The organism is Streptomyces sp. NPDC026673, assembly GCF_040638135.1.
GTDB lineage: Bacteria > Actinomycetota > Actinomycetes > Streptomycetales > Streptomycetaceae > Actinacidiphila.
In genome coordinates this window covers 1-56,731 of record NZ_JBEZXR010000026.1, presented here as the reverse complement: position 1 = coordinate 56,731, position 56,731 = coordinate 1, and the positions used below count along the sequence as shown (strand labels likewise).

General features: G+C 73.6%; 51 protein-coding genes (1 of these 51 cut by a window edge). 23 read left to right on the top strand and 28 right to left on the bottom strand.

The window, feature by feature from the left end; genetic code table 11:
• On the bottom strand, window positions 1-802 hold the 5' portion of the coding sequence (locus AB0F62_RS19540) for a PQQ-binding-like beta-propeller repeat protein (protein WP_361800116.1). Its footprint begins 776 nt before the window's first position; the window shows 802 of its 1,578 coding nt (coding positions 1-802); it begins with the start codon at window positions 800-802; its stop codon lies beyond the left edge, outside the window.
• Window positions 803-909: 107 nt separating this feature from the next.
• Complete coding sequence (locus AB0F62_RS19535; protein ID WP_361800113.1) at window positions 910-2,700, bottom strand: ABC-F family ATP-binding cassette domain-containing protein; 1,791 nt, start codon at window positions 2,698-2,700, stop codon at window positions 910-912.
• Window positions 2,701-2,856: 156 nt separating this feature from the next.
• Here AB0F62_RS19535 and AB0F62_RS19530 point away from each other — a divergent pair, with 156 nt between their 5' ends.
• Together AB0F62_RS19530 and AB0F62_RS19525 are read left to right on the top strand one after the other, a co-directional pair.
• On the top strand, window positions 2,857-3,132 hold the full coding sequence (locus tag AB0F62_RS19530; protein ID WP_361800110.1) for a type II toxin-antitoxin system Phd/YefM family antitoxin: 276 nt from the start codon (window positions 2,857-2,859) through the stop codon (window positions 3,130-3,132).
• A complete protein-coding gene (locus AB0F62_RS19525; protein ID WP_361800107.1) occupies window positions 3,129-3,380 on the top strand; it encodes a type II toxin-antitoxin system RelE/ParE family toxin in 252 nt (83 codons plus the stop codon). Before AB0F62_RS19530 ends, AB0F62_RS19525 begins: the two co-directional genes overlap by 4 nt.
• An 8-nt stretch (window positions 3,381-3,388) precedes the next feature.
• Here the strand turns inward: AB0F62_RS19525 and AB0F62_RS19520 are convergent, their stop codons facing one another.
• From AB0F62_RS19520 to rsmI, 13 genes are all read right to left on the bottom strand, one after another.
• Window positions 3,389-4,690 (bottom strand): acyltransferase, encoded by a 1,302-nt coding sequence (locus tag AB0F62_RS19520; protein WP_361800104.1) that lies wholly within the window; start codon window positions 4,688-4,690, stop codon window positions 3,389-3,391.
• An 82-nt stretch (window positions 4,691-4,772) separates the two neighbouring features.
• The gene (locus AB0F62_RS19515; RefSeq protein WP_361800101.1) at window positions 4,773-5,681 is read right to left on the bottom strand and encodes a 4-(cytidine 5'-diphospho)-2-C-methyl-D-erythritol kinase; all 909 of its coding nucleotides are present in this window, start codon (window positions 5,679-5,681) and stop codon (window positions 4,773-4,775) included.
• A 99-nt stretch (window positions 5,682-5,780) separates the two neighbouring features.
• Complete coding sequence (gene rsmA, locus AB0F62_RS19510; protein WP_361800098.1) at window positions 5,781-6,674, bottom strand: 16S rRNA (adenine(1518)-N(6)/adenine(1519)-N(6))-dimethyltransferase RsmA; 894 nt, start codon at window positions 6,672-6,674, stop codon at window positions 5,781-5,783.
• Window positions 6,675-6,746: 72 nt separating this feature from the next.
• Window positions 6,747-7,985, bottom strand: coding sequence for a ubiquitin-like domain-containing protein (locus AB0F62_RS19505; RefSeq protein ID WP_361800221.1), 1,239 nt, complete (start codon window positions 7,983-7,985; stop codon window positions 6,747-6,749).
• A 240-nt stretch (window positions 7,986-8,225) separates the two neighbouring features.
• Window positions 8,226-8,627: a hypothetical protein gene (locus tag AB0F62_RS19500; protein WP_361800095.1), complete on the bottom strand. Its 402-nt coding sequence runs from the start codon at window positions 8,625-8,627 to the stop codon at window positions 8,226-8,228.
• A 17-nt stretch (window positions 8,628-8,644) separates the two neighbouring features.
• Window positions 8,645-9,835, bottom strand: coding sequence for an ABC transporter permease (locus tag AB0F62_RS19495; RefSeq protein WP_361800092.1), 1,191 nt, complete (start codon window positions 9,833-9,835; stop codon window positions 8,645-8,647).
• A complete protein-coding gene (locus AB0F62_RS19490) occupies window positions 9,832-10,533 on the bottom strand; it encodes an ABC transporter ATP-binding protein (protein WP_361800089.1) in 702 nt (233 codons plus the stop codon). Before AB0F62_RS19490 ends, AB0F62_RS19495 begins: the two co-directional genes overlap by 4 nt.
• Complete coding sequence (locus AB0F62_RS19485; RefSeq protein WP_361800086.1) at window positions 10,530-11,234, bottom strand: HlyD family secretion protein; 705 nt, start codon at window positions 11,232-11,234, stop codon at window positions 10,530-10,532. Before AB0F62_RS19485 ends, AB0F62_RS19490 begins: the two co-directional genes overlap by 4 nt.
• Window positions 11,231-11,722, bottom strand: a complete 492-nt coding sequence (locus tag AB0F62_RS19480; protein ID WP_361800083.1) for a hypothetical protein — start codon at window positions 11,720-11,722, stop codon at window positions 11,231-11,233. Before AB0F62_RS19480 ends, AB0F62_RS19485 begins: the two co-directional genes overlap by 4 nt.
• Window positions 11,723-11,754: 32 nt before the next feature.
• Window positions 11,755-12,147 carry a hypothetical protein gene (locus AB0F62_RS19475; RefSeq protein ID WP_361800080.1) on the bottom strand — a complete coding sequence of 131 codons (393 nt, stop codon included), beginning with the start codon at window positions 12,145-12,147 and terminating at the stop codon, window positions 11,755-11,757.
• 354 nt (window positions 12,148-12,501) lie between these two features.
• Window positions 12,502-13,404, bottom strand: coding sequence for a TatD family hydrolase (locus AB0F62_RS19470; protein WP_361800077.1), 903 nt, complete (start codon window positions 13,402-13,404; stop codon window positions 12,502-12,504).
• A gap of 30 nt (window positions 13,405-13,434) precedes the next feature.
• A complete protein-coding gene (locus AB0F62_RS19465; protein ID WP_361800075.1) occupies window positions 13,435-13,833 on the bottom strand; it encodes a hypothetical protein in 399 nt (132 codons plus the stop codon).
• Between the two features lie 191 nt (window positions 13,834-14,024).
• The gene (rsmI, locus tag AB0F62_RS19460) at window positions 14,025-14,909 is read right to left on the bottom strand and encodes a 16S rRNA (cytidine(1402)-2'-O)-methyltransferase (RefSeq protein ID WP_361800072.1); all 885 of its coding nucleotides are present in this window, start codon (window positions 14,907-14,909) and stop codon (window positions 14,025-14,027) included.
• Between the two features lie 116 nt (window positions 14,910-15,025).
• Here rsmI and AB0F62_RS19455 point away from each other — a divergent pair, with 116 nt between their 5' ends.
• From AB0F62_RS19455 to AB0F62_RS19435, 5 genes are all read left to right on the top strand, one after another.
• Complete coding sequence (locus tag AB0F62_RS19455; protein WP_361800069.1) at window positions 15,026-16,729, top strand: phospholipid carrier-dependent glycosyltransferase; 1,704 nt, start codon at window positions 15,026-15,028, stop codon at window positions 16,727-16,729.
• Between the two features lie 153 nt (window positions 16,730-16,882).
• Window positions 16,883-19,303, top strand: coding sequence for a SpoIIE family protein phosphatase (locus AB0F62_RS19450; protein WP_361800066.1), 2,421 nt, complete (start codon window positions 16,883-16,885; stop codon window positions 19,301-19,303).
• 204 nt (window positions 19,304-19,507) lie between these two features.
• Entirely contained in the window at window positions 19,508-21,127 is a 1,620-nt protein-coding gene (locus AB0F62_RS19445; protein WP_361800063.1) for a penicillin-binding transpeptidase domain-containing protein, read from the top strand.
• A 54-nt stretch (window positions 21,128-21,181) separates the two neighbouring features.
• Complete coding sequence (locus AB0F62_RS19440; protein WP_361800060.1) at window positions 21,182-21,667, top strand: YbaK/EbsC family protein; 486 nt, start codon at window positions 21,182-21,184, stop codon at window positions 21,665-21,667.
• Window positions 21,664-22,506 (top strand): EamA family transporter, encoded by an 843-nt coding sequence (locus AB0F62_RS19435; RefSeq protein ID WP_361800057.1) that lies wholly within the window; start codon window positions 21,664-21,666, stop codon window positions 22,504-22,506. The genes AB0F62_RS19440 and AB0F62_RS19435 overlap by 4 nt, the downstream gene beginning before the upstream one ends.
• A gap of 697 nt (window positions 22,507-23,203) precedes the next feature.
• Here AB0F62_RS19435 and AB0F62_RS19430 read toward each other — a convergent pair.
• The gene (locus AB0F62_RS19430; RefSeq protein WP_361800054.1) at window positions 23,204-23,983 is read right to left on the bottom strand and encodes an SDR family oxidoreductase; all 780 of its coding nucleotides are present in this window, start codon (window positions 23,981-23,983) and stop codon (window positions 23,204-23,206) included.
• 116 nt (window positions 23,984-24,099) lie between these two features.
• Here AB0F62_RS19430 and AB0F62_RS19425 point away from each other — a divergent pair, with 116 nt between their 5' ends.
• The 3 genes from AB0F62_RS19425 to AB0F62_RS19415 all read left to right on the top strand — a co-directional run bounded on the left by AB0F62_RS19425 (window position 24,100) and on the right by AB0F62_RS19415 (window position 30,462).
• Window positions 24,100-25,755 carry an FAD-binding dehydrogenase gene (locus AB0F62_RS19425; RefSeq protein WP_361800051.1) on the top strand — a complete coding sequence of 552 codons (1,656 nt, stop codon included), beginning with the start codon at window positions 24,100-24,102 and terminating at the stop codon, window positions 25,753-25,755.
• Between the two features lie 82 nt (window positions 25,756-25,837).
• Window positions 25,838-27,037, top strand: coding sequence for a serine hydrolase domain-containing protein (locus tag AB0F62_RS19420; RefSeq protein ID WP_361800048.1), 1,200 nt, complete (start codon window positions 25,838-25,840; stop codon window positions 27,035-27,037).
• A 50-nt stretch (window positions 27,038-27,087) separates the two neighbouring features.
• Window positions 27,088-30,462 carry a S41 family peptidase gene (locus tag AB0F62_RS19415; protein WP_361800045.1) on the top strand — a complete coding sequence of 1,125 codons (3,375 nt, stop codon included), beginning with the start codon at window positions 27,088-27,090 and terminating at the stop codon, window positions 30,460-30,462.
• A 101-nt stretch (window positions 30,463-30,563) separates the two neighbouring features.
• Here AB0F62_RS19415 and AB0F62_RS19410 read toward each other — a convergent pair whose 3' ends face one another.
• The 4 genes from AB0F62_RS19410 to AB0F62_RS19395 all read right to left on the bottom strand — a co-directional run bounded on the left by AB0F62_RS19410 (window position 30,564) and on the right by AB0F62_RS19395 (window position 34,253).
• Complete coding sequence (locus AB0F62_RS19410) at window positions 30,564-30,824, bottom strand: hypothetical protein (RefSeq protein WP_361800042.1); 261 nt, start codon at window positions 30,822-30,824, stop codon at window positions 30,564-30,566.
• 98 nt (window positions 30,825-30,922) lie between these two features.
• Window positions 30,923-31,816 carry an SDR family oxidoreductase gene (locus tag AB0F62_RS19405; protein WP_361800039.1) on the bottom strand — a complete coding sequence of 298 codons (894 nt, stop codon included), beginning with the start codon at window positions 31,814-31,816 and terminating at the stop codon, window positions 30,923-30,925.
• Window positions 31,813-32,745 (bottom strand): alpha/beta hydrolase, encoded by a 933-nt coding sequence (locus tag AB0F62_RS19400; RefSeq protein ID WP_361800036.1) that lies wholly within the window; start codon window positions 32,743-32,745, stop codon window positions 31,813-31,815. Before AB0F62_RS19400 ends, AB0F62_RS19405 begins: the two co-directional genes overlap by 4 nt.
• Window positions 32,742-34,253, bottom strand: a complete 1,512-nt coding sequence (locus AB0F62_RS19395) for an NAD(P)/FAD-dependent oxidoreductase (protein WP_361800033.1) — start codon at window positions 34,251-34,253, stop codon at window positions 32,742-32,744. The genes AB0F62_RS19400 and AB0F62_RS19395 overlap by 4 nt, the downstream gene beginning before the upstream one ends.
• Window positions 34,254-34,420: 167 nt before the next feature.
• Here AB0F62_RS19395 and AB0F62_RS19390 point away from each other — a divergent pair, with 167 nt between their 5' ends.
• The 5 genes from AB0F62_RS19390 (at window position 34,421) to AB0F62_RS19370 (ending at window position 38,199) form a co-directional block, all read left to right on the top strand.
• On the top strand, window positions 34,421-35,110 hold the full coding sequence (locus AB0F62_RS19390) for a MerR family transcriptional regulator (RefSeq protein WP_361800218.1): 690 nt from the start codon (window positions 34,421-34,423) through the stop codon (window positions 35,108-35,110).
• A 151-nt stretch (window positions 35,111-35,261) separates the two neighbouring features.
• The gene (locus AB0F62_RS19385; protein ID WP_361800030.1) at window positions 35,262-36,074 is read left to right on the top strand and encodes a helix-turn-helix transcriptional regulator; all 813 of its coding nucleotides are present in this window, start codon (window positions 35,262-35,264) and stop codon (window positions 36,072-36,074) included.
• A complete protein-coding gene (locus tag AB0F62_RS19380; RefSeq protein ID WP_361800027.1) occupies window positions 36,071-36,265 on the top strand; it encodes a DUF397 domain-containing protein in 195 nt (64 codons plus the stop codon). The genes AB0F62_RS19385 and AB0F62_RS19380 overlap by 4 nt, the downstream gene beginning before the upstream one ends.
• Before the next feature lie 60 nt (window positions 36,266-36,325).
• Complete coding sequence (locus AB0F62_RS19375) at window positions 36,326-36,976, top strand: HAD family acid phosphatase (RefSeq protein ID WP_361800024.1); 651 nt, start codon at window positions 36,326-36,328, stop codon at window positions 36,974-36,976.
• Between the two features lie 143 nt (window positions 36,977-37,119).
• Window positions 37,120-38,199, top strand: a complete 1,080-nt coding sequence (locus AB0F62_RS19370) for a glycerophosphodiester phosphodiesterase family protein (RefSeq protein WP_361800021.1) — start codon at window positions 37,120-37,122, stop codon at window positions 38,197-38,199.
• A 112-nt stretch (window positions 38,200-38,311) separates the two neighbouring features.
• Here AB0F62_RS19370 and AB0F62_RS19365 read toward each other — a convergent pair whose 3' ends face one another.
• The gene (locus AB0F62_RS19365; RefSeq protein WP_361800018.1) at window positions 38,312-39,217 is read right to left on the bottom strand and encodes a DMT family transporter; all 906 of its coding nucleotides are present in this window, start codon (window positions 39,215-39,217) and stop codon (window positions 38,312-38,314) included.
• 192 nt (window positions 39,218-39,409) lie between these two features.
• Entirely contained in the window at window positions 39,410-40,606 is a 1,197-nt protein-coding gene (locus AB0F62_RS19360; protein WP_361800015.1) for a MarP family serine protease, read from the bottom strand.
• 525 nt (window positions 40,607-41,131) lie between these two features.
• Between AB0F62_RS19360 and AB0F62_RS19355 the strand changes: the two genes are divergently transcribed.
• Window positions 41,132-41,401: a DUF2630 family protein gene (locus AB0F62_RS19355; RefSeq protein ID WP_361800012.1), complete on the top strand. Its 270-nt coding sequence runs from the start codon at window positions 41,132-41,134 to the stop codon at window positions 41,399-41,401.
• A complete protein-coding gene (locus tag AB0F62_RS19350) occupies window positions 41,398-41,706 on the top strand; it encodes a GNAT family N-acetyltransferase (protein ID WP_361800009.1) in 309 nt (102 codons plus the stop codon). Before AB0F62_RS19355 ends, AB0F62_RS19350 begins: the two co-directional genes overlap by 4 nt.
• Here the strand turns inward: AB0F62_RS19350 and AB0F62_RS19345 are convergent.
• Both AB0F62_RS19345 and AB0F62_RS19340 read right to left on the bottom strand, forming a co-directional pair.
• Window positions 41,696-42,295, bottom strand: a complete 600-nt coding sequence (locus tag AB0F62_RS19345) for a TetR/AcrR family transcriptional regulator (RefSeq protein ID WP_361800006.1) — start codon at window positions 42,293-42,295, stop codon at window positions 41,696-41,698. The genes AB0F62_RS19350 and AB0F62_RS19345 overlap by 11 nt on opposite strands.
• Before the next feature lie 156 nt (window positions 42,296-42,451).
• Entirely contained in the window at window positions 42,452-42,892 is a 441-nt protein-coding gene (locus AB0F62_RS19340; protein ID WP_361800003.1) for an OsmC family protein, read from the bottom strand.
• Window positions 42,893-43,123: 231 nt separating this feature from the next.
• Between AB0F62_RS19340 and AB0F62_RS19335 the strand changes: the two genes are divergently transcribed.
• The 4 genes from AB0F62_RS19335 to AB0F62_RS19320 all read left to right on the top strand — a co-directional run bounded on the left by AB0F62_RS19335 (window position 43,124) and on the right by AB0F62_RS19320 (window position 49,059).
• On the top strand, window positions 43,124-45,712 hold the full coding sequence (locus AB0F62_RS19335; protein WP_361800000.1) for a SpoIIE family protein phosphatase: 2,589 nt from the start codon (window positions 43,124-43,126) through the stop codon (window positions 45,710-45,712).
• An 80-nt stretch (window positions 45,713-45,792) separates the two neighbouring features.
• Window positions 45,793-47,271, top strand: a complete 1,479-nt coding sequence (locus AB0F62_RS19330; protein WP_361799997.1) for an NAD(P)/FAD-dependent oxidoreductase — start codon at window positions 45,793-45,795, stop codon at window positions 47,269-47,271.
• Window positions 47,272-47,347: 76 nt separating this feature from the next.
• Window positions 47,348-48,301, top strand: a complete 954-nt coding sequence (locus AB0F62_RS19325; protein ID WP_361799994.1) for a hypothetical protein — start codon at window positions 47,348-47,350, stop codon at window positions 48,299-48,301.
• Entirely contained in the window at window positions 48,298-49,059 is a 762-nt protein-coding gene (locus AB0F62_RS19320) for a peptidoglycan-binding domain-containing protein (protein WP_361799991.1), read from the top strand. Before AB0F62_RS19325 ends, AB0F62_RS19320 begins: the two co-directional genes overlap by 4 nt.
• Here the strand turns inward: AB0F62_RS19320 and AB0F62_RS19315 are convergent.
• The gene (locus tag AB0F62_RS19315; RefSeq protein WP_361799988.1) at window positions 49,008-50,609 is read right to left on the bottom strand and encodes an IucA/IucC family protein; all 1,602 of its coding nucleotides are present in this window, start codon (window positions 50,607-50,609) and stop codon (window positions 49,008-49,010) included. The two genes, AB0F62_RS19320 and AB0F62_RS19315, sit on opposite strands and share 52 nt — an antisense overlap.
• A 75-nt stretch (window positions 50,610-50,684) precedes the next feature.
• On the opposite strand from AB0F62_RS19315, the gene AB0F62_RS19310 reads away from it, so the two are divergent.
• Window positions 50,685-52,346 (top strand): IucA/IucC family protein, encoded by a 1,662-nt coding sequence (locus AB0F62_RS19310; RefSeq protein WP_361799985.1) that lies wholly within the window; start codon window positions 50,685-50,687, stop codon window positions 52,344-52,346.
• 180 nt (window positions 52,347-52,526) lie between these two features.
• Here the strand turns inward: AB0F62_RS19310 and AB0F62_RS19305 are convergent, their stop codons facing one another.
• Window positions 52,527-53,870 (bottom strand): hypothetical protein, encoded by a 1,344-nt coding sequence (locus AB0F62_RS19305; RefSeq protein WP_361799982.1) that lies wholly within the window; start codon window positions 53,868-53,870, stop codon window positions 52,527-52,529.
• Between the two features lie 350 nt (window positions 53,871-54,220).
• Here AB0F62_RS19305 and AB0F62_RS19300 point away from each other — a divergent pair, with 350 nt between their 5' ends.
• Window positions 54,221-54,829 carry a hypothetical protein gene (locus tag AB0F62_RS19300; RefSeq protein ID WP_361799979.1) on the top strand — a complete coding sequence of 203 codons (609 nt, stop codon included), beginning with the start codon at window positions 54,221-54,223 and terminating at the stop codon, window positions 54,827-54,829.
• On the opposite strand, the gene AB0F62_RS19295 is transcribed toward AB0F62_RS19300, so the two are convergent.
• On the bottom strand, window positions 54,816-55,535 hold the full coding sequence (locus AB0F62_RS19295) for a VWA domain-containing protein (protein ID WP_361799976.1): 720 nt from the start codon (window positions 55,533-55,535) through the stop codon (window positions 54,816-54,818). The two genes, AB0F62_RS19300 and AB0F62_RS19295, sit on opposite strands and share 14 nt — an antisense overlap.
• A gap of 88 nt (window positions 55,536-55,623) precedes the next feature.
• A complete protein-coding gene (locus AB0F62_RS19290) occupies window positions 55,624-56,367 on the bottom strand; it encodes an aminoglycoside 3'-phosphotransferase (protein ID WP_361799973.1) in 744 nt (247 codons plus the stop codon).
• Between the last annotated feature and the right edge of the window lie 364 nt (window positions 56,368-56,731).

The following is a 56,731-nucleotide window of genomic DNA, read 5'->3' as shown; positions in this document are numbered from 1 at the left end:
GGTACGCGACCGAACCGCCGATCCAGGAGACCGCCGCCGTGTCGCCGGTGAGCGCGATCTGCGAGTAGCTGTGCGAGGTGCGGCCGTTGGGACTGGGCAGCTTCTTCGCCCACAGCTTCTTGCCGCGGGCGATGTCGACGGCCATCACGCTGTCGCAGTCCCTGCCGTACTGCAGCACCAGGCGGTCGTCGACCGCCGACTCCGGGCCCGGGCAGGACTCCCCGTCCAGCGGGATCGACCAATTCTCCTTGCCACTGTCGATGTCGAAGGAACGCAGCGCGTCCGGCATCGTCTTCACGACGGCGTTGCCGGTGAACCAGGCCTCCGCCACCGGGGCGGTGATCTCGGACGCCGACGGCCGCACCGCCCGCTTGTCCCACAACGCCCGGGCCTTCAGCGGGCCGTCGCCGGCGGGCCGGCTGCCGCCGCCCTTCGCCGGGGTGCCGGCGGGCTCCTTGTCACCGCCCGTGGTGACCAGGAACACCCCCGCGCCGACGACCAGGACCGCCGCGATCGCGGCCGCCACGATCCCGATCACCTTGCCGTTGCCGCGCTTCGGCGGCTGCGGGTACGGCGCGTACTGCGGGTACGGCTGCCGGCCGTACCCGGGGAGGGGCTGTCCCGGCGGCTGGGCGTACGGATTGGGACCGTACGGGCCGGGCGGCGGGGGCGGCGGCTGCAGCCCCTGGGAGGGGGCCGGCGGCTGGGTATAGGGGTTGGGCTGCTGCGGCGGGTAACCGTACTGAGGCGGCTGCGGCCCGAATCCGGGCTGGTCGCCGGGGGGAGGCGGCGGCTGCGACATCTGCGGTCACCTTTCGGGCACAGGTGTGCGGGGGCGGACGGTGACCCTCTTTGTATCACCGGTGACACACGGTTCCGCCCCCGCGCCGAAGGACCGTTACGGCACTGCTACACCTCGTCTGCCAGCTCCAGCCAGCGCATCTCCAGCTCCTCGCGTTCGGCCGCCAGCGAGCGCAGCTCCAGGTCGAGTTCGGCCACCTTCTCGAAGTCGGTGGCGTTCTCGGCGATGGCGGTGTGCAGCTTCGACTCCCTCTCGCTGATCTTGTCCAACTGCCGTTCGACGCGCTGCAGTTCCTTCTTGGCCGCGCGACTGTCACCGCCGCCCTTGGGCTTGGCGGGGGCGGGTGCCGGGGCGGCGGCCTCCACGACCGCGCGGCGCCGCTCCAGGTACTCGTCGATACCGCGCGGCAGCATCCGCAGCGTCGCGTCGCCGAGCAGGGCGAAGGTGCGGTCGGTGGTCCGCTCCAGGAAGTAGCGGTCGTGGGAGATGACCACCATCGAACCCGGCCAGCCGTCGAGCAGGTCCTCCAGCTGGGTCAGGGTCTCGATGTCCAGGTCGTTGGTGGGCTCGTCGAGGAAGAGCACATTGGGCTCGTCCATCAGCAGCCGCAGCAGCTGGAGCCGGCGCCGCTCGCCGCCGGACAGGTCGCCGACCGGGGTCCACTGCTTCTCGTTGGTGAAGCCGAACTTCTCGCAGAGCTGACCCGCCGTCATCTCCCGGCCCTTGCCGAGGTCGACGCGGCCGCGCACCGACTCCACCGCCTGCAGCACCCGGATCGACGGGTCCAGTTCGGCGACCTCCTGCGACAGGTAGGCCAGCCGCACGGTCTTGCCGACCGCCACCTTGCCGGCCACGGGCTGCTTCTCGCCGTCGCTCACGGCGGCCTCCGCGAGCGCCCGCAGCAGCGAGGTCTTGCCCGCGCCGTTGACGCCGACCAGGCCCACCCGGTCGCCGGGGCCCAGCTGCCAGGTCAGGTGCTTCAGCAGCACCTTCGGCCCGGCCTGCACGGTCACGTTCTCCAGGTCGAAGACCGTCTTGCCCAGCCGGGTCGTCGCGAACTTCATCAGCTCGGCGTTGTCGCGCGGCGGCGGCACGTCGGCGATCAGCTCGTTGGCCGCCTCGATGCGGAAGCGCGGCTTGCTGGTGCGGGCGGGGGCGCCGCGGCGCAGCCAGGCCAGCTCCTTGCGCATCAGGTTCTGCCGCTTGACCTCCTCGGTCGCCGCGATCCGCTCGCGCTCGGCCCGGGCGAAGACGTAGTCGCTGTAGCCGCCCTCGTACTCGTGGACGTCGCCTCGCTGCACGTCCCACATGCGGGTGCAGACCTGGTCCAGGAACCAGCGGTCGTGGGTCACGCACACCAGTGCCGAGCGGCGCGCCCGCAGATGGCCGGCGAGCCAGGAGATGCCCTCGACGTCGAGGTGGTTGGTGGGCTCGTCGAGCACGATCAGGTCCTGCTCGGCGATGAGCAGCTTGGCCAGCGCGATCCGGCGGCGCTCACCGCCGGACAGCGGGCCGATCACCGTGTCGAGCCCCTGCGGGAAGCCGGGCAGGTCCAGCCCGCCGAAGAGCCCGGTGAGCACGTCCCGGATCTTCGCGTCCCCGGCCCAGTCGTGGTCCGGACGGTCGCCGACCACCTCGTGCCGGACGGTGGCCTCCGGGTCGAGGCTGTCGTGCTGGGTCAGCACGCCCAGCCGCAGGCCGGAGGTGTGCGTCACCCGCCCGGTGTCCGGCCCCTCCAGCTTGGCGAGCATCCGGATCAGGGTCGTCTTCCCGTCGCCGTTGCGGCCGACGACGCCGATGCGGTCGCCCTCCGATACGCCGAGCGAGATCCCGTCCAGCAGGGTGCGTGTGCCGTACACCTTGCTGACGGACTCGACGTTGACCAGGTTGACGGCCATGGGACTCCTGTCACTACGAAAGAACGACCTCCCAGGGTAGTGCGGCCCCCTCACCCCCCGGGTACGGCGGCCGCTCCCGGGCACCCGTGCGGGTGGGCCCGCCCGTCTCCGGTGAATCGCCGACCGTACACACCCGCAGGTCTGTACATTTCCCTCATGGATACGTATCCGCTCGTGGAAGCGCGCAACCAGCTCGGGCAGCTCGTCGGCCGAGTCCGGCACGGGCACGAACACATCCTGATCAGCGAGTACGGCAAACCCGCCGCCGCGCTCATCCCGATAAGCGAACTCGAGGAACTGCAGCGTCTGCGCGATGCGGCGGACGCGGCCGAGGCGGCGGCCCGCGAATCGGCGCCCGCCGGCCGCGCGATGACGCATGACGAGTTCATGGCCCGGTTGGAGGACGAAGATCGTCAGGCCGAGGCCTCGTGACACACACCGTCGTCTGGCAGCCCCAGGCCATGGACGAATTCCGCCGCCTGCGCCTCCTCGATCCGGTGGGTGCGAAGGCGTGTGCGGCTGCCGTCCGGGACCTGGCCGGGGAACCGCGTCCCTCGACAGCGCGCGCCCTGGGGGGTTCGGGGTACTGGCGGCTGTCCGTGGGCGACTGGCGTGTTCTGTACCGGCCTGACACCGAGACGGTCACCGTCCTCGTCCTCAAGGTCGGCAGGGTGGGCTGACCCCCGCCTCAGGCCCTGACGCGGCCCGCCCGTTCGACCAGGGCCCAGCCGGCGGCGGCCATGAGGACGGCGGCCGGGGCCGTGACGCGGAAGGCGATCAGGGTGGCCGAGTGGCCGTCGAGCAGGCCGCCGAAGCCGACGGCGGACAGGCCGAGGACGCCGAGGAGGGCCAGGGCGACGCCGAGCGCGGCACCGGGGCCGGAGAGTCGGCCCGGCGCCTGGGCGGGGCGCGGGGCAGGGGGGCGTTCCGCACGGCGGAAGACGGCCACGAGGGCGGCGGTGAGGGCCGCCGCGGCGGCCACGCGCAGCGGCACCTGGGCCCACCAGGCGGCGGTGGCCGGGGCGGGCAGCGTGCCGCCCAGGGAGATCAGCGCGCCGTACACGGCGAGCATGGCCGTGAGGTGCCAGAGAAAGGCCGTCATCGCGATGCCGTTCGCGGCGACCACCCCGCGCCACACGCGCGGGCGCTCCAGCAGGCGTGCGGCGGGACGGCGCAGCAGTTCGACCGCGCCGACCAGCCACACCCCGTGGCAGAGCAGGGCGAGCGTGGGCGGGGCCATGTTCGAGATCCGCTCGCCGGGCATGCCCACCATGGACAGCGGGTACGGCCCGAGCGCCACCAGTGCGACCGCCCCGGCCAGCCCGCCGCCGGCCATCGCCGCGGGGAGGCGGAGCCGGCCGTCCGCGCGCAGGAAGCCCAGCTGGTGCACCGCGAGCCAGACGAAGGCGAAGTTCAGGAACGGCACGTAGGGCACGTCGAGGGCGAAGCGCAGCACGTCCACCACGACCGCGCCGGCCGACAGCGCGGCGAAGGCGCCCCAGCCGTACCTCTCGTGCAGCCGCAGCAGCGGCGGGGTGAAGGCCACCATGCCGAGGTAGATCCCGATGAACCACAGCGGCTGCGCCACCAGGCGCGCCGCCACGTCCGGCACCGGAAGCAGCAGGGCGCCCGCGCCCCACACCGCGACGAACAGCATCGTGGGCCGCAGCAACCGGCGCAGCCGGGCCCGCAGGAAGGCCGCGTAGCCGCCTCCGGAGCGCGCGACGGAGCGGTAGGAGAGGGCGTGCGAGAAGCCGCCGACGAAGAAGAACACCGGCATGATCTGCAGCACCCAGGTCAGCGGTTGCAGCGCCGGGCGCACCGCCAGCAGGTTGCCGATCTCGACGCCCCCGCCGGCCCCGGTGGTCACCGCCGCCATCAGCCAGTGCCCCAGCACGACCGTGGCCAGTGACGCCACCCGCAGGAAGTCGACGTATCGGTCCCGCCCCGCGGGCGTGGCCGCGGCCATCTCTCCGGCTGTCATCCCCATGCCGGAACGATGCCGCGCCAGGGTCCCCCCGCGTCAGGCCCGCCCTACTCAACTCGCCCCGGAAGAGGGTGAGTACGGGTACTCAGACCAGGGTCGCGCCCTGCGCGGGGCCGGTGGTGACCCGGACCGCGCGGCAGGTGTCGGAGGCGGCGAGGGCGCCGGCGACGGCGTGCGCGGACTCGGCGTCCTTGGCGAGGAAGGCGGTGGTGGGCCCGGAGCCGGAGACCAGGGCGGCCAGGGCGCCGGCCTCGGTACCCGCGGCGAGGGTCGCGGCCAGCGAGGGACGCAGGGAGAGCGCGGCGGGCTGCAGATCGTTCGCCAGGGCGCCGGCGAGGGCGACGGCGTCACCGGCCCGCAGCGCTTCGAGCAGGTCGGCGGAAGCCTCCGGCTCCGGCACCTCCGCGTCGCCGCGCAGCCGGTCGCACTCGCGGTAGACCTCGGGCGTGGACAGACCGCCGTCGGCGACGGCGAAGACCCAGTGGAAGGTGCCGCCGGTCTCCAGCGGCTCCAGCAGTTCACCGCGGCCCCGGCCGAGGGCGGCGCCGCCCACCAGGCTGAAGGGGACGTCGCTGCCGAGCTCGGCGCAGATCGCGAGCAGTTCCTCGCGGCTCGCGCCGGTGCCCCACAGCGCGTCGCAGGCGACCAGGGCGCCCGCCGCGTCGGCGCTGCCGCCGGCCATGCCGCCCGCGACCGGGATGTCCTTGGCGATGTGGATGTGGACGTGCGGTTCCAGGCCGTGCCGCGTGGCGAGCGCGATCGCGGCGCGGGCGGCGAGGTTGCTCGCGTCCGCCGGGACCTGGTCGGCGTCCGGTCCGGCGACCGTGATCCGCAGCTCTTCGGCGGGCGCGACGGTGACCTCGTCGTACAGGCCGACGGCGAGGAAGACGTTCGCCAGGTCGTGGAAGCCGTCGGGGCGCGGCCCGCCCACCGCGAGCTGGACGTTGACCTTGGCGGGGACGCGGACGGTCACGGACGCGGGACGGCGGGTCACTTGCGCGGGTCTCCTCGATGCGTGGGGCACTCGATGCGGGGCCTTCGGTGCGGGGCCTTCGGTACGCGGGGCACGGCGGCGCCCCCATTGTGCCCTGCGCTACCGCCGGGGGGCGCCGGCCCCGCCGTGCTCGGCGATCGCCGCGAACTCCTCCACGGTCAACGACTCCCCGCGTGCCTGCGGCGACACCCCCGCGGCGACCAGTGCCTCCTCGGCCGCGGCGGCCGAACCCGCCCACCCGGCCAGCGCGGCCCGCAGCGTCTTGCGGCGCTGCGCGAAGGCGGCGTCCACGACCGCGAAGACCTGCTCGCGGGTGGCGGTGGTGACCAGCGGCTCCTTGCGGCGGACCAGCGAGACGAGCCCGGAGTCCACGTTCGGCGCGGGCCAGAAGACGTTGCGGCCGATCGCCCCGGCCCGCTTCACCTCGGCGTACCAGGCGGCCTTCACCGACGGCACCCCGTACACCTTGGAGCCGGGCCCGGCGGCCAGCCGGTCGGCCACCTCGGACTGCACCATGACCAGGGTGCGCTCGATGCTCGGGAAGGTCGCGAGCATGTGCAGCAGCACCGGGACGGCCACGTTGTACGGCAGGTTGGCCACCAGCGCCGTGGGCGGCGGCCCGGGCAGCTCCTCGACGCGCAGCGCGTCGGAGTGCACGAGCGCGAAGCGGTCCGCCCGGCCGGGCAGGCGGGCGGCGACGGTCGAGGGCAGCGCCGCGGCGAGGACGTCGTCGATCTCGACGGCGGTGACGTGCTTCGCCACCTCCAGCAGCGCCAGGGTGAGGGAGCCGAGCCCCGGCCCGACCTCGACGACCACGTCGTCGGGGCGGACGTCGGCGGTGCGCACGATGCGCCGCACGGTGTTGGCGTCGATGACGAAGTTCTGGCCGCGCTGCTTGGTGGGGCGGACGCCCAGCGTGGCGGCCAGCTCACGGATGTCGGCGGGGCCGAGCAGGGCGTCGTCGGCGGGACCGGAGTGGTCGGTGGTGCTCACCGCTCCAGGGTATCGGGGCCCGGGCCGGGCCCCGGCCGGAACCAGTCCTGGCCCGGCCCGGCCTGGCCTGGCCTAGGAGTAGAGCTTGCGGCCGCAGACCGGCCAGGGGCTGGCGCCGCGCTGGATGTACAGGCGCTTGGCGCGGAACGTCTGCTCCTTGGCGGAGGCGTCCTGGGGGCGGCCGTGACCGCCCAGGTTGCGCCAGGTGCGCCGGTCGAACTGGTAGAGGCCGCCATAGGTGCCGGAGGCGTCCACGGCGTTCGGCCGGCCGCCGGCCTCGCACTGGGCGAGGGCCTTCCAGTTGAGGTGGTCGGCCCCCTTGACGCTGTTGGGGAGCGGCTTGGTGCCGACGCGCTCGACCTGCCGCACGGGTTCGCGCAGCAGCTTCTCGGCGACGCGGCGCGGCTTCTTCCGGATGCCGTCGACCGTGCGGTACGCGTACGTGACGCGGCGCAGGCCGTTCCTGCCCTTGCTGTCGACCGCGGTCGTGCCCTCGAAGAGCGAGGGGTCGTCCGTCCGCTCGACCGGGAAGGGCACCGGCTCCTCGTGGACCTCGTCGTGGCCCCGGATCCGCATCACGGAGATCGTCTGGCCGTCGCGCGGGAAGCTGTCGGGGTCGACGGAGGTGGCGTCCAGGCCGTGCAGCGCGATGCCGGCGTCGCGCAGGGCCTCTCCGACGGTGGCGGCGTTGGTGCGGACCGGCCGTTCGCGGCCGTCGACCAGGAAGGTGACCTGGCGTTCGGTGCGGACGTCCAGCTCCAGCCCGCGGCGGCCGATCGCCTCACCGCGGGAGGCGGACAGGTAGGCGCCGTCGGCGCGGACGCCGAGCTGGCGCAGGGCGCCGTCGACGGTGCCCGCCGTGGTCCAGATGCGCCGGGGCCGCCCGTCGAGGGTGAGGGCGATCGGGCGGCCGAAGCGGACGGCGACGGTGTCCCCGTCCTGCAGCGCGGCGTCGGGGCCGGGGGCGACGATGTCGTGGTCGCCGACCTGGATGCCCTGGCGCTGGAGCAGTTCGTCGACGTCCCCCGCGAAGGTGTGCAGAGTGCGCGACTCGCCGTCGACGCTGAGCTGCACGGCCTTGCCGCCCGCCAGGTAGGCGGTGCTGCCGCCCGCCAGGCAGGCGACGACCAGGGCCCGGGGCAGCAGTTTGCCCAGGGCGTCGGGGCGCCGCGCGGCGCGCCTGCGTCGGGCGGCCGCCCGCCCGGGACGCGGTTCGACGTCCTCGGTGGCCGGGCCGCGGCCCGGCGTCCCGCGGTACGGGCCGTCCGCGTACGACCGTGTTCCGGCCTGCGTCGTGCCCGCGTTGCTCATGTTGCTCACGGCGTACCTCCGGCCCGGTCCGATCGGACCGAACCGGGACCATAGCGGAGGATTCGTCACTCTCCCAAGCCACTCGGTCACGTCGTGTCGTCACGCGGAGGGTCGCGGTGGCCCTCGCGGCCGTGGTCAGCCCGCTCTCCGCCGTCCGCGGCGCCGCCGCCGCGGCCCGCCGGGCGTCCGGAATCGGACACCCGGCGTTAGGCCGACCGCGCGACGCGTGCGGCCCGGTGGTCAGTACTCGATCTGGCCCATGAAGTTGTCGTCGTCGTCCACCTCGAACACGCCCTCGTACTGGCGGGTGTTCCAGTAGAAGCAGCCCGACGAGAAGCCCATGGACTTCTTGGCCCGGTCGTTGCCCTGGACGTACTTCTCCCCGCGCTTCGTTCCGCCGCCGCCCTGGTTGGCTGAGGCGATGTGCCGCGTGCCGTCGCCGTCCGGCCACTTGTCGAGGAAGAACTTGACCGGGTCCGTCGCGCAGCGCTTGTTGCTGTAGTGCGACCACTCGTTGTCGTAGAGCTGGCCGGAGAAGCGCTCGACGGTCAGGGCCGCCGACGCCGGTGAGGCGGTGAGGACCACCGCGCTGAGGGCGCAGACGGCGCCCGCGGTCAACCTGCCGATGATGTTCTGCTTCATTTCCGTCTCTTCTGATGTCAGGCGCGAATGGCGCGGATGATGTCCAGCCGCGCCGCGCGCAGGGCCGGAACGAGGGATGACGCGATCCCGATGGCGATGGCGGCGCCGCTGCCGATGAGTGCGGCCGCCAGGGGGAAGCGAAGGCCCCCGGAGAAGGTCGGCACCATGAGGAGCGCCGCGTTGAACCCGGCGGCGGAGATCGCCGTGCCGAGCAGGGAGGAGACCGCCGTCAGGATGACGGACTCCCACAGGATGACGGCGAAGATGTGCGACTGCGAGGCGCCGAAGGCACGCCGCACCCCGAACTCGTGCACCCGCGCCTGGATCTGCGAGAGCGTCAGGTTCATCAGCCCGATGCCGCCGGTCAGCAGCGAGATGCCGGCGATGGCCCCGAGCACGGCTTGCAGGATCCGCAGGATGCGTTCGTACGCGGCGAAGTCGTCCACCCGCCGGACGCGTTCGTGCCCGGTGAGTCCGACGGCGCCCAGCCGGTGGAGCACCAGGGTCGTCGTCCCCTCCGCCTCCGAGGGCTCCACCGTCATGAGGATCTCGGCGGACTCCGGGGACGTGGTCTGCGAGTACCACTTCCGCAGCGACCGGATGTCGGTGTAGGCGACGGGTTCGCTCCGGGAGTCGTCGACCACGCCCAGGACGACCCCCTGGGTGGGGAGGTCCGCGGCGAGCGACAGGCGGGCGCCCAGCGCGCGGCCGCTTCCGCCGAAGTGGGCCGCGGCCTCGGCGTTGAGGTAGAGCGGGGGCGCCCAGGACGCGTCCCGCCCGCCGGGCAGCCACTGCCCGGCGAGCAGGTCCATCCGCTTGACCAGGCCGTAGCCCGGATCGACACCCATGACCGTCGTGTTCAGCGGGTCGGCGGAGGATCCCACGGCGTCGAGCCGGACCTGCCGGGACTCCACGCGCGACATCGCGTGCACGCCGAGCCCGCGGATCCACGCGGCGTTCGCGTCCAGCGCCGACCGGGAGGCGGTCTGCTCCCCGTCCCCCGTCAGGTCGACCGAGAGGGTGGCCGGGCGCCCGACGGTGCGCTCCACCTGCTCCTGGACGGCGGCCCGCCCCAGATCGCCCATGGCCACGACCGCGACCAGCGCGGCAACGCCGATCACGACGCTGAGGCCGGCCAGCAGCGAACGGGCACGGTGGACGCGCAGCTCCCGCCAGGCGGCGGAGAGCAGCGGTATCGCACTGTTCACCGGGCGCTCCCCGTCCCCGTGAGCGGCACCAGCGCCCCCTCGTGGAGCCTGAACCCGCGGTCGGTGGCCGTCGAGTGCTGCGTGTCGTGGGTCACCAGGACCAGGCCGGCGCGTTGGGACCGCGCCGCGTCCAGGAGCAAGTCCATGACACTCTGCGCGGTCTCGCCATCGAGGGCGCCCGTGGGCTCGTCGGCGAGCACGTACCGCGGACGGTGGACGAGGGCGCGCGCGATGGCCACGCGCTGCTGCTCCCCGCCGGACAGCGTCTCGGGCACGGCGTCCTCCTTCCCCGACGGTCCGACCCGCCCCAGGGCCTCGGCGGCCAGCTCCCGCCGCCTGCGCCACATCGCGCGGTCGCGGATGTGGGCCAGCGGCGTCCACACGTTCTCCAGGGCCGGCCGCCGGGGCAGGAGGTGGAACTGCTGGAAGATGAACGAGATGTGCCGGCCCCGGATGGTGGAGAGCCTCCGGTCCGGGAGGCCCAGCAGGCTCTCGCCGTCCAGTTCCACCCGCCCGCCCGTGGGGCGGTCGAGCAGGCCGAGGATGTTCAGGAGGCTGCTCTTGCCGCTTCCCGAACGGCCGACGACGGAGACGGACTCGCCGGGCGCCAGGTCGAAGTCCAGGTTTCTGATCAAATCGGCGTGCCGCCCGCCGCCGAGGGGGATGGTCTTGGTGACATCCCGCAGCGACAGCGTCATGGCGCGGCCTCCGTGACGGGGTCGAGGCCCGCCGACCCGTCCGCGAACGCGTCCGCGGAGGGGTCCTGGACCTTCTCGCCCGCCTCGAGCCCGTGGGTGATCTGTGCGAGCACCCCGTTGACCACGCCCACCTCGACCGCCCTGCGCGTGGTCCCGCCCCGGCCGTCGACCACGGTGACATGCACCGTGCCCTCGGTCCCGGACAGCGCGCTCACCGGTACGGCGACGGCGTTCCGGGCGTGCCCGGTCCGCACCGCGACCTTGACCGGAAGTCCCGCGAACACCTTCACGGAACCGGGGATCGAGCAGGTCAGCAGGACGTCCCCCGACGGGTCCGCCGGATCGGCGCCGACGCGGACGCCGCGGCATGTGAACGGTTCCGGGCCGTCCACGATCTTGACCTGCGCGGTGCGCGGGGCGTCGATGAACCGGTAGAGGTGTGCCGGCGCCACGGTCGCCGTGGCGACGAAGCCGCCGGGCCCCCTGGCCACGCGCCCCTCCATGCTGATGACACTGCTGATGTCGACGGCGCGGGCCGTGACCACCCCCGGCTCGACCGTGTCCGCCCGCTGCTCCTGGACCGGGACCCGGGCGCCGCCGTGCCCCGCGGTGTCGAGCACGGCCCATGAGCCGGCACCGCCGATCACTCCGAACAGCGCGGCCAGGGCGGCGGAGCCGACACCGGAACGTCGGAACCTCACCGGTAGTCGCTGCCCTTCTGCATGTCGCCGCAGTTGTCGCGGACGAACTGCTGGATGCCGCTCGGATCGCCCAGCTCCGCGGCGTCCTCGACGGCCTGGACGACCTGGCGGTAGGAGTCGTCGTTCGCCTTGAACGCCGGCATCCGGTGCAGGTCGGCGAAGTGCCTCCGCGCCGACGCGGCGCCCCGGGTGTCCGAGGCCTCCTCCCGGTCGAGCCAGTACGCGTACCACTCGCACTGGGCCTCGTCGAGGACGATCGCGTCCGCGGACCCGACCTGGTAGCGGTCCTTGTCCGAACCCGAGACCTCGGCGCTCCAGACCCCGCCGGGCGGCAGGTCCGTCTGCTCGCGCAGCTTCGCCACCCGAGAGGTCACGTCCCGCTTGCTCTGCCAGCCCTCGCCTCCGGAGCCCTCGGTCGCGCAGGCGGCGAGGGACACGGACACGGCCGGCAGGAGCATCGCGGCGACGATGAATCGACGCGCTTTCAATGCCTTCCCCTTTCGATGTCGGCGGAAAGCGCTCAGTAGTCGATCTCGCCGTACCAGACGTCTTCCCAGTCCGTCTCGAAAGTGCCTTCCTGCTGCCGGGAATTCCAGTAGAAGCAGCCGGACTTGAGGCCCATGTACACCGGGCCGGTGAATTCGTCGACGCGCTTTTCCCCGTACGACCCGCTGCCGCCCTGCTTCTTGGAGGCGTAGTGGTACATGTTGTCGTCATCGGGGGCGGAATTCACGTCGAGCGTGACGGAGGCGTGCGCACACCGCTTCTTCGAATAGTGCGACCAGCCGTTGTCGTAGACGGTCCCGGAGATCTTCTCGCCGACGACGGCGGAGGCCGTGGGCGCACCCACCAGCAGTCCCCCGAGAAGAGTCGCGGTCGTGGCGGCCGCAGCCAGCATCGCGCGCTTGCGCATTGATTCCCCCATTGCGTGTCACAGGACGTCAGGAATGACGACGTCGCGGAATCGAGGGCACGGCAATGCGCCGCGGCCCCCCCTCGCGCCGAGCACGCACATCGACCGCGCGAGGGGAATGTGGTCGGCATTCCGGTGCGGTCGGACGAGTCGGCGCGTTCCATTCGACGTCAACCTGTGGGGTGATCGTGGCATGCCAAGGAGAACGCGCGCAACCGTCCCATATTCAACAACTCGCCGTTCCCGCACGGCTGTTACCCGGGGAAATGCACGGTCAGGGACGCCATGGGCGGCTGCGCCGTATACCGGTGATCGTCCGGGTGACACATCTCACCCGGACGATCACCGTGTCGCTCAGTAGCCGAAGACCCGTGCCGTGTTGGCCCCGATGGCCGCCGCCAGCTCGTCCTCCCCCGTCCCCCGGACCGCGGCCATGGCCCGCACCGTGACCGGGATCAGATACGGGGCGTTGGGACGGCCGCGGTGGGGGACGGGGGTGAGGAAGGGCGCGTCGGTCTCGACCAGGAGGAGTTCGGCGGGGGCCACGGCGACCGCGTCGCGCAGGTCCTGGGCGGACTTGTAGGTGACGTTCCCGGCGAAGGACATGTAGTAGCCCTTGTCGGCGCAGAGCTTGGCCATCTCCGCGTCGCCCGAGTAGCAGTGGAAGACGACGGTGTCCGGCGCGCCCTCCTCGTCGAGGATGCGCAGTACGTCGGCGTGGGCCTCGCGGTCGTGGATGACCAGCGCCTTGCCGTGCCGCTTGGCGATGTCGATGTGGCGGCGGAAGGAGTGGTGCTGGGCCTCGACGCCTTCGGGCCCGGTGCGGAAGTAGTCCAGCCCGGTCTCGCCGACGCCGCGCACCTGGGGCAGCGCGGCAAGGGCGTCGATCTCGGCGAGGGCCGCGTCCAGCGCGGACAGGCCGCCCGCCTCGCGGGCACCCTGCCGCGGCCCCCCTCCCCCGGGCTCCCCATGGACGATCCTGGGCGCCTCGTTGGGGTGCAGCGCGACCGCCGCCCAGACGGCGTCGTACGCCGCGGCGGTGCGCGCCGCCCAGTGGGAACCGTCGATGTCGCAGCCCACCTGGATCACGGTCGTCACGCCGACCGATGCCGCCTTGGCCAGCGCCTCCTCGACGGTGCCCTCCTGCATGTCGAGGTGGGTGTGCGAGTCCGCCACCGGAACCGCGAGCGGCTCGGGGAGGGGAGGGGCGGCGGACGCGTCCTTCTTCTGGCGCTGGTTCTGGCTCTGCTCGGGCATGCCCCAGATCCTAGGCGGGCGGCGGAGGGGCTACGCGGTGTCCCTCCTGCGGTGCAGGAGGTTGCGGGGCGACCAGTGCCGCGCCCGGCGCTCGGCGCCCTCGACCGCGGACGAGGCGGCCACCCGGCGCACGTCGGAGGCGGGGGGCAGCGGGCCCGCGGTCGCGGTGGTCGACCAGGACCCGGCGACATCGGAGACCTGTCCGGCCCGCATGATGCGGACCTTGTGGCTCTCGCACTCCACACACGTCGGCTGGGTCAGCGGCGACGGCACCCGCTTGCCGTCCGCCATGTACCAGACGACCTCGCGCCCCTGCGCGTCGGTGTGGTGCTCGATCTCGTAGGCCTGCTCCCATCCGCGCCCGCAGCTGATGCAGACGAACGCGTACGCCTCACGAACCGTGCCATCGGTTCCGACGGTCTCGCTCATGGCAGCTCCTGATGCCCTCCGGACGAGGCGTCCGGAGCGGGACTTCCCACTCTCAGCGAACGCCCGGGAGAGCCTCGGCGATAGCGGGGGTGCCCTTTCTTGAGCCAGTTTTGGGGTGTCTGTGACGCGGGGCCGACCACGCGGCCCAGGTTTTTCCCTCTCCCACGATAGGACTTTGCACCGTGCCGCGTTTAGCCGGTTGTGGGGTGGTTCGCGGCGTGCTTGGCGGACACCACGGCATCGAAGACCTCCCGCTTGGGCAGGCCCGCCTCCGCCGCCACGGCGGCGATCGCCTCCTTGCGGCGCTCCCCCGCCTCCTCGCGGACCCGCACCCGGCGCACCAGTTCGGCGGGGTCCAGTTCCTGCGGCCCGGTCTCGGGGGCGCCCTCGACGACGACGGTGATCTCCCCGCGCACCCCCTCGGCGGCCCAGGCCGCCAGCTCCTTCAGGGGGCCGCGCCTGACCTCCTCGTAGGTCTTGGTCAGCTCGCGGCAGACGGCGGCCCGGCGCTCGGCTCCGAAGGCCTCGGCCATCGCCGTGAGGGTGTCGGCGAGACGGTGCGGGGCCTCGAAGTACACCAGGGTGCGCTTCTCCGCGGCGGCCTCGCCCAGCCGGGCCCGCCGCTCGCCGGCCTTGCGGGGCGGAAAGCCCTCGAAGCAGAAGCGGTCGACGGGCAGGCCGCTGAGGGCGAGCGCGGTGAGCACGGCGGACGGCCCGGGGACGGCCGTCACCCGGATGTCCCGCTCGACGGCGGCCGCGACCAGCCGGTAGCCCGGATCGGAGACCGAGGGCATCCCCGCGTCGGTGACGAGCAGCACCCGGGCCCCCTCCTCCAGGGCCGTGACCAGCTCCGGGGTGCGGGCGGACTCGTTGCCCTCGAAGTACGACACGACCCGGGCGGTGGTGGTCACGCCCAGGGCCTGGGTGAGCCGGCGCAGCCGCCGGGTGTCCTCGGCGGCGATCACGTCGGCCCCGGCCAGCTCGGCGGAGAGCCGGGGCGGGGCGTCGGCGACGTCGCCGATCGGGGTCCCTGCGAGTACGAGTACGCCTGCGGCCGGTCCTGCGGAGTTGGTCACCGCCCCAGTCTCCCACCCGCGGCGCGCGCCCCGCCGGGCGTGCCGGGGTGGTGAGCCGTACCCCCGGTTGGCCCGGTCCTCAGCACATACACATGCGGCTTCCCTACGATGGCCCGGTGACGAGTGACACCGCGACGCAGGCGCACCGGGTCGAGGACGCCCCCGAGGCCAAGGAGCAGAGCCCCTGGCAGAAGCAGCTGCGCCGCTTCGGCCATGCGGACCGCCGGCGCTCCGGTGTACGCGAGCGCCTGGTCGCTCCGTTCCCCCAGCCGGGGACGCGGGCGTGGCGGGCGCTCGGCGCGGGCCCGGCGACGGCCCTCCGGCTGGCCCGCTGGGCGGGCTGGGGCGGCCCGCTGCTGGTGGCGCTCTTCGCGGGCCTGCTGCGGTTCTGGAACCTGGGCAGCCCGCACGCGGTGATATTCGACGAGACGTACTACGCGAAGGACGCCTGGTCGCTCCTGCAGTACGGCTACGAGGGCAGCTGGCCGGAGAAGGCCAACGACCTGATCCTCGCCACCCCGCCCTCCATCCCGCTGTCGGACGCGCCCGCCTACGTCGTGCACCCCCCGGTCGGCAAGTGGGTGATCGCCTCCGGCGAGTGGATCTTCGGGCTGAACCCCTTCGGCTGGCGCTTCGCCATGGCGGTGCTCGGCACGCTGTCGGTGCTGATGCTCTGCCGGATCGGCCGCCGGCTGTTCCGCTCCACGGCGCTCGGCTGCCTGGCGGGCGGCCTGATGGCGGTCGACGGCCTGCACTTCGTGATGAGCCGCACGGCCCTGCTCGACCTGGTCGTCATGTTCTGGGTGCTGGCGGCCTTCGGCTGCCTGCTGATCGACCGTGACAAGGCCCGCGCCCGCCTCGCCGCCGCGCTGCCCGAGGACCGCCCGGACGACCACGTCGCCTCCTTCACGTGGCTGGGCCTGCGGCCCTGGCGGATCGCGGCGGGGATCTGCCTGGGCCTGGCCATCGGCACCAAGTGGAACGGCCTGTACGTGCTGGCGGCCTTCGGCATCCTCACCGTGCTGTGGGACGCCGGCTCCCGCCGGGTCGCCGGTGCCCGCTACCCGCGTCTGACGGCGTTCTGGCTGGACGGGCTGTGGGCGGCCTTCTCCATGGTCGGCGTCGCGCTCGTGACCTATCTGCTCTCCTGGCTCGGCTGGTTCACCACCGACAAGGGGTACGACCGGAACTGGGCCAAGGGCGACGGCGGCTTCCTCTCCGACTCCTGGGCGGCGCTGCGCAGCCTGTGGCACTACGAGTCGCAGGTCTACGACTTCCACATCAACCTGCACTCCCCGCACACCTACCAGTCCAACCCGTGGAGCTGGCTGGTCCTCGGCCGGCCGGTGTCGTACTTCTACGAGTCCCCCAAGTTCGGCGAGGACGGCTGCACGGCGGCCGGCGGCTGCGCCCGCGAGGTGCTCGGCATCGGCACCCCGGTGCTGTGGTGGGCGGGGTGCTTCGCCCTGCTCTACGTTCTCTACCGCTGGATCTTCCGCCGCGACTGGCGCGCCGGTGCGATCGCCTGCGGCATCGCGGCCGGCTACCTCCCGTGGTTCCAGTACCAGGAACGGACGATCTTCCTCTTCTACGCGGTCGTCTTCCTGCCCTTCCTCTGCCTCGCCCTGGCGATGATGATCGGCGCGATGCTCGGGCCACCCGGGGCGAGCGAGCGCCGCCGCATGTGGGGGGCGGTCGGCGCGGGCACGCTGGTGCTGCTGATCATCTGGAACTTCATCTACTTCTTCCCGCTCTACACCGGTCAGACGATCCCGATGGACGCCTGGCGCGACCGGATGTGGCTGAGCACCTGGATCTGACGCCGCCGTCGGGCCGGCACGGCCGGCCGGCCCGACGGCATCCGCGGCCGGAGGGGAAACGCCGCTGGTGACGGCCGCGCCGCCGGATTCCCCGGTGACCGTTTGCCGGGGGGCGACCACGGACCTAGCGTGGGGCGCGAGGGAATGTCACGTATGTCCGCCCCTGACCGCATCATCCCCCCCGAGGCGTCGGCGCTGCAGTGCTCCGGCGCGGCATTGGCGGTGGTCGACGCGGCGGGGACCCTCGTCCGGTGGACGGCGATCGCCGGGAGGCTGCTGGGGTATCCGGCCGAGGACGTCCTGGGCCGGCCGGCGTCGGCGCTGCTGGAGGAGCCGGGGCAAGGACCGGACGGGTTCACCCGGGCGTGGGCCGGGCCGGCCTCGCTGCGGCACCGCGACGGACGGCTGCTCGACCTGGACCTGCGGGTGACCGGGCTACCGGGGGCGGCGGGCGCCATGGACTGGCTGGTCGCGACGGCGGGGGTGGCGCCGTCCGCGCTGGAGTCGGCCGCGGAGCTGTCCCCCTTCCCGATGGCGATCTGGGACGACGACCTGCGCACCACCTGGCTGAACGAGGCCCTCGCCGACCTCTTCGGCCTCTCCCGCGAGGAGCGCCTCGGCCGGCATCTGGACGAGTCGCCGCTCTACGAGAACACCGCCCAGGTCGAGCGGATCCTGCGCGAGGTCCTGGAGAGCGGCGTCCCGGCGATCGACCGGGAACTGGGCCAGCTGGACCGGCTGCGGCACCGGGCGTACGCGCTGTCCGTCTACCGGATCGAGAACGTGCGCAACGGCCGGCCGGGCGTCTGCTCGGTCAACGTGGACGTCACCGAGAGCCGCCGGGCCCGGGACCGCATGACCCTGCTCGGCCGCGCCGCGACCACCATCGGGACCAACCTGGACGTCCTGCACACCGCGCAGGCCCTCGCGGACCTCCTGGTTCCGCTGCTCGCCGACTACGCGACGATCGACCTCGCCGAGTCCGTCCGGCTCGGTCACGCGCCGCTCACCCGGCTCGGCCCGATGGACGGCGGCAACATCCCCGTGTTCCACCGGGCGGGGATGGCCTCGGTCCACGACGGCTTCCCCGAGTCGCTCTACGAGCGCGGCAGCCCGGTCTTCGTCCCGCCGCACTCGCCCTTCGTCGAGGTGCTCTCCTCCGGCCGGACGTACATGGAACCGCAGCTGGACACCGAGCCCGGCACCTGGCTGGAGGCGGACCCGGAGCGGCTGCGGCGGGTCCGCGACCTGGGCATGCACAGCCTGCTGATCCTCCCGATCCACGCGCGCGACGAGATCCTGGGCGTCGCCGTGCTGGTCCGCAGCGAGAACCCCACGCCGTTCGACGACAACGACCGCACACTCGCCGAGGAACTGGTCAGCCGGGCCGCGCTGAGCCTGGACAACGCCCGGCGCTACGCGCGCGAGCACACGATGGCCCTGACCCTCCAGCGCAGTCTGCTCCCGCGCAATCCGAGCGCCGGGTTCTCGCTGGAGACGATCTGGCGCTACCTCCCGGCGGACCGGCAGGGCGGCGTGGGCGGCGACTGGTTCGACGTGATCCGGCTGTCCGGCGCCCGGGTGGCCCTGGTCGTCGGGGACGTCGTGGGGCACGGGCTCAACGCCGCGGCGGCGATGGGGCGGATCCGCACGGCGGTGAGCACCCTCGCGGGCCTGGAGCTGCCCCCCGACCGGCTGCTCTCCGCCCTGGACGACCTGGTCGTCCGGCTGGGGTTCGAGGACTCCGACCAGGCGTCGCCCGCCGCGGGGATCCTCGGCGCCACCTGTCTGTACGCGGTCTACGACCCCACCTGCGGGCATCTCACGATCGCCCGGGCCGGCCACCCGCCGCCCGCCGTCGTCGCCCCGGACGGCACGGTCGGTTTCCCTGACATCCCCTCCGGAGCGCCGCTCGGCGTCGGGCTGAGGTCCTTCGCGTCGGCCGAGATGGAGCTGCCCGAGGGCAGCGTGATCGCCCTTTACACCGACGGACTCGTCGAAACCCGGGACGGTGACATCGACGACGGGCTGGAGCGCCTGCGGAACGCGCTCACCAAGCCGCCGGGCACATCCCTGGAGGAGTTGTGCACCGCCGTGGTCGACCTGCTGCCCAAGAGCGGGCAGGACGACGACGTCGCACTGCTCCTCGCCAAGACCTGCCGGCTGATTCCCGACCGCGTGTTCGCGCTGGAGATACCCGCCGATCCGGCCGCGGTCGCGGGCGCGCGCGCCGAGGCGGTGCGGAAACTGTCCGAATGGGGCCTGGACAGGGTGCGGGTGGCCGCCGAGCAGATCGTCGGGGAGCTGCTGGCCAACGCGGTCCTGCACGGGGACGGTCCCATACGGCTGCGGCTGATCCGGCACATGAAGCTGGCCTGCGAGGTCTTCGACACCGGCCCGGGTCCGCCGTTGCCGCGCCATCCCGACGAGACCGACGAGGGCGGCCGCGGACTCGTGCTCGTCGGAGAGCTGTGCGCCCGGTGGGGCGTCCGCCGGACCGGGGACGGCAAGATCGTCTGGGCCGAGGTGGCGCTCCTGGACTCGGAGCGGGTCCCGCCCGGACCGGAGGAGTGACGCCGGGCGGGACGGCCGGCGGAGGGGATCGGCGGCCGACCCGTCGTGAGAGGTCTCGACCAGCGGACTTTCCCAACCGATGGGAAGCGCGTGCTGAAGCTGTGACCCGATGGACCGCCCCCGCTCTTCCTCCGTCCCGTAGAGTGCGCTTGCATTGACTGTTTTTTGAACGCGTTCAGGGGGATCACGGGGAGGGTCGGTGCCATGCGCCGAGGAGTGAAACTGGGGATCGTCGGCACGCTGACCGCGGGGCTGGTGGGAACCGCGGGGTACGGGGCGTACAACATCTACGGCGCGCTGGGCGGCAGCGGCGGCTTCTCCCCGCAGGCCGCCCCCGTGGAGACGGGACCGCCGACGGCCGCCGAAGTGCGGAAGACCGCCGCGGACTTCCTGGCCGCGTGGGCCAAGGGGGACGCCACCGCGGCCGGAGCGCTCACCAACCACGCGGCGGAGGCCGGCGCGGCCCTGTCCTCGTACCGGCGGGACGCTCATGTCGTCCGCGTACGCCTGACGCCCGGAGCGGCCCAGGGGGCGGTGGTGCCCTTCAAGGTCGTGGCCACGCTCTCCTACAAGGGCAAGTCCTCCACGTGGAAGTACTCGTCGGTCCTCACCGTCTTCCGCGGCGAGACCACGCACCGCCCCCTGGTCGACTGGGAACCGGCGGTGCTGCACCCCGATCTGACGGCAGGTCAGACACTGGAGACCGGTGAGGCCGCGTCGCCGCCGATCGTCGTCGTCGACCGGAACGGCAGGACGCTGGACGCCGGCGACTACCCGTCGCTCGCCTCGGTGCTGCCGCAACTGCGCGAGCGCTACGGCGCCAAACTCTCCGGCGGCAAGCCGGGCATCGAGACCTGGGTGAACGACGCCGACGGTCCCGGGCAGACGCTGCACGTGATCACCAAGGGCACGGCCGCGAAACTCCCCACCACCTTGGACGCGCGCCTCCAGAACGCCGCCGAGCGGGCGGTCAAGCGCACCAGCCAGTCGTCCGTGGCGGCGGTCAAGGCCAGTACGGGCGAGATCCTGGCGTTCGCCAACAACCCGGCGAGCGACAACAACAACGCCTTCAACGCGCAGGTCGCCCCCGGCTCCACCTTCAAGGTGGTCACCGCCACCGCGCTGCTGGAGAAGGGCGTGTCCCCCGGCTCCCCCGCGCCGTGCCCGGCGACCGCCAACTACAACAACGGCAAGATGTTCCACAACGTGGAGAGCTCCTCCGACCCTTCGGCGACCTTCCAGCGGGACTTCGCGATCTCCTGCAACACCGGCTTCATCAAGCTCGCCGGCCACCTCGACGAGTCCTCCGTGCCCAACGTGGCGCAGCGCTACTACGGCTTCGGCCAGACCTGGAACGTCGGCGTCCCCGCCTGGGACGGCCGCGTCCCCGGCGGCGGCGGTGACGAGATGACCGAGGAGATGATCGGCCAGGGCCAGATACAGATGAGCCCGCTCAACATGGCCTCCGTCGCCGCCACCGTGCAGAACGGCGTCTTCCGCCAGCCCCGACTGGTGGCGGCCGGCCTGATCGGCGAACCCCTGGCGAAGGCGCAGAGCGCTCTCCCGTCCGGGGTCCGCGGCAGCCTCAAGTCGATGATGCGGCTGACCGCGTCGAGCGGCACGGCGACCGTCGCGATGCGCGGGGTCTACGGGGACGTCGGCGCCAAGACCGGATCCGCCGAGGTCGGCGACCAGCAGCAGCCCAACGGCTGGTTCGTCGCCTACCGGGGCGATGTCGCGGCCGGCGGAATGGTCCTCGAGGGCGGCCACGGCGGCGACTCTGCGGGGCCCATCGTGGCCTCGGTGCTGAAGGCATCCTCGTGACCCGCCCGCGAATGGCTTGGCACCCCGGCCCTGCCGGGGGCTAGCGTGCCGGACATGTCGACTTCAGCTGCCGCTCATCCCCGGTTCGCGGAGGCGCTCGCCGCGCTGGGGCTCCACGTCCCCGTACGCGCCTTCCCGGACGCGACCCGCACCGCCGTCCAGGCCGCCGAGGCGATCGGCTGCGACCTCGGCCAGATCGTCAAGTCCCTGATCTTCGCGGCGGACGGGGTCCCGGTGCTGGTGCTGATGGACGGCGCCTCCCGGGTCGACGTCGGGCTGGTCCGGACCGAACTGGGCGCGGCGGAGGTACGGCGCGCCGACGCGGATCTGGTGCGCGAGACCACCGGGTACGCCATCGGCGGCGTGCCCCCCTTCGGGCACCGGACGCGGACCACCGTCCTCGCCGACCGGCGGCTGCTGGACCACGAAACCGTGTGGGCGGCCGCCGGCACCCCGCACACCGTCTTCCCGGTGGCTCCCGCCGAACTCGTCCGGCACGCCGGGGCGACGCTCGCCGACGTACGCGAACGCGCCGAGTGACGCCCCTGATAGCGGCGGCCGTCCTCCTGGCGGCGGTCACCCACGCGGCGTGGAACGCCATCGCACACGGCATCAAGGACCAGCTCGTCGCCTTCACCCTCGTCGGGGGCGGCGGAGCGGTCTGCGGCGCGCTGATCGCCGCGTTCGCGCCGCTGCCCGCCGCGGGGGCCTGGCCCTTCCTGACCGCGTCGGTGGCGGTCCATCTGGCCTACATGTACCTGCTGATGAAGTCCTTCACGCTCGGCGACTTCGGGCAGGTCTACCCCATCGCGCGCGGTGTCGCCCCCATGGTCGTGACACTGCTGGCGGCCGTCTTCGTGGGCGAGGTGCCCGACGCCCTGCAGACCGCGGGCGTCGCCGTCGCCTCCGCGGGGCTCGCGGGCGCCGCGCTCTGGGGCATGCGCGGACGCCGCAAGGACTGGCCGGCGGTCGGCGCGGCCGTGGGCACCGGGCTCACCATCGCGGCCTACACCGTGATCGACGGCGTCGGCGTCCGCGCCTCGGGCTCCGCCCTGGGGTACGTCGCCTGGCTCCTGCTCATCCAGGGCACCCTGCTGGTCGGCTGCTCCCTGACGGTGCGCCGCGGCGCCCTCGTCGCGCAGCTCCGCCCGGTCGCCGCCCGGGGGCTGTTCGGCGGCGTCCTGTCCGTGTCCGCGTACGGGCTCGTGCTGTGGGCCCAGACGCGCGGTGAGCTGGCGCCGATCGCGGCACTGCGGGAGACCTCGATCATCGCGGGGGCGGTGATCGGGGCGGTCTTCTTCAAGGAACGGCTCGGGCGGGGCCGTATCGTCGCGGCGCTGGTGGTTGTGGCCGGGATCGGGCTCATGTTCCACGCGTAGCGCGGCCGGTTGTCGTGTGCGGGTGCGTTGTGGTTGCTGTTGGGGGTTCCCCCGCCCGCCCGCCCGATTGCCCGGCGCGGTCGGTGCGGGCCTGCGCACCGTGTGCCTGGGGTCGGTGCCGCGCCGGCGCACGTCCTCAACGCTCGCGGTTTACCCCCACATCATTCCGCGCTGGGTCCGCCGCTCGTCTCCCCCAGCCTTCGGCCGGGGGGACCCCCATGGGCGCACCCCGCCACACCCCCTCCGGTCGTGTGGGCGCACGACGGCCGGAGGGGGTTCGATTGGGCACTCGCAGCAACCCCGGACCGCCTCCTCACCGCCTGCGTCCCCCAGTTACCGCTGGGCGGTACCCCCGGGGTGCCTGATCCGGTGGGGGGAGGTGGGTGCTTGCGGTGACCCCGGACGGCCTCTTCGCCCCCCTCCGGGGATCAGGCGCGTAGCGATACGGAGGGGGCGGGGTCGGAGGGGTGGGCGTTCTGGACACTGGGCGTATTTGTGTGCGGTACCCGGGGCAAGGAGAGCAGGTGCCCGCCATGCACGTAAATATGCGTCCAGAATGCCCAGCCCCGGAGGCCCCGCACCCGGCCCACCCTCACACGCGCGAGGCGGCACCTGACCGCGCCGGGCAATCGGGCGGGAGGGTGGGGGAGAAACCGCAACCGCAGCCACAAACGGCGCCGCACACGAGGCGCAAGCCTCAATCGGCCGCGACGCGGAACCCCGGCGCGTCGATCAGAATCCCCCCGTCCACCGGCAGCGTCAGCCCCGTGATCCAGGACGCGTCCCGGGACGCCAGGAACGCGACGGCCGCCGCGATGTCGTCCGGCTCGCCGACCCGCCCCATGGGGTACACCCCCGCGAGGCGGTCGAGGGCGTCCTCGCGCCCCGCCCAGGCGGACGTGCGCACCGTGCCGGGGGCGACGAGGTTGACCCGGACGCCGCGGGGGGCGGCGTGCACGGCGAGGGTGCGGGTCAGCGACGCGAGGCCCGCCTTGGCGGCGCTGTAGGCGTGGTTGCCGAAGTTCATGTGCCCGTTGACGGAGCCGATGCTGACGATCGCCCCGCGCCCGCCCGCCTCCGCCAGCAGCGGAAGCGCCGCGCGGGCGCACCTCATGGCCCCGGTGAGAGTGACCTCGAGGTCCTCGTACCACTCCGCCTCGGGGATGTCCTCGAACCGCGGTGGATCCAGGTGGCAGGCATAGGCGTTGTTGACGAGCACGTCGAGCCGCCCGAAGCGTTCGGCGGCGTACGCCATGGCACCGTCGACCGCGGACTGGTCGACGACGTCGCACACCACCGCCGCGGCCTGCCCGCCGGTCTCCTCGGCGAGGGCGGCGGCCGTCGCGGCGGCACGCTCCCCGTCCCGGTCGGCCAGGAGGACCGAGGCGCCTTCGGACATCAGGCGCCGGGCGGTCGCCGCGCCGATGCCCTGGGCACCCCCGGTGACGACGGCTGTGTGTCCCTCGAACCTGCGCATGCGCCGTCCCCTCGGGGTCCCCGTAGCAAGCGATTTCCGAGGCGCAGCCCTCTCGCCTCCCTACTCGCGCGTAGCGTAACGTGCCTGCACACCACAGGGGAGCGGAAGGGCACACCATGGCGCTGGACGCGGACGTCGTCGTCGTCGGAGCGGGGCTGGCCGGTCTGGTCGCGACGGCCGAACTGGCGGACGCGGGCCGCAAGGTCCTCCTGCTCGACCAGGAGCCCGAGAGCAACCTCGGCGGCCAGGCGTTCTGGTCCTTCGGCGGGCTCTTCCTCGTCGACTCCCCCGAGCAGCGCCGGATGCGGATCAGGGACAGCCGCGAACTGGCCCTGCAGGACTGGACGGGCACCGCCGGCTTCGACCGCGCCGAGGACCGCTGGCCGCGCAAGTGGGCCGAGGCGTACGTGGACTTCGCCGCCGGCGAGAAGCGGTCCTGGCTGCACGCGCAGGGGATACGGTTCTTCCCTGTGGTCGGCTGGGCGGAGCGCGGCGGCTACCTCGCCACCGGGCACGGCAATTCGGTGCCCCGCTTCCACATCACGTGGGGCACGGGCCCGGGTGTGATCGCGCCGTTCGTCCGCCGGGTGCGGGAGGCGGTCGACAAGGGCCTGGTGGAACTCCGCTTCCGGCACCGTGTGACGGCGCTGACGACGACGGACGGCGCGGTGGACGGCGTGGCGGGCGAGGTCCTGGTGGACAGCGACGCCGAGCGCGGCCAGGCCAGTTCCCGGGAGATCCGCACGGAGTTCCAGCTCAAGGCGCAGGCGGTGGTCGTCACCTCGGGCGGCATCGGCGGCAACCACGACCTGGTGCGCAAGGCCTGGCCGGAGCGGCTGGGCACACCGCCGCGCAAGCTGCTGTCCGGCGTTCCGGCGCACGTGGACGGGCTGATGCTGGGGATCGCCGAGGCGGCCGGCGGGCGTCTGATCAACGGCGACCGCATGTGGCACTACACCGAGGGCATCGAGAACTGGAACCCGATCTGGGCCAGGCACGGCATCCGCATCCTCCCCGGCCCGTCCTCGCTGTGGCTGGACGCGACGGGCAGGCGCCTGCCGGTGCCGCTCTTCCCGGGCTTCGACACGCTGGGGACCCTGGAGCACATCATGCGTTCCGGGCACGAGTACACGTGGTTCGTCCTCACCCAGAAGATCATCGAGAAGGAGTTCGCGCTGTCGGGCTCCGAGCAGAACCCCGACCTGACCGGCAAGAGTGTGCGCGACGTGCTCAAGCGCGCGCTGCCGGGGGCGCCCGGCCCGGTCGAGGCGTTCAAGGAGCACGGCGTGGACTTCGTCGTGGCGGACGATCTGCCGGCCCTGGTGCGCGGCATGAACGCGATCACCAAGGACGACCTCGTGGACGAGAGCGCGCTGCGCCGCGAGATCGAGGCCCGCGACCGCGAGATCACCAACACCTTCACCAAGGACCTGCAGGTCACCGCGATCCGCGGGGCCCGCAACTACATCGGCGACAAGCTGATCCGCACCGCCTCGCCGCACCGTCTGCTGGACCCGAAGGCGGGTCCGCTGATCGCCGTGCGGCTGAACATCCTGACCCGCAAGTCTCTCGGCGGACTGGAGACCGACCTGGACGGCCGGGTGCTGCGCGCCGACGGGGAGCCGCTGCCCGGCCTGTACTCGGCGGGCGAGGCGGCCGGCTTCGGCGGCGGCGGGGTGCACGGCTACCGCTCGCTGGAGGGGACGTTCCTGGGCGGCTGCATCTTCTCGGGCCGTACGGCGGGCCGCGCGGCGGCGAAGGCCACCGCCTGACCCCGGCGGACGCTCCGCGCCGACCCCGGTCCCGGTGTCCCGCTCGCGGGGGGCACCATGGGAGGAGCAGATACGGCGGCGCATGGTGGGAGCACGAGCTGTGGTGGACGTCCACGGGGCGGTGGCGGAGGGCTTCGAGCCGGTCCGAGAGGCATTCGTAAGGAACTTCGAGGAGCGGGGCGAGCGCGGCGGCGCCGTGGCGCTGTACCGGGACGGCCGCAAGGTCGTGGACCTGTGGGGGGGCACGGCGGCGGCGGACGGGGACGGGGGCGCGCCCTGGGCGGAGGACACCGCGCAGGTGGTGCGTTCGGCCACGAAGGGGGTGGCAGCGGCGTGTCTGCTCCTGCTGCACCAGCGTGGCCAGCTCGACCTGGACGCGCCCGTGGGCACGTACTGGCCCGAGTTCAAGGCCGCGGGCAAGGAGCGCGTCACGGCGCGCGACGCCCTGGCGCACCGGGCCGGCGTGCCCGCGCTGGACACTCCGCTCGGCCCGGGGCAGGCGCAGGACGGCACCAGCGGACCGCGGGCGCTGGCGCTGCAGGCCCCCTTCTGGGCGCCGGGAACGGATCACGGCTACCACGCGCAGACGTACAGCTGGCTGATCGGCGAGCTGGTGCTGCGGGCGAGCGGCGGCCGCTCCATAGGCCGGTACATCGCCGAGGAGATCGCCCGCCCGCTCGGCCTGGACCTGTGGGTCGGCCTGCCGCCGGGCGAGGAGGGCCGGGTCGGGCGGATCGCCGCCGTCGAGACCCCGGCGCCGCCGGCCGCCGCGGGGCTCCGGGCGCGGCCCAAGCGCAATGTGGCCGAGGCGTGGGAGGACCCCGCGTCGCTGACCCGGCGGGCGTTCGGCGCGATCGACCCGCTGCCGGACGAGAACGACCCGGGGTACCACGCGGCCCAGCTCCCGGCCTCCGCCGGCATCGCCACCGCCCGCTCCCTGGCCCGCTTCTACGCCGCGCTGATCGGGGAGGTGGAGGGCCCCGGTGCGCGGCTCTTCGCCCCGGCGACGCTCACCTCGGCGCGCACTCCGGAGTCCGAGGGCCCGGACCGCGTTCTGGTCGTCAACACCCGCTTCGGTCTCGGCTTCATGCTGCACGGCCCGTCCGCGCCCTTCCTCTCCCCCGGTTCCTTCGGCCACCCCGGCAGGGGCGGTTCCCTGGGCTTCGCCGATCCCGGTGAGGGCGTCGCCTTCGGCTATGTCACCAACGGCATGCAGAAGAACGTCACCGCCGACCCGCGCGCCCAGGCGCTGGTCCGGGCGGTACGGGAGTGCCTGCGCTGACGCGGGCCGGAAAAGTTGCCCGGGCTCCGGGAGCCGCGAACGATGGATGAGTGAGCGACGGCGCGTACCTCCGGTTTCCGCACCTCCACGGCGAGCATCTGTGCTTCGTCGCCGAGGACGACATCTGGGTCGCGCCCCTGGGCGAGGGGCGCGCCTGGCGGGTGACGGCCGACCGCACGCGGGTCGGGCATCCCCGCTTCTCGCCGGACGGGTCGATGATCGCCTTCAACAGCTGGCGCTCCCTCGACCCCGAGGTGTACCTCGCGCCGGTCGAGGGCGGGCCGGCGCGCCGGCTGACGTACTGGGGCAGCACGGACACGCGTGTGCGCTCCTGGACGCCGGACGGCCGGATCCTGGCGGTCTCGTCGCACGGGGAGCCCTTCTCGCACTACACCTGGGCCTATGCCGTGTCCCTCGACGGCGGCCCCGGCAGCCGGCTGCCCTGGGGCCCGGTGTCGGACATCGCGGTGCGCGACAGTGTCGAGGGCGAGCACCAGAGCCTGCTGCTGTCGGGGACCGCGCCGCACGAACCGGCCTCGTGGAAACGGTACCGGGGCGGGGCCACCGGGCGGCTGTGGCTGCAGTGCCGGCGTCTGGTGCCGGAGATCGACGGGCATCTGGAGTCGCCGATGTTCGTCGGGGAGCGGATCGCGTTCCTCTCCGATCACGAGGGCATCGGCAATCTGTACTCCTGCCTGCCGGACGGCACGGATCTGCGCCGTCACACCGACCACGCCGACTTCTACGCCCGCAGCGCCGCCACCGACGGCCGGCGCGTGGTCTACCAGTGCGCGGGCGAGGTCTGGATGGTCGACGAGCTGGCCCCGGAGTCGGTGCCGCACCGTGTCGAGGTCGACCTCGGCGGTCCGCGGGCCGGCCGGCGTCCGTACCAGGTCCCGGCCTCCGCGTATCTGGACGGGCTGGCCGTGGACCGCACCGGCCGCGCCAGCGCGGTCTGCGTGCGCGGCAGCCTGTACTGGCTGACCCACCGCGACGGACCCGCGCGCACCATCTCCGACGTACCGGGATCGCGGGTGCGCCTGCCGGTCATGCTCGGCGACACCGGGCGGATCGCCTTCGTCACCGACGCCGACGGCGAGGACGCGATCGAGATCGCCGCGCTGCCGGGCCGGCCCGCGGCGCTGGCCGCCGCCGAGATCGCCGACGCGGACGACGCCGTCGCGCAGGCGCTGCGGGCCGCGGAGGACGGGGCGGCGGACGGGGCGGACGAGGCGGGCGCACCACCGGCGGAGGGCCAGACCGTTCCGCGGCCGCCGTGCCGCAGCGGCGGCACGCGGCTGGCGTGCGGACTGCTCGGCCGTGTCCACGAACTGGTGCCCTCCCCCGACGGTCAGGTCCTCGCCATCGCCTCGCACGACGGGCGCCTGTTGATGGTCGACGCGGAGTCGGGCCTCGTCGGGGAACTCGTCCGCTCCGACAACGGTCCCGTACGCGACCTGGCCTTCTCCCCCGACTCGGACTGGATCGCCTGGTCCCACCCGGTCATCGGCCGTTCGCTGCGCAAGATCCGGATCGCCCGGCTCTCGCCGGACCCCGAGACCGGCAAGCACACCGTCATCGACGTCACCAACGGCCGCTTCGAGGACGAGCAGCCGGTCTTCACCCGCGACGGCCGCTATCTGGCCTTCCTGTCCTGGCGCGGCTTCGACCCGGTGTACGACGTGCACACCGGCGACCTGTCCTTCCCGCTGGGCTGCCGTCCGCACCTCGTCCCGCTGCACTCGGCGACGCCCTCGCCCTTCGCGCTGCCCGTGGAGGGCCGGCCGCCGGGCGGCGGGCTCGACCCGACCGGCTTCACGGAGGGGCCGCTGGCGGTGGAGGCGGCCGGACTGCCGATGCGGGTGACGCCCTTCCCGGTCCCCGCCTCGAAGTACAGCTCGCTGGAGGCGGTGCGGGGCGGGCTGACCTGGCTGCGCTGGCCCATCTCGGGCGCGCTCGGCGAGACCTTCGTCAACCCGACCGACCCCTCCGCCCGCCCGACGCTGGAGTACTTCGGACTGGCCAAGTCCAAGCGCGTCGAACTGGTGCGGCACATGGACTGGTACCGGGTCAGCGGCGACGGCACGCAGCTGGTGGTCTTCGACGAGGGCGACCTGACGGTGGTCCCGGCGTACGAGCCGGGCGACCTCGACTCCACCGTCTACATCGACATGCGCCGGATCCTGCACGAGGCGAACCCGCCCGCCGAGTGGCGGCAGGCGTTCGACGAGGCCGGGCGGATCATCCGCGACTACTTCTGGGCACCGGACATGTGCGGCATCGACTGGCCGGCGATCCTCGACCAGTACCGCCCGTTGGTCGAACGGGTCGCCACGCCCGACGAGTTCGCCGACCTGCAGCGCGAGGTCCTCGGCGAGCTGGGCACCTCGCACGCCTATGTCGCGCCCGCCCGCCGCAGCGAGGGGCCGCCGCACTACCAGCGCCCGATCGGGCTGCTCGGCGCCAATTTCGTCCACACCAAGGACGGCCGGTGGGTGATCGCGCGCATCCTGCCCGGCGAGTCCTCCGACTCCAAGGCGCGTTCGCCGCTGGCCGGCACCGGCATCCTGGAAGGCGCCGAACTCACCCACGTCGACGGCCGCGCCGTCGACCCGGTCGCCGGACCCGGCCCGCTGCTCTCCGCCGCGGGCGGCACCACGGTGGAACTGACCTTCACCCCGCCCGACGGCGGGCATCCGCGGCGCGTGGCGGTGGTACCGCTGGTGGACGAGCGGCCGCTGCGCTACCAGGACTGGGTGGCCAAACGGCGCGCCGTGGTCAGGGCGTTGAGCGAGGGCAGGTGCGGCTATCTGCACATCCCCGACCTGGGGGGTTCGGGCTGGGCGCAGTTCAACCGCGACCTGCGCATCGAGATCGCCCACCCGGCGCTCATCGTCGACGTGCGCGGCAACGCGGGCGGCAACATCAGTGACCTGGTGGTGGAGAGCCTGACCCGCAGGATCCTCGGCTGGGACCACACCCGGCACGCACAGCCGGTGAGTTACGCGGGCAACGCCCCGCGCGGGCCGATCGTGGCGCTGGCGGACGAGGCGACGGCCTCCGACGGCGACATGATCACCGCCGCGTTCCGGCTGCTGACCATCGGCCCCGTGGTGGGCCACCGCACCTGGGGCGGCGTGGTCGGCATGACCGGCCGGCACCGGCTGGGCGACGGAACGGTCATCACGGTGCCGATGAACGCAGCCTGGTTCGAGGCCTACGGCTGGTCGGTGGAGAACTACGGCGTGGAGCCGGACATCCCGATCATCCGCACACCGCTGGACTGGGCTGAGGGCCGGCGCACCGACCTGGAGGTCGCGGTGCAGACCGCGCTGGACCTGCTCGAGAAGCACCCGGCCTCCACACCGCCCGATCTGTCCGACCGCCCGGACCGGCGGCGGCCGCCGCTCCCCCCGCGTCCCTGAACGTCCCCTCCCCGTCAGGGGCGGAAGGCCGCGTCGAGGACGACGGAAGGGGCGCGCCCGTACGGGCGCGCCCCTCCTCGTTCACGCCTGGACCACGCGGGTCAGGACCGGTCCTGCCGCTCGTCGATCTCCTCCGGCGAACGCTGGCGGTCGCCCTTGGGCATCGACTGCGGGGACTGCTTCGGCGACTGGCCACGGCCGGGCTCGCGGTGCTGCGGCTTGCCCTGCTGGCGCATCGGATCGTCGGCCATGCCCTGAGCGCGCTCACGGGTCTGGCCGATGCGCTCCTGCCCCTGGGGCTGAGCCTGCGGGCGGTGCTGCTGCTGCCCGGCCTTGTTTCGCGTGGGGTCGTTCTTGCCCATGATCACTCCTTCGTGATGTGTGGAATGGGCCTCGACCAGGCTGACACGACCGGACACGGTGCGCATTTCGTACGAACGCGGTGCGTGAACGACGCTGGTCAGACGGGCCTTTCCGACCGCGCGCGTTCGTCGGCCGCGCCGCCGCGCCCGACGAGTCCGTGCCGGATGCCGCCCGCGGCGGCGATCCTCGGCTCCAGACGCCGCATTTCGCGCTGCCCCAGGACGCCGCCGATCAGGCCCGGCAACCAGCCGCGCACCGACTGCGTTCCACGCAGCCACCGCTGGGCGTAGACATGCGGCGAGCGACGCGCGATCCCGTCCGTGATGCGCTCGACGGCCGGTTCCAGCGGATAGGTGCGGTTGGCCGGCCAGGGCAGCCTGGAGCGGGCCTCGCGCATCACGTCGTCCTCGTCGGCGCCGCGCACCATGTCGGTGTCGGTCCAGCTCAGATACCCCACGCCGACCTTGACGCCCTTGAAGCCGACTTCGGCGCGCAGGCAGTGCGCGAAGGACTCGACCCCCGCCTTGCTCGCGCAGTACGCGGTCATGAGCGGCGCCGGGGTGATCGCGGCGAGCGAGGCGATCTGCAGCAGGTAGCCGCGTGAGGCGATCAGGGCCGGCAGGAAGGCGCGGGCGGTGACCACACTGCCCAGCAGATTGACCTGGATGACTCGTTCGAAGTCGGCCGGGTCCACGTCCAGGAACGGACCGCCGGTCGCCACACCGGCGTTGGCGACCACCACGTCGACACGTCCGTAGCGCTCCACGACCTCCCCGGCCACCCGGGCCATGGCCTCCCGGTCGGTGACGTCGGCCGTCCAGTGCCCGGTGTCGGGGCCGATCTCCGCGGCGACGCGCTTGAGTTCGTCCGGCTCCAGCCCGACGATCGCCAAACGGGCTCCCCGTGCCGCGAGTTTGCGGGCGAGCAGCGCGCCCACCCCGCGGGCCGCGCCGGTGACCACCACGACCTGGCCGTTCAGCGACCTGCTCATGCGCTCTCCTCCTTGACCTGGGCCGGGGGCCGCAGATGGTCCTTGACCAGGGTGCGTACGACGCCCGCGACCGCGGCCGGGTCCTCCAGGGGCGTCATGTGGCCGAGGCCCGGGAGCTCGGTGAGCCCGGCGAAGTTCGACAGCCGCGCGGCCAGGCCGTGGGCGTGCACCGGCGGGGTCAGCTTGTCCTCGCCGCCCACCAGCACGGCGGTGGGCGCGCGCAGCGCGGAGACCCCCGCGTCCAGGTTGAGCCCGGCCAGCACCCGGCCCCACGCGGCGCGTTGCCGGCGCCCGCAGGCGTGCACGATGCGCGCGGTCGCGGCCACCAGCTCCCGGCTCGACGCCGCGCCCAGGATCCCGTACTTGAGGGCGGCCCGGGTCACCGCGGACTGCGGGCCCAAAGGCGCCGAACTGACCAGCAGGAAGCGGTGGAAGGCGTCGCGGACCCGCTTGCTGCGCACCCGCGGCGGCAGCAGCAGCGTCTCGGCGAGCAGCCGCCCGCTGCCGGTGCTGGCCAGCAGCACCGCGGCCGTGCGGGACTGGACGGCGGCCCGGTCGCCGGCCGCCATGGCGGTCATGCCGCCCATGGAGTGCCCGACCAGCACCACCTTCTCGTCGCCCTCGACGACGCCGTCCAGAACCGCGCCGAGGTCGTCGGCGAGCGCGTCGGTGCCGTAGCCGCCGCGGCGCGGGGTCTCGCTGGCGCCGTGGCCGCGCTGGTCGTACGCCACGACCCGGTACTCCCCGGCGAGTTGGTGGATGAGCGGGGCCCAGAACAGGGTCCGGCAGGTCCAGCCGTGGATCAGCACCACCGTGGGCGCGGTGCCGGCCTCGGGGCCGTACTCCTCCACGTGGATCCGGGTGCCGTCGGCCGACCGTACGGAGTGCGTACGGCGGGCGGCCGGAAGGTCGAAGACGGTCGCGGTCACGAAGCCACCTCCACGCGCGCCGGCCGCTCCTCGGCGGCACCGGCGGGCACGATCTCGTACTCCTCGAGTTCCACCCGGCGCGTGGCGCGCCGGAATTCCGCGGTCGTACCGGGCCAGACCGTGGTGTTGCGGCCCTGGTCGTCCAGGTACCAGCTGACGCAGCCACCGGTGTTCCACACCGTGCGGACCATGCGGCGCTGCAGTTCCTCGTTCCAGGACCGCACGGCCTCCGGCCGGGCCTCGAGCGCGGCGGCGCCGGTGGTGTCCAGGGCGCGCAGATACTCGGCGACGTAGTTCAGCGAGGACTCGATCATCAGGATCATCGAGCTGTTCCCGAGGCCGGTGTTCGGCCCGATGACGAAGAGCAGGTTGGGGAAGCCGTCGACGGCGCAGCCGCGCAGCGCGGCCATGCCGTCCTTCCAGTGCTCGGCCAGCGAGCGGCCGTCGGCACCGAACACCCGCTCGCCGATGGGCATGTCGGTGACGTGGAAGCCGGTGCCGAAGACGATCGCGTCGACCTCGCGCTCGGTGCCGTCGGCCATGACGATCGTGGAGCCGCGCACCTCCTTCAGCGCCGAGGCGACCACCTCGGTGTTGAGCGTGGCGAGCGCCGGGTAGTAGTCGTTGGACAGCAGGATGCGCTTGCAGCCGATCCGGTAGTCGGGGGTCAGCTTCGCGCGCAGCGCAGGATCCTTGACGGCCTTGCGCATGTGCGAGGCGGCGATCCCCTGCGCTCCGCGCATCATCGCCGGGCGCTTGGTGAACGCGCCGACCTGGAACTCGCGGATCAGCCAGAGGAGCCCGCGCCGCGCCCTGGCGGTCGCCGGCACCTTTCCGTGCAGCCACCGCTCGGCCCTGCTGATCCCGCGGTCCATGCGCGGCATGACCCACGGGGGCGTCCGCTGCACCACCGTCAGGCTCTCCACTTGCGGCTGGATCGCGGGCACGATCTGGATCGCGGACGCGCCGGTGCCGACCATGGCGACGCGCTTGCCCTTGAGGTCGAAGTCGTGGTCCCACTGCGAGGAGTGGAAGACCCGCCCGGCGAAGGAGTCCAGGCCCGGGACGTCCGGCAGCTTGGGGTCGGAGAGCGGCCCGGTGGCCGACACCACGACGTCGGCGGTGAGTTCCCCGCGCGAGGTGGTGATGCGCCAGTGCCGGGCGCCGGCGTCCCAGCGGGCCTCGGTCACCTCGGTGTCGAGGCGCAGGTGCGGGCGGAGGCCGAAGGTGTCGGCGACCCGCTCCAGGTAGGCCCGGATGTGCGGCTGGCCCGAGAAGGTGCGCGGCCACTCGGGGTTGGGCGCGAAGGAGAACGAGTACAGGTGCGAGGGCACGTCGCAGGCGCAGCCCGGATAGCTGTTGTCCCGCCACGTCCCGCCCACGGAGTCCCGGCGCTCCAGGACGACGAAGTCCGTGATCCCCTCACGCCGCAGCCGCACGGCGGCGCCGAGTCCGCCGAACCCCGATCCGATCACCGCAACCCGCACGTGTTCGCTGTGTCCGGCCATACCGCCGCCTCTCGATGCCGCCGCCTCACCGAATCGCGCCAGTGAACACTGGCGCGATGGGGAGCGTAGACCAGAGAGCGTTACCAGCGGTAGAGGCCGGACCGCGCGATGTGACGCGGGCACCGCATAGGCTGATCGGCGTGGCAACGCAAGAGCGCGAATACCGGATGGACGAGCTGGCGGAGGCCGCCGGCGTCCCGGTCCGCACCGTCCGCTTCTACCGGGAGCGCAAGCTGCTCCCCGCGCCGCGCCGCGAGGGCCGGATCGCCTGGTACAACGACCACCACCTGGCCCGGCTGCGGACCATCACGGCCCTGCTGGACCGGGGCCACACCCTCGGCGGCATCGCCGAGCTGATGGACGCCTGGGAGAGCGGCCGCCACGATGTCGGCGAACTGCTCGGCCTGGACCCGGGCCTGCCCACCCGCTGGTCGGAGGAGGAGCCGCTCCGGCTCACCCCCGAAGGACTCGCCGACCACTACGGAGACCAGGCCACCGCGGAGAACCTGGCCACCGCCCTGGACATCGGATACATCGCCGTCGACGGCGACGACGTCGTGCACGTCAGCCGCCGACTGCTGGAGGCGTCCGCCGCGCTGGTCAGGGAGGGCATCCCGCTCGCCGAAGTGCTCGCCGCGGGCCGTGACATGCGGGGCCGCATGGACCTGCTCGCCGAACTCTTCGTGGAGCTGGCCCGCACCTACGTCCTCCCGGACGCGGAGGCCGATCTGCAGTCCGGCGACACCACCCGGCTCGCCGAGGCGATCGCCCGGCTGCGCCCCCTGGTGCAGGCCGTGGTCGAGGCCGAACTCGCCCTGGCGGTGGACCGCAGGCTCCGGGAGGAGCTCAAGGGGTAGCCCGGCCCCCGGGGTTCCCGGCGCCCGGCAAGGGGGAGCACCGGTTCGCCGCCTCAGGTGAATTCCCGCGGTTCCCGGCGTGCCGCCGGCCGTCACGTGCCTAGCGTGGCGACTCGGGACGATGCCGGCGGAGCCGATCGGGGGTGGCCGCGTGACGGCCGAGGACAAGCGCTCGGTGAGCATGAGGATCTTCGGGGACCTGCTCAAGGCGCTGCGCGAGGGGCGGGGACTCACCCTGGACGCGGTGGCGGCGCACACGGGGTACTCGAAGTCGCAGACCGTCAAGATCGAGTGCGGGGAGCGCATCGCGAGCAAGGCGTTCATCGAGAGGGCCGAGCAACTGCTCTGCTCACCCGGCGTGCTGACGGCCGTCGCGCCGCATCTGTCCCGGGAGAAGCTGCCCGTGGGATACGGGGAGTACGCGGACGAGGAGGCCCGCGCGGTCAGCCTGGGAACTTACAACACACACGTCATCCACGGCCTGCTGCAGACCGAGGCCTATATGCGCGCGGTCTTCGCGGCCCGCTGCCCGGCCCTGGAGGAGGACGAGGTCGAGCGCTGGACCGAGTCCCGGCTGGCCCGCCAGGCGCTGTTCACCCGCCGACCGGTGTGCATGCTCTCCTTCGTCCTGGAGGAGTGGCTCCTGCGCCGCCCGACGGGCGGACGGGCCGTGATGAGGGAGCAGTTGTCGCACCTCGTCGAGGTAGGCCGGCGTCGCAATGTCCAGGTCCAGGTGATGCCGGCCCGGTACGGAACGCACGCCGGACTCGACGGCCCCTTCACCTTCCTGGAGAACCCCGAACGCCAGTTGCTCGCCTACGCTGAGGGTCAGGTCGGGGGCCTGCTCACCGATGACCGGAAAAGGGTCAGTCTGCTCCACCAGCGCCATGGCATGATCCGGGCGCAGGCCCTCACGCCGGAGGACTCCGCCAAGTTGATCGAGCAGATTGCGGGTGAACTGTGAGCGCTCTCGTGTGGTTCAAGTCCAGTCACAGCGGCAGCGACGGTGGCGAATGCGTAGAGGTGGCGGTAGGCCCGGCCTCCGTCCACGTACGGGACTCCAAGGACAGGTCCGGCCCCGTGCTGGCCTTCGAGCCGGACGCATGGACCGCGTTCGTGGCCTTCGCCGGCCAATTGTCCTACCCCCAGCGATAGTTACCAACCGGTAATCAGAACGCCAGTTTCCGCTCACCCGCACCAGCGAACGTACGGTGCATGACAACCCTCAAAACCCTCAACTGGAGACGCGGCGCCGTCGTGGCGGCGATCATCGCCGCCGGGGTGTCCGGCATCGCGCTCCCCGCCGACGCGCACGCCGCCGAAGGCACCGGCACCACGGTGGCGGCGGCCACCACGGCCTCCGCCACCGCCGCTCCCGTCGATCACGAGACCTGGCTGCGGGATGTGCGCCTGGTGATCGACCAGGCGCACGCCCATGTCCGGGACCGCACGTCCGCCCCCAAGCCGGGCGAGAAGCTCGCGATCGTGCTGGACATCGACAACACCTCGCTGGAGACGTACTTCGACTGGTGGTTCCCGCCGGCCGTGGCGCCGACGCGTGACCTCGCGCGGTACGCGGACTCCCGCGGCGTGGACGTCTTCTTCGTCACCGCCCGGCCGGACTTCATCCACCCGGCCACCCTCTACAACCTCGAACACGAGGGATACCCCGTCGCGGGACTGTACGGCCGCTCGATCCCGGACCTCTTCGACGAGGTCAGCGCGTACAAGACGGCACAGCGCGCCGCCATCGAGAGGCGCGGCTACACGATCGTCGCGAACATCGGCAACAACACCACGGACCTGGTGGGCGGCCACGCCGAGCGCACCTTCAAGCTGCCGGACTACGACGGCCGGCTGGACTGAGCCGTCCCCCGTCAAGCGGCACGACGCCCGGGGAATGATCGTTCCCCGGGCGTTCACCATGTCCTCACGCAGAGGCTTCATACCCGCTCGACCTGCGGCTTAGCGTCACGAAGTCCTGTTCGTCCGATCCAGACGAGGTTTGAATGTCCCTCCGGCACGCAATCGCAGCCCTGGCCGTCGTGCCCGCGCTCGTGGTTCCCACCGCCGCCCAGGCGGCCACGGCCCACCACGGTCACGGCCACGGCCACTCCCCCAAGGCCTCCTTCGACCTGCAGGCCCACCGCGGTGGCATCGGCATGACCACCGAGGAGTCCCTGGAGGGCTTCGGCAAGGCGCTGCGTCTCGGCGTGACCACCCTGGAGCTGGACACCCACGTCACCAAGGACCAGAAGGTCGTCGTCAACCACGACCGCCAGATCAGCGCCCAGAAGTGCAAGGACACCGGTCCCGTGACGCCCGGTGACCCGATGTACCCCTACGTCGGCAAGTACATCAAGGACCTGACGCTGGCCCAGATCAAGACGATGGACTGCGGCTACCAGCAGCTGCCCGGCTTCCCCGAGCAGGAGCAGATCAAGGGCCACCGCATGGTGGAGCTCAAGGACGTCCTGAACCTGGTCAAGAGCTACAAGGCCAAGAAGGTCAAGCTCAACATCGAGACCAAGGTGGAGGCCGGCGCCCCCGAGCAGACCGCTCCCCGTGAGCTGTTCGTGCGCCGGGTCTTCGAGGAGATCCACCGCTCGGGCATCGAGAAGCAGGTCACCATCCAGTCCTTCGACTGGGGCGCCCTGAACGAGATGCACAAGCTCGCGCCGAAGTACCCGCTGGTGGCGCTCACCAACTACGACTTCCTCCAGGTCGGCAAGCCCGGCGCCTCCCCGTGGCTCGGCGGCATCGACGCCGACGACTACGACGGCGACTTCGTCAAGGCCGCCGCCTCGATACCCGGCGTCAAGGCGCTCTCCCCGGTCTACGGCATGCCGCAGAACGGCACCGTCGCCGACCCGAACTTCAGGTTCTACGTCACCGAGAAGATGGTGGACGACGCCCACGAGCGCGGCCTGAAGGTCATCCCGTGGACCTGTGACGACAACCCGACCATCGAGGCCCTGATGGACATGGGCATCGACGGCATCATCACCGACTACCCGAACCACGTCAGGGAGATCATGGCCGAGCGCGGCATGCGCCTGCCCAAGGCGTACCCCGCCCCGCGTCACTGACGACCGGCACCCCGGGGGTCCACGCCCCCCGGGACCTCGTACGCCCCCGCGGCACGGTGCCGCGGGGGCGTACGTCCCGGCGCGCGGTGCGCGCCGGCGGGCGCCGGCGGGCTCAGCCGGCCGAGGCGGCGGGCGCCTGCGCGGGGCTGAGCAGGTGCTCCTCGGGATGGACGCACTTGTAGAGGCACTGGGTGCGGGACATCGCGAAGACGCCGTAGGTGAGCACCGCGAAACCCGCCAGCGCCGGCAGCAGCCAGAATCCCGTCCGCGGCTGCTCCCCGTAGAGCGTCACCCCGAGGCAGAAGCCGACGATGGCGTCACCGAGCGTCAGGGCGGGCTGGGAGGCGATCAGCGGTCCCCCCTGCATCGCGGTCCCGAGCAGGAACAGCGAGAACCCGCCGGCGGCCGCGAACCCGTAGGTCTGCCAGGACAGCAGCCAGGCGGCGGCACCCTGGTGCTCCAGGACGTCCATCGACGACTTGATCAGCGCGGCCGTGAGGGCGTTGCCGACCGCCGCCGCCCCGCCCAGGCACGCGGCACGGGTCAGGCCGGTGGGCCGCCGGAGCCCGGCGACCACCAGCACGGCACCGAGCCCGCCGACGATCAGCAGCGTCGGCACCCACCAGATCCCCGGCACCTGTGCCCGCCCCCCGCTGGGCGCCATGGAGAAGAGGAAGAGCGCCAGCCCCCCGGCGATGCACGCCACGCTGATCCACGCCGTGCGGGAGAGCTCGACGTGGAAGACCATGCCGCCGATCACCAGGGCCAGCGGCAGCTCCAGGATGAACACGGGCTGGACCGCGGCCAGCGAACCGGAGCCCAGTGCCAGGGCCTGGAAGATCGCGGCGAGGATGACGCCGAGGATGCCGGCGAGCCAGACGGGGGTGCGCAGCAGGTCCTTCATGAGGCCGAGGCGCAGCGACTTCGACGCGGGGACGGTGAGCACCGCGCGCCGCTGCAGGACCGTCCCGAGGGCGTTGCTGCAGGCCGCGAGGATGGCGAAGAGGATGGAGATCATGTCGGCGGCACCACTCCCCGGCTCGTGGCCGCGGTCGTCCGTGTGCGTGTCCGTGTGCGTGTCCGTGCCCGGCAGCGTGTGCCGGACGACGCTTGCCGGGCCGTCGCATCGCCCCGCATCGGTTTATCCGGTTTTACGCGTGAATGGAAAGTCTAACGTCGAACGACTGCCGGGGCCCGCGCGCTGCCGTGATCACAGCGCGGCACGGTCGCCGGTGTCCACCGCCTCCGTGGCGTGCGCCGCCCTGAGGGCGTCGGAGCGCACCTCGTCGGCGGTCAGCACGTAACCGGTCGTGGAGTCGGTGGTGGAGCGGGCGAAGACGACCCCGTAGACGCGCCCCGAGGTGTCCAGCAGCGGGCCGCCGGAGTTGCCCGGGCGCACCACGGACCGCACCTGGTAGATGTCCCGGGTGACGGTGCCGTCGCCGTAGATGTCCTGGCCGGTGGCGCGGATGCGCCCGGCCACCGTCGCCGCCCGCAGGTCGAGGCCGCCGTCCTGCGGGTAGCCCGCCACGACCGCGCCGTCGCCGCGCACCGCGTCGTCGGTGAAGCTCAGCGCGGGCGCGCGCAGCCCGGGGACGGCCAGGACGGCGATGTCCTTGCCTGGATCGAAGAGCACCACCGTGGCCCGGTAGGCCCGCCCGACGCCGCCGACCTGCACCGCGGGGGCGTCGACCCCGGCCACCACGTGGGCGTTGGTCATCACGTGCTCGTCGGAGTAGACGAAGCCGGTGCCCTCCTGGCCCTGCCGCCGGCCGTCCACGAGGGCGACGCCCTCGATCTTGACGGTGCTGCGCGCGGCCGCGACGGAGGCGGCCGAGGTGACGTTGTCCCCGGAGGGCGCGGGTACGCCGTTGACGGGCTCGGACTCGAAGGGGTTGAAGACCTGCGGGAAGCCGGCCTCGGCCAGCGCGCTGGTCGCGCTGCTGAACCAGGTGGGCGCCTGCCGGGGCATGGTGTCCTGGACCGCGCCAAGCACGGCGGATCCGCGGATCGACTGGGCCAGGACGCTCGACGAGGAGGTCACGAGCACGCTCGCCGCCACCCAGGAGACCAGCAGTACGGCCACCGCGTTCGCCACCGCGCCGCCGACCCCGTCGAGCCAGCGCAGCGGCCCCCAGTCCAGGCCGGTCCGCGCCTTCCAGGCGACCCCGGAGGCGATGGCGTGGCCGCCCGCCGCAGGCACCAGGACGGTGAGCAGTGCGACCAGCGTCGCCCGCGGCGTACCCGGTTCGACGTACTGCAGCACGTACGGCAGCAGCCAGACGCCGACCACCGCGCCGCCCAGGAAGCCCGCGAGCGAGATGCAGCCCGCGACCAGACCGCGCCGGAAGCCGGAGACGGCGTAGGCGACGGTCAGGACCAGCAGCAGGAGGTCGAGCAGGTTCAACCGAGGGGCCTTTCGACGAAACCCTGTGGACCAGTAAAAACGCACATTAACTGACCATAGGTTCCCTTTTGCGGCGCACCGCACGCGGAGTCCGTCACATCCGCCCCCGACTCCCCGCATCTCCGTGGAATCGCATGGGAAAGGCCCGGCGCGGCTTCCGTGTACCACCACGGATGCCGGCACCGGGCCGTTCATCGCACCGCACCCCGTCCCCACGGGTCGGCGCGTGCGGGACCTTCCCACCGCTCAGGGGTGGCCCCGCAGTCTCGGTTCTCCTAGATGTGGACGACCGGAGCGGCTCCGGCATTCCCGTCCGGGGCGGGAATTCCTCGCCGTACAGCAGAAAGTCGTTCGTCGTTCACGAGGAGGGCGGGGAGAGGCCGCGCCGCCGGAGACCCAGCTCGATACGACACCGTTTCGTACACGGCGAGACTAGAGGCCGCCTTATCGAAACGCAAGTGTTTCGATCGCACGCGGGCAACGGGCTGCCTAGAGTGGGTGCCGGGGACCGAGGAGGTGCGGGCCGTGGCCGAGCAGCACAGGGGCGATCGCCCGGAGCGGGCGATCCTGGAACGGATCAGTGCGATGGTCTCCGACGAGAGGACACTGCGCGAACTCCTCAGCGAGGGGCGCATGGACAGCGAGACCGAACAGGCGCGGCTCGACTCCCTGGAGCGGGAGCTCGACCAGTGCTGGGACCTGCTCCGGCAGCGCCGCGCCAAGACCGATGCGGGCGGGGATCCGGGCGAGGCGAAGGTGCGCTCCTCCGAGACGGTGGAGGGCTACGAGTCATGACGACCGCCACGCAGGTGACCGACTCGGCGGGCACACGCCGCTACGAGGCGCGCGTCGACGGCCGGCTGGCGGGGTACGCCACGTACATCCGCACCCCCGAGATGATCGCCTTCCTGCACACCCAGGTGGACCCGGAGTTCGAAGGCCGGGGCGTGGGCTCCGCGCTCGCCCGGCACGCGCTGGACGAGGCGCGGGAGCGCGGGCAGAGCGTGCTGGCGGCCTGCCCGTTCATCGCGGGCTGGATCGCCCACCACCCGGACTACCGGGATCTGGAGTACAAGCCGCGCAGCGTGGTCAGCGACTGATGCCGAGCGCCGGCAGCACCACCGCGTCGATGTAGCGGTGCATGAAGGCGGGGTCGACCTCCACGTCCTCCAGCAGCCTGCGGGTGATCACGGCGCCGAGCATCATGTGCGGCATGAAGTCGGCCGCGGGCACGTCCGCGTCGATCTCGCCGCGTTCGGCGGCCCGTCCCAGCAGCTGCCGCACCCCGGTGAGCTCGGGCTCGATCAGGTGCTGGCGCATCGCCTCGGCGAGGTCGGGGTTGGTGGCGGAAGCGTGGGCCAGGCCCCGGATCAGCGGGGTGTCCACGTCCGAGCCGTCGCCGATGCGGTCGGCCAGCTCGTGCAGGTCGCCGGGGAGCGAACCGGTGTCGACCTTCTCGACGTGGACGGGCTTGCTGCACTTGAGCGCGGTCACGACCAGCTCCGGCTTGCTCTTCCACTGCCGGTAGAGGGTGGCCTTGCTGGACCGGGTGCGGGCGGCGATCGCGTCCATCGTCAGCGCGTCGTACCCGACCTCGCGCAACAGGTCGATCACCGCGTGGTACAGCTCCTGCTCCCGCTCGGGCGTCAGCCGTGTGCGGCGCGCCGGTGCGCTCGCGTCCGTGGTCATGTTCCGTGCTCCGTCTCTCGTCCCCTGCGAAACGGTTTCGTATCCCATCGACAATATGGCACCGCCCACCGAAACCGAAACGTTTCGATGGGCGGTGCACCGGACGGGTGCCGGACCGGGTGCCCGACGCCGACGCCGGCCCGGCGCCGTACGGTGTCAGGCCAGCGTGGCCGTCAGCGTGATCTCCGTGCCCGCCAGCGCCTTGCTCACCGGGCAGTTCGCCTTGGCGTCCTCGGCCGCCTTGACGAACTCCGCCTCGTCCATCCCGGGCACCTCGCCCTGGACGGTGAGGTGGATGCCGGTGATGCCGGTGCCCGGCTTGAAGGTGACGTCGGCCTGGGTGCGCAGCCGGGTCGGCGGGGTCCCGGCCTTGCCGAGTCCGGCCGACAGGGCCATCGAGAAGCAGCTGGAGTGCGCGGCGGCGATGAGCTCCTCGGGGCTGGTCTTCCCGCCCGGCTCCTGCGAGCGGGCGACCCAGGTCACCGGGTACTCGCCGATCCCGGAGGAGTCGAGGGTCACGACCCCGCTGCCCTCCGTCAGGCTGCCGTCCCAGACAGTGTGCGCGACCCGCGTGGTGGAGTGGGGCGTGGTGGACATGGTGGATCCTCCCAAGTACGGCGTACGGCTGCGGCGGGTCCAAGTCTTCACCACCGCGCGCCGCTTCGCGAAGCGATCTCCCGTCCCGACGGCCTCGTGTTGCCCCCTGTCAAACGGGCCGTCACCCACAAGAGTGGCTGTACGCAGGGATTTCACCGACCCGCCCCCCGTGGCCACGCCGCCGCCCTACGTTCGGCACCTGGGACACACGGACGTCAAGGAGTGAGCCGGGTGGTCGAATCCGTGCGGGTACCGATCCTCGCTTCGTGGGAACGCTGTCAGACCGCCGGCCTCGACCCCGAGCGGTTCGAGGTCCCGTACACCGACGACATCGACCCGGCCGGGGCCCTGATCCGGGCCGCCGGGCCGGTCCTCGACCGGCTCGCCGGCACGCTCTCCGGCTCCCGGACCGCCGTCCTGCTCACCGACGAACGGGGGCTGGTGCTCGACCGCCGGGCCGCCGAGCCGCCGCTGCTGCCCGCCCTCGACCGGATCCGGCTCGCGCCCGGCTTCAGCTACCACGAACTCGACGCCGGGACCAACGGCATCGGCACCGCCCTCGCCGCCCGGCAGCCCGTCCGCGTCGCCGGCGAGGAACACTTCTCCACCGCCCTGCGCGGCTTCACCTGCTACGGCGTGCCCGTGCGCCACCCCCTCAGCGGACGGGTGGAGGGGGTCCTGGACCTCACCAGCCTGTGCGGCGACGCGCACCCCCTGATGGCGGAACTCGCCCGCGGCTGCGCCCTCGCCATCGAGCAGCGCCTCCTCGAGGAGTGCGGCGAGCGGGAACGCGCCCTGCTGCACAGCTACTTGGCGGCCGAGCACCGGATGCCCGCCCCGCCCTCCCTGCGACTGGACGACGCGGGACGCATCCAGTCCGTCGGCCCCCCGTCCGGGCTCACCGACCGGGAGGAGTCGGCGCTGGCCGAGACCGCCGCCGGACTGATCGCCGCCGGACGCCACGAGGCGCTCGAACTCCCCCTCTCCCGCGGCCGTACGGCCCATCTGCTGTGCCGTCCGCTGGCGGGCGGCGCCGTCGTGGAGGTCAGCGTCCCCGAGGGCGGTGCGCCGTCCGGCGTCGCCCCGGGCGAACCCGCGCGCCGTCCGCTGCTGGTCGGCGAGCCCGGGGTCGGCCGCCTCGCCGTCGCGGCGCGCCGCCGCCTGGAGCTGCTCAGCGACGCCGCCCTGCGGATCGGCACCACGCTCGACGTCGTCCGCACCGCCCGCGAGATCGTCGAGGCCGCCGTGCCCCGCTTCGCCGACCACGCGACCGTCGACCTGTTCGACCCCGTGCTGCACGGCGCGGCCCCGCGCGACGCCGGAACACACCTGCGCCGGGTGGCGGCGAGCGACGCCGATCCCTTCGCCGCACCCGGACCGGAGCACTGCGCGGGATTCCCGGCCCGGGACGGCGTCCCGCCTCCCGCGCACGGACCGCACGCCCGGGGCGAACCGATTCGCCTCGTCCCGGACAGCCCCCAGGCCAGAGCCTTGGGCAGCGCCACGGCGGTCCGGGACACCGCCCCGGGCCCCGACGGCGAGCCCCGCGCCGTCATCGCCGTGCCCCTGCGCGCCCGCGACACCCTGCTGGGCGTCGCCACCTTCCAGCGTGCGGCGCGGACCGACCCGTTCGCCGACGACGACCTCACCCTCGCCCGCGATCTCGCCGCCCGTGCCGCCGTCTGCATCGACAACGCCCGGCTCTTCACCCGCGAGCACCACCTCGCCCTGGAACTGCAGCGCAGCCTGCTCCCGCGGGGCGTGCCCGACCAGCATGCCGTGGACGTCGCCCACCGCTATCTCCCCGCCGCCCAGGGCCGGGTCGGCGGCGACTGGTTCGACGTCATCCCCCTCTCCGGGGCACGCGTCGCACTCGTCGTCGGCGACGTCGTGGGGCACGGGATCCACGCGGCCGCCGCCATGGGCCGGCTGCGCACGGCCGTGCACAACTTCTCCGCCCTCGACCTGCCCCCCGACGAGCTGCTCGGCCGGCTGGACGACCTCGTCGTCCGGCTCGACGACGAGAGCGGCTCCGGCCCCGGCATGGCCGGCGCGACCTGCCTCTACGCGGTCTACGACCCGGTCGCGCGCCGCTGCCAGCTCGCGCGCGCCGGCCATCCGCCGCCCGCGCTGCTCGGCCCCGACGGCACGGTGCGCTTCCCCGAACTGCCCGCCGGCCCGCCACTGGGCCTCGGCGGACTCCCCTTCGAGACGGCCGAGTTCCCGGTGCCCGAGGGCAGCGGCCTCGTCCTGTACACCGACGGCCTCATCGAGGGCCGGCATCTCGACCCGGACACCGGGATGCGCCGGCTCGGCCGGGCCCTGGCCGCCGTCCCGCCCGGGCGCCCGGCGGAAGAGGTGTGCGCGGCCGTCGAGTCCGCGTTGCGACCCGGGCCCTCGGCCGACGACGTCGTCCTGCTCGTCGCCCGTACCCGGGCCCTCGACGACGGGCAGGTGGCCTGCTGGGACGTGCCCGGCGACCCGGCGGCCGTCGCCGCGCTCCGCTCCGCGATCACCCGCCGGCTGAACGCCTGGGGCCTGGACGAACTCACCTTCACCACCGAGCTGATCGCCAGTGAACTGATCACCAACGCCATCCGCCACGGCGCCGGCCCCGTACAGGCGCGCCTGCTGCGCGACCGGGCGCTGGTCTTCGAGGTCGCCGACGCCAGCGGCACTTCGCCACGGCTGCGCCGGGCGGCCACCACCGACGAGGGCGGCCGCGGCATCTTCCTGGTCGCCCAGCTCTGCCGGCGCTGGGGCACCCGCTACACCGACCAGGGCAAGGTCATCTGGACGGAGCAGCAACTGCCCGCGTGACGGACCGCGCGCCGGCGGACACGCCCCCCGAGCGGGCCGTTCCAGCTGTGCGCGGACGCGGCGTTGCCTACGGTGGAACCATGACCACGGCGCCAGACAGCAGCACGAACGCAAGCACGGACACCTACGACGTCATCGTCATCGGCGCGGGCCCCACCGGGGAGAACCTCGCCGACCGCACCCGGCAGGCCGGGCTGACCACCGTCGTGGTCGAGGCGGAGCTGGTCGGCGGCGAATGCTCGTACTGGGCCTGCATCCCCAGCAAGGCCCTGCTGCGCCCGCAGGCGGCCCTGGACGCCGCGCTGGCGGTCGCGGGCTCGCGGGAGGCCGCCGGCGGGCGGCTGGACGCGGCCGCGGTGCTGGCCCGGCGCGACTGGTGGACCGGGAACTGGAAGGACGACGGGCAGGTCGCCTGGTTGGAGTCGGCCGGGATCGACCTCGTCCGCGGACGCGGCCGGCTCGACGGCCCGCGCCGGGTCGTCGTCGAGACCGCGGACGGCGGCGAACGCGTCCTGGTCGCCCGGCACGCCGTGGCCGTCTGCACCGGCACCCGCGCGATGCTGCCCGATCTTCCCGGGATCGCCGACGACCACGTCTGGACCAGCCGCGACGCCACCAGCGCCCCCGAGGTGCCGGGCAGGCTCGTGGTCGTCGGCGGCGGCGTCGTCGCCGTCGAGATGGCCACCGCCTGGCGGTCGCTCGGCTCCGAGGTGACCGTGCTGGTCCGCGGCTCGGGGCTGCTGCCGCGCTGGGAGCCGTTCGCGGGCGAACTCGTCGCGGACGGGATGCGGGCCGCCGGCATGGACCTCCGCACCGGCGTGTCGGTCACGGCGCTGCGGCGCGCCTCGGAGTCCGGGCCGATCACCCTGTCGCTGTCCGACGGATCGGAACTCGTCACCGACGAGATCCTGTTCGCGACCGGCCGCACCCCGCACACCGACGACCTGGGCCTGGAGACGGTCGGCCTGACCCCCGGCTCCTGGCTGGACGTCGACGACACCTGCCTGGTCAAGGACGTCGAGGGCGGCTGGCTGTACTGCGCCGGCGACACCAACCACCGTGCGCTCCTCACCCACCAGGGCAAGTACCAGGGGCGGATCGCCGGCGCCGCGATCGCCGCCCGCGCCAAGGGCGAACCCCTGGACACCTCCCCCTGGGGCCCGCACGCGGCCACCGCCGACAACGTCGCCGTCCCCCAGGTCGTCTTCACCGAGCCGGAGGCGGCCGCCGTCGGGATCACCGCCGAGCAGGCCGAGCGGGAGGGGCGCCGCGTCAAGGTCGTCGACTACGAGATCGGCAGCGTCTCCGGCGCCGGTCTCTACGCGGACGGCTACAAGGGGCACGCCCGCGCCGTCGTCGACCTGGACCGGGGTCACCTGGTCGGAGTCACCTTCGTCGGCCCGGCGGTCGGCGAACTGCTGCACGCCGCCACCATCGCCGTCGCCGGTGAGGTGCCGGTGGAACGGCTCTGGCACGCCGTACCGGCCTTCCCCACCATGAGCGAGGTGTGGCTCCGGCTGCTGGAGACGTACCGGGACGCGCCGGACGGCTCGGGGTGACGGACGCGGCGGCCCCGGGCGCCTGCCGATAGGATCGCGCCCTGCTCGTCGAGTCCAGGTCGAGGGGACAGCTGAGGTGGGGATTTTCCGGCGCGGGCCGAAGCGTGATCAGCGGGACGCACCCCGCGACCCCGAGTACGCCTTCTTCTCGGTGGACGAGGGGGCGCGTTTCCGCGGCATCGTCCGCGAGACGTTCGCCGAACTCGGGCTGGAGGTCACGGTCTTCGCCGACATGGTGACCGACGACTCCGGCCGCCGCTTCGGGCTGGGCAACCTCGCGGCGCTCTGCCACAACGACCGCCGCGGCCCGCGCGTGTGGCCGCAACTGGCGCGGGAGCACGTCGGCGCGGTGCTGCGGACCCTCGACGGGCCATCGCCACTGGAGACGATGCCCGCCGAGGAGATCCGCGAACGGCTCTACCCGCGCCTGGTCCCGCCCGACGCGATCGACCCGGAGACCTTCCGCTACGCCCGGGTCGCCGCGCCCGGGCTGCTGGAGGTGCTCGCCCTGGACCTCCCGGAGAGCGTGATGACGCTCGCCGACCATGCCCTGGCGCCGCTCGGCGACGCCCGCGAGCTGCGCGGCCGCGCCCTGCTCAACCTGCGCGACCTGCCGGTGGAGCGGCACGAGGTGGTCCGGCACGCCGATGTGCGCTTCGACGTCCTGGTCGGCGACTCCTTCTTCACCGCGGCCCGGGTGCTGGTCCTGGACGAGCTCGTGGAACGCGTCACCGGGCAGCCGCTGACCGCCGACGGTGCGCTGGTCGCCATGCCGTTCCGGCACCAGCTGGCCTTCCACGCCATCCGCGACAGCGCCGTCATCCCGGCGCTCAACGGCATGGCGGGCTTCGCCGCGGCGGGCCACGAGGACGCGGTGGGGCCCGTCAGCCCGTACGTCTACTGGTGGCGGGACGGGGTGCTGACGCAGCTCAGCCGGAAGGACGGCGACGGGCTGCTGATCACCGTCGGCGAGGACTTCCAGGACGTACTCGAACGCCTCGTGCCCGACCAGGCGGGCGAGGAGAGGTGAGCGGCGCGGACCAGGGCGGAACGACCGTCAGACCGCTGATGGGCGTGGGCTCCGCGGGACCCGCCCCGGAGTACGCCGAGCTGTTCCCCGAGCACACACCCGGCGCCGGCGGCGACCCCGGCGAGTCGTCGCCGCGGGAGCCGCGTCCCGCGGATGAACCCCGCGGAGCGCGCCGGGCGGCCGCCCGCCCCCGGAATCGTCGGCGTACCGTCCTCGCGACGGCCGCGGTGGTCGCCGGCGTCGGCGTGGCGGCCCTGCTCGGACGGCTCGTCACCGGTCCGGGCGAGGCCGACCGCGCGCTGCCCGCCCCGAACGCCTCGCAGCCGCGACTCGCGCTGCCCAGCCTGCTCGACTCCGACGGCACGGCGAAAGCCTCGCGCGGCGCCGGGACCCCGTCGGCGCGGGCGGGCGCGGGCGGCGCCGCCCCGTCCGCCTCCGGTTCCGCACCCGGCACGGGGACACGGGCCCCCGCCACGAGCACCGCGACCGCCGCCGCCCCGGGCGGGACCGCCGGTACCGCGACCGCCGGTTCGGACGCGGTACTCAAGCCCGGCTCGCGCGGCCCCGAGGTCGTGGCGCTGCAGCAGCGGCTCGACCAGGTGCAGCTGTACGACGGCCCCGCCGACGGCAAGTACGACGGCGGCGTCAAGGACGCCGTCCAGCGCTACCAGCAGGACCACGGCGTGACGGGCGACAGCCCGGGGTTCTACGGCCCCGCCACGCGCCGTTCGCTGGAGTCGGCCACCACGGCGCCCTGAGGGCGCAGCGGGTTCGCCAGCGGCAGGTACCGCGCGGCGGCGCCGTCCGCGCCCGTCCAGCGCAGCAGCAGATTGGTCTTCGCCGGGATGTGCGGGGCCGCGATCAGCTCGCGCAGCGGCGCCGGGTCGCCGTGCCCGGCGGCCCAGTCGGCGAGGAAGGCCCGGGCCCGCTCCCACAGCGCGGGGCCGAGCGCCGGGTGGCGTTCGGCGACCGCGCCCGCGATCTCCAGCAGGTTGTTGGTGACCAGGCAGTAGACCAGGCGCTCCCAGCCGTGGGCCGCGTCAACGCCGGGGCCCGGGGCGTCCGGGCGCGCGTGCCGGCGGAGCAGCTCGCCGTGCCGCTCCTCGACCAGCTTGACGCCCTCGTGGTCGCGGAAGAGCGCCTGGCCGGGCACCCCGTCGGCGTCCACGGCCACGAGCACGTTCTGCAGGTGGCACTCCAGTACCGCCCCGTGCCGGAAGTACGCGTGCAGGACGGGCGGCACGACCTGCCGCAGATACGCCTCCCACCAGGCCAGCGCGCCGTCCTCGGTCAGCCCCGGCGCGGTGAGCGGGCTGCCCTCCCAGCCCTCGGCGACGGCCGCCGCGAGCAGCGGGGTCAGGCCCGGGCGCACATGCTCCCCGAGACCGTCGCGGACGAGCACGGCCAGTGCCTCGTACGCGTCCGGGCCTCCCAGGTCGGCGGTCCGGTAGCCCCGGTCGGAGAGGATGTCCGCCTCGGGGACGGCGCGCAGCACCTCGTCCACCGGCCCGAGCCAGCGCAGGTCGTGCCGCCACAGCCGGCGGATGTCGTTGGTGATCCGCACGTCGAGGCTGAACTTCAGGAACAGGTCGGCGTCCGGCAGGTACACCGTACGCACGGACGCCGTCGGTACGGCCGGGACGGCCGTGCGCCCCAGCCGCAGCAGGCGTCCGTCGTGGAACGCGGGCAGGTCGCCCAGCAGGGCGAGCTGCCAGGGGTGCGCGGGCAGCACCCGGTAGCCGTCGGGCACATCCGGGTACAGCCGGTCCAGGACCGAGGTGTCGCCCTCCCCCGCCAGCAGGTCCTCGCGGACCGCGAGCAGGGTGAGCGGGAAGCTCGTGTGGGCCTCGGGCGCGTAGGGCAGCCAGCTCTCCGGCGGGCCGCCGCCACGGTACTTCGGGGCCGGATGGTGGCGGTGACCGGCCACCAGGGCCTGCTCGGACCGGAGATACGGGTCGCCGGGCGGCGGCGCGTGCTCGCGGGCCTCCAGCAGCGCGGCGAGCACGTCGCGGCTGTCGGCGATCTCGGCGGGCAGCGCGGTGCCGGCGACGCCCGTGCGGGCGGTGAGCTCCGCGGCGGCGACATCGACAAGCGCCTCCAACTGCAGCGGCCGCCAGTCGTCCCCGGTGCGCAGCTCCGGCGCGGCGGGATGACGCCCGGCCCGCACCCGCAGCAGCGCGCCGGTCGCGGGCAGCCGGTGGACCGGCCGGCCCTCGTCCACGCCCGCGGCCTCGGCGACCTCGCGCAGCAGGCAGTTCAGCAGGGCCGTCGCGGAGAGCGCCTCGGCACGGTCCCAGGCGTCACCCACGGTGGCCCGTTCCTGCTGGTCGGTGCGGTGCGCGCTGCACGGTCGGCGGCCTCCTGCGTAGGGTAGGGACCCATCATGTACCCCCACTCGGCGACTGCGACGCGGCGCCCCCTGGAGACGGCGTTCGCCACCGAACTGGCCGCCCTGCGGCCCGGTCTGCGCGACGCGTACGCGGCCGCGCTGCCCGGCGCCCGTGCCGCCGTCCTCGGCCGCCTGTGGCGCGCCCTGCTGCTGGAACCGCTGCCGGGGATCGCCTCGCGCGGCCCGGACCGGGTGCTGTTCCACGACGGGCGGGTGCTCACCGGGCCCCGGCGGCTGCCGCACGACCTGGGCGCGCCCAAGGACGAGCCGGCACTGCACCTGGACGGCCGCCGCCACGACCACCCGGCCGCCCTGGTGGAGGCCCTCGGGCTGCCCGGATCCGGCCTCCTGCGCGAGGAACTGGACCACAGCGTCGCCTCGCTGGCCCTGTCGCGGGCGGGCGCGCGGGGCGCGGAAGGGCCCGGCGGCGAACCGCTGCCGCTGTCGTACTTCGAGCAGGGCGTCGTCGACGGGCACCCCTACCACCCGTGCTGCCGCAGCCGTCCAGGCTTCTCCGTGGCGGAGCAACTCGCCTACGGCCCCGAGCACCGGACCGTCGTCGCCCTCGACCTCGTCGCCGTCCCGGCCGCCCGGTGCCTGGTCACGGGCGCGTGGCCGGACCGGCTCCGCGACGGCGACCGGCTCCTGCTGCCCGTCCACCCCTGGCAGACCCGGCACATCCTGCCCGCCCTGGGGCTGCGGCCGTACGACGGCGCCGTCCTCCCGGCGCGGCCGCTGATGTCGGTGCGCACGCTCGCCCCCCTGGACGGCGGGCCCCATCTGAAGACGGCGCTGAGCATGCGGATGACCTCGGCCGTCCGCGACATCTCCGCGCGATCGGTCACCGACAGCGCTCCGCTGTCCTCGCTTCTCGACGAGCTGACGCGGCGGCTCGGCGGCGGCACGTTCCGCGTCGTCCGCAACCTCGCCGCGGCCGCCGCCGTCGTCGGCGGCGAGCCGAGCCCCGACCTCGCGGCGCTGCTCCGGGAGTCCCCGTCCGCCTTCGCCGACCCGGCCGCCGGGGAGACCGTGCTGCCCGTCGCCGCGCTCACCGCGCGCCCCGCCGACGGGGGGCCGCCGCTGCTCCACTCGCTGCTCGCGGCCGCCGGGCCGGGCGCCCCGCGGGACGGCACCGCCTGGCTCACCGCCTTCGCCCGCCTCGCGCTCCCGGCCGTGCTGCGACTGCTGTCCTGGGGCGTCGCGCTGGAGGCGCACGGGCAGAACCTCCTGGTCGTCCTCGACCGGCACGCCCGGCCGCTGCGGCTGGTCTACCGCGACCTCGCCGACGTCCGCATCAGCCCGGCCCGGCTGGCCCGGAACGGTTTCGCCACGCCCCCGCTCGGGCGCGGCCTCAGCGACGACCCCGCCGTCCTGCACGCCAAGCTCTACGGCTCCCTGGTCGCCACCACCTTCGGCAGCCTCGTCTCCGCCCTCGGCGAGGGGCACCGCCCCACCGAGGAACGGCTGTGGGCGGCGGTACGGACCGAGACCGCCGGCGCCTTCGACGCCCTCCCGGCCACGGAGGACACCCGTACGGACCGGGCTGCCCTGCTGGCCGCCCCCGAACTCCCCGTCAAGGCACTGACCCTGATGCGGCTGGAGACGCCGGCGAGCGGCGGCGACCAGTGGGCCGGCCTGCCCAACCCCCTGCTGTGACGGCCCCTCCGGGACGCGCCGCATCGTGCGCGGCCCGGCACGGCCGCCCGTAAGGCCCCGTCCCGTACCCCGCCGGACCGGTCCGGCGGGGTACGGGACGAGGGGTGCGGGACCGGGGTGGGTGCGGGCCTCACCCCGGCCGGTCCCGGGCACGACCCGGGTGACAGCGGTGCGAGGCGGTCAGACCGCCCCTTCCGCCAGGGGCCATTCGCGGTGCAGCGCGCCGAGCGGGATGCGCTGCTCGAAGGCCGGGGTACCAAAAACGCTCAGCCGCAACTGGAGCGCCCCGGTGAGGTCCACGCCGCCGTACAGCCTCCAGGCGAGGCCCGCCGAGCCGGTACCGCCCCGGGACGCCGCGGCGGCGGTGGCCTCGCCGCGCAGGTAGGGCCCGAGGTCGGCGGTGACGCCCACCGCCCCGTAGAGGCCCACGCTCGCCTCGGCCCCGACGGCGGCCTTGACCCGGCCGTCGGCGGTCAGCGAGGCCCGGACCGGACTGCTCGTCATGTCGGCGGCGGTGACCGGTCGCCAGCCCGCGGCCCGGGTGTAGTCGCCGCCGAGCCGGAAGCCGCCCTCGAGGTCCTGCCGGACGTCGACGCTGACCGTGCCGTCCGCCTCGACCTGCAGATAGCAGGTCAGGTCGAGGTTGACGACCACCGGCACCGGGCCGACCTGGAGGACGGGATCCGCGTGCAGCCTGGCGAACGGCACGCGCAGCGGCTTGCCGCCGCCCGGGGCCACGGCCGCGCGGCCGCGCACCGCCCATCCGGAGGTCCACTTCCCCGACAGCCCGAGGAACGCGGCGTCGGGCGAGAGCGCCGACCCGCCGTCGTAGGAGAACTCGACCTCGGGCGCCACCTGGACGAACCCGGACACCTTCATGCCGGCGGCCGGCACCCCGGCCGCCGCGCCGACGTCGATGCGCAGACTGCCCAGCGGAAGCCGGGCGGCCCGCGGGCCGGTGGTGAGGCCGCCCGCCGTCGCCCAGGAGACGTCGACGTCCGCCACCAGCGGCTCGACGTCCACGGCGGCAGGGTCGACCGGCACGGTGCCCGCGGCCCTGTCGTCGCCGAGCAGGGCGCTCATCGTGGCGGGCGCGGTCTCGACCCGGGTCTTCGTGCCATCGTCGTCCAGGACGCGGGTGACCCGCGCCAGCAGTCCGTCGGGAGCGCCCGGCGCGGGCCCGCTGGCGATGACGTCGCCGGTCTCCGGCGCCTTCGGCGCGGATATGACGGCGCGCCGCGTGGCGCGGTCGTACGAGGTGACCTTGAGCGCCGCCCGCTCGGCACGGCCGCTGCCGCCTGCCCGCGCGACGGCGGTGGGGAGGTTCGTGGGCGCCGCCCTGACGGCGAGGCCGCGTGACGGCGCGGCATCGGTGGCGGTAGCGGCGGGCGCGGCGGCGGAAGGCGGTGCCGGGTGTGGGGGTGCGGCGGCCGGGGAGCCGGTGGTGGCCGAACACCCGGCGAGGAGGAGGGAGACGGCCGCGACGGTGGCTAACCGGGCATGCCTGAGGGCGGGTTCGCGCATGGAGAGTCCTCGGAGCGTGTGGTGGGGGGGTGCGCACGGCAGAGAGGGCGACCCGCGAATTACCAGCGGGTAACAACCGCCCCGAGCATCCCACGCCTCCCGTGCGCCCCGCGGCGGATCCCCCCCCCCCCCGCGCCCGGCCATGACCTCGGTCACACGCCCCGGGCACGCCCCCGGCGGCGGCCGCCGATGGTCGTGTTCCGCCCGGCCGGAGCCATGAGAACAGGTCCCGGCAGCCGGACGGCACAGCGCGAGGACAACCCGGCAGGGCGTCCGTCAGCGCCCGAGCCACAGCCACCAGGACCTGGGTATCGGCATCAATGTCGGTACCGCCCTCTACGGTGACGCCCATGCCCCACACGCCCGCCACCGCCTCCGGCACCGCGTCCGGCACCCCGCAGTCCTACACGACGTTGTGGTCCAACGACCTGTGCCGCTTCCTGGCCCGTAACGGCTACGCGGGACGCCGCCTCACCGTCCTCTTCGGCGGCCCGCACCAGTCGCTGCCCAGCTTCCGGCTCGCCGGCGTCCGGCCCGGCGACCGCGTCTTCCCGGTCCGCGTCCACCAGACGCGGCTCTACGTGCTGGGCCGTCTGGAGGTGGCCCGGATCATCCCGTACGAGGAGTCCGCCGAAGAGCTGGCGAAGCTGCCCGACTGGTCGCCGCTCGAGGGCGGCTGCGTGTCCGAGGTGGTCCTCGGCCGCCCCGGCAGCGCGCTCGACTTCGGCACCACCGTCCCCGGGGAACTCCTGGAAAGGCTCACCTTCCGTTCGCGGCGCGCCGAACGCCGGCTGCGCCACGTCGAGGACGGCCGACTGATGCGGTCGGTCGGCCTCCAGGGCGTCTACCGGCTCGCCCCCGACTCGGCCGCCGAACTCGACCGCCTCGTCGACGAGGCCGCCGCCTCCACGGCCGCCGACGCCGGGACCGGAGCCGTCGCGCCCGTCAGTCGCGGATGACGCCCGCCGCCCGCGCCGCCGCCAGCCACTGCGGGAACTCCTCCATCAGCGCGCCGTAGAGCTCGGCGTCCGACGCCGCCGCGGGTTCCTCCCCGGCGGCGTGGAAACCGGCGTTGTCCACCAGCCGCTTGGCGGGCACCGGGAGTTCGTCGAGTTTGCGGAGGAAGTCGAAGTCCTTGCCCTCCGGGTCCCCGAAGCCCACGAACTGCCAGAAGATCGGCAGCCCGGCCGCGGAGCACAGCAGCCGTTCCGCGGCCGTGCGCGAGGAGGGGCCGCCGTCCGTCTGGAAGACGACGAACGCGGGCTGCGTCGCGCCGGACGCCCGGTAGTGGTCGATCACCGCCTGCATCGCCAGGTGGTAATTGGTGCGGCCCATGTGCCCGTAGCTCTCGTGGAGCGCGTTGACGCGCCCCTCGTAGCCGTCGAGCCCGATCTCGGCGACGCCGTCCACCTCGGTGGAGAAGAAGACCACCGGCACGACCCCGTCGTCGTCGAGGTTCGCCGCGAGCCCGAGGGCCTGCTCGGCGAGGTGCTGCACGGTGCCGTCGCGGTAGTGCCGCCGCATGCTCCCGGACCGGTCCAGCACCAGGTACACCGCGGCCCGCTCCCCGGCGATCCCGGCCTTCTCCAGCGACACCCGGGCGCCCTTGTACAGGCTCACCAGCCCGGGCGCCGTCGCCCGCACCTTCTCCAGATCCACGGCCATTCCGCCCCGCCCCCTCACGCTCGTGCTTCCCGCCCTGATCGTGCCACCCGCGCTCTGCGGGGTCACCCCGTCAGCGGCCGAGGGACGGTCAGGTGACGCTCCACAAAAGCCGATAGAAGGCGGTCCGCTCCGGGTCGGGGGCGATGCCGTACGCCTCCAGCAGCGCGCCCTCCCAGCCGGGGCCGTAGTTCCACTCGGTGCTCCAGGTGGCGACGGCCAGGTCGGCCCAGCGGTCGGCGACCCCGAGGGCGCCCATGTCGACGTGCCCGGACCAGCTTCCGTCCTCGCCCAGCAGCGTGTTGGGCGCGCAGGGATCGCCGTGGCACACGACGAGACGCCCCACCGGCGGGGCCGGCGGCAGGTCCGCGGGCACCTGCCTGCCCGCCCGCCGGGCGCGTTCCAGCCGGGTGCCGACGGACCAGTCGTACGGGCAGCCGTCCACGGGCAGCCGGTCGTGCAACGCGCGCAGCCCCGCGCCCAGCGCGCGCACCGCCGTACCGGGATCGGCCGTCCAGCGCGGGCTGACGGCGCTCTCCCCGGGCAGCCCCCGGGTCACCAGCCAGGTGCCTTCGTCGTCCGCCCCGAGTTCCACGACGGGCGGCACGGGCGTGAAGCGGCCCGCCCACTCCAGACGCTCCGCCTCGGCCCCCGGATCCAGCCCGGAGCCCGCCGGCGCCCACTTGGCGAACAGCCGGTCCTCCCCCGTGCCCAGCCGGAAGGTCACCCCGCCCGCCTCGTTCCGCCACACGGGCACCGGCGTGCGCTCCCCCGCCAGCACGCCGATCCGCGCGGGCACCTCCACCTCGCCGTCCGGCGGTCCCGAAATCCTCACCGCTGCATGCTGCCCGCGGACACCGCCGGAAGCCACGGGTTTTCCCCGGACGGCCGTCCGCGGTCACCGGCTCCCGCACGAGGAGCGGCGGTTCCCCGGTCGGTGTCCTGTGCGCGCTCCCTCGACCGCGGGTGACGCGGCGTGCATCTCGGGGACACACGTCGCGGAGACGCTGCACAGCAGGGAAACGCGGTAGCGCCGGGGCCTGGCGGAGGATCCTCCGTCCGGCCCCGGCGCCTGGTGTCCCGCCCGGTCGCCGGGTCACCCGCGCCGTTGCGGGTCCCGGCGGCGGTTGCGGGGGGTCAGCCGCGCAGCGGTGCCAGGGCGCTGCTCCACTCGATGACCTCGTCGATGAGGGTGGACA

What these genes read in the sequence shown, in the direction of transcription:
- AB0F62_RS19425 (WP_361800051.1), top strand. Translation starts at nt 24,100, where the DNA reads ATGGCGCTGGACGCGGACGTCGTCGTCGTCGGAGCGGGGCTGGCCGGT.
- AB0F62_RS19350 (WP_361800009.1), top strand. Translation starts at nt 41,398, where the DNA reads ATGACGACCGCCACGCAGGTGACCGACTCGGCGGGCACACGCCGCTAC.
- AB0F62_RS19330 (WP_361799997.1), top strand. Translation starts at nt 45,793, where the DNA reads ATGACCACGGCGCCAGACAGCAGCACGAACGCAAGCACGGACACCTAC.
- AB0F62_RS19445 (WP_361800063.1), top strand. Translation starts at nt 19,508, where the DNA reads ATGCGCCGAGGAGTGAAACTGGGGATCGTCGGCACGCTGACCGCGGGG.
- AB0F62_RS19375 (WP_361800024.1), top strand. Translation starts at nt 36,326, where the DNA reads ATGACAACCCTCAAAACCCTCAACTGGAGACGCGGCGCCGTCGTGGCG.
- AB0F62_RS19295 (WP_361799976.1), bottom strand. Translation starts at nt 55,535, where the DNA reads ATGGCCGTGGATCTGGAGAAGGTGCGGGCGACGGCGCCCGGGCTGGTG.
- AB0F62_RS19505 (WP_361800221.1), bottom strand. Translation starts at nt 7,985, where the DNA reads ATGAGCAACGCGGGCACGACGCAGGCCGGAACACGGTCGTACGCGGAC.
- AB0F62_RS19475 (WP_361800080.1), bottom strand. Translation starts at nt 12,147, where the DNA reads ATGCGCAAGCGCGCGATGCTGGCTGCGGCCGCCACGACCGCGACTCTT.
- AB0F62_RS19470 (WP_361800077.1), bottom strand. Translation starts at nt 13,404, where the DNA reads ATGCCCGAGCAGAGCCAGAACCAGCGCCAGAAGAAGGACGCGTCCGCC.
- AB0F62_RS19300 (WP_361799979.1), top strand. Translation starts at nt 54,221, where the DNA reads ATGCCCCACACGCCCGCCACCGCCTCCGGCACCGCGTCCGGCACCCCG.
- AB0F62_RS19430 (WP_361800054.1), bottom strand. Translation starts at nt 23,983, where the DNA reads ATGCGCAGGTTCGAGGGACACACAGCCGTCGTCACCGGGGGTGCCCAG.
- AB0F62_RS19395 (WP_361800033.1), bottom strand. Translation starts at nt 34,253, where the DNA reads ATGGCCGGACACAGCGAACACGTGCGGGTTGCGGTGATCGGATCGGGG.
- AB0F62_RS19370 (WP_361800021.1), top strand. Translation starts at nt 37,120, where the DNA reads ATGTCCCTCCGGCACGCAATCGCAGCCCTGGCCGTCGTGCCCGCGCTC.
- AB0F62_RS19305 (WP_361799982.1), bottom strand. Translation starts at nt 53,870, where the DNA reads ATGCGCGAACCCGCCCTCAGGCATGCCCGGTTAGCCACCGTCGCGGCC.
- AB0F62_RS19340 (WP_361800003.1), bottom strand. Translation starts at nt 42,892, where the DNA reads ATGTCCACCACGCCCCACTCCACCACGCGGGTCGCGCACACTGTCTGG.
- AB0F62_RS19535 (WP_361800113.1), bottom strand. Translation starts at nt 2,700, where the DNA reads ATGGCCGTCAACCTGGTCAACGTCGAGTCCGTCAGCAAGGTGTACGGC.
- AB0F62_RS19530 (WP_361800110.1), top strand. Translation starts at nt 2,857, where the DNA reads ATGGATACGTATCCGCTCGTGGAAGCGCGCAACCAGCTCGGGCAGCTC.
- AB0F62_RS19310 (WP_361799985.1), top strand. Translation starts at nt 50,685, where the DNA reads ATGTACCCCCACTCGGCGACTGCGACGCGGCGCCCCCTGGAGACGGCG.
- AB0F62_RS19520 (WP_361800104.1), bottom strand. Translation starts at nt 4,690, where the DNA reads ATGGGGATGACAGCCGGAGAGATGGCCGCGGCCACGCCCGCGGGGCGG.
- AB0F62_RS19450 (WP_361800066.1), top strand. Translation starts at nt 16,883, where the DNA reads ATGTCCGCCCCTGACCGCATCATCCCCCCCGAGGCGTCGGCGCTGCAG.
- AB0F62_RS19490 (WP_361800089.1), bottom strand. Translation starts at nt 10,533, where the DNA reads ATGACGCTGTCGCTGCGGGATGTCACCAAGACCATCCCCCTCGGCGGC.
- AB0F62_RS19440 (WP_361800060.1), top strand. Translation starts at nt 21,182, where the DNA reads ATGTCGACTTCAGCTGCCGCTCATCCCCGGTTCGCGGAGGCGCTCGCC.
- AB0F62_RS19390 (WP_361800218.1), top strand. Translation starts at nt 34,421, where the DNA reads ATGGACGAGCTGGCGGAGGCCGCCGGCGTCCCGGTCCGCACCGTCCGC.
- AB0F62_RS19405 (WP_361800039.1), bottom strand. Translation starts at nt 31,816, where the DNA reads ATGAGCAGGTCGCTGAACGGCCAGGTCGTGGTGGTCACCGGCGCGGCC.
- AB0F62_RS19410 (WP_361800042.1), bottom strand. Translation starts at nt 30,824, where the DNA reads ATGGGCAAGAACGACCCCACGCGAAACAAGGCCGGGCAGCAGCAGCAC.
- AB0F62_RS19365 (WP_361800018.1), bottom strand. Translation starts at nt 39,217, where the DNA reads ATGATCTCCATCCTCTTCGCCATCCTCGCGGCCTGCAGCAACGCCCTC.
- AB0F62_RS19500 (WP_361800095.1), bottom strand. Translation starts at nt 8,627, where the DNA reads ATGAAGCAGAACATCATCGGCAGGTTGACCGCGGGCGCCGTCTGCGCC.
- AB0F62_RS19465 (WP_361800075.1), bottom strand. Translation starts at nt 13,833, where the DNA reads ATGAGCGAGACCGTCGGAACCGATGGCACGGTTCGTGAGGCGTACGCG.
- AB0F62_RS19345 (WP_361800006.1), bottom strand. Translation starts at nt 42,295, where the DNA reads ATGACCACGGACGCGAGCGCACCGGCGCGCCGCACACGGCTGACGCCC.
- AB0F62_RS19420 (WP_361800048.1), top strand. Translation starts at nt 25,838, where the DNA reads ATGGTGGGAGCACGAGCTGTGGTGGACGTCCACGGGGCGGTGGCGGAG.